Annotated in this window: 57 protein-coding genes and 1 other RNA gene (2 of these 58 only partly in view); 41 read left to right on the plus strand and 17 right to left on the minus strand. The window is 57.9% G+C overall.

The window, feature by feature from the left end; genetic code table 11:
• Both typA and L53_RS12630 read left to right on the plus strand, forming a co-directional pair.
• Positions 1-1,716, plus strand: partial view of a translational GTPase TypA gene (typA, locus tag L53_RS12625; RefSeq protein ID WP_034816009.1) — the 3' portion only. The gene continues 111 nt to the left of window position 1, outside the view; only the last 1,716 of its 1,827 coding nucleotides appear in the window; its start codon lies off the left edge, out of view; the stop codon is at positions 1,714-1,716.
• An 84-nt stretch (positions 1,717-1,800) separates the two neighbouring features.
• Entirely contained in the window at positions 1,801-1,986 is a 186-nt protein-coding gene (locus L53_RS12630; RefSeq protein WP_034816291.1) for a hypothetical protein, read from the plus strand.
• A 9-nt stretch (positions 1,987-1,995) separates the two neighbouring features.
• Here the strand turns inward: L53_RS12630 and L53_RS12635 are convergent, their stop codons facing one another.
• Positions 1,996-3,072, minus strand: a complete 1,077-nt coding sequence (locus L53_RS12635; RefSeq protein WP_034816012.1) for an acyltransferase — start codon at positions 3,070-3,072, stop codon at positions 1,996-1,998.
• Between the two features lie 179 nt (positions 3,073-3,251).
• The gene (locus L53_RS12640) at positions 3,252-5,339 is read right to left on the minus strand and encodes a S9 family peptidase (protein WP_051607927.1); all 2,088 of its coding nucleotides are present in this window, start codon (positions 5,337-5,339) and stop codon (positions 3,252-3,254) included.
• A 119-nt stretch (positions 5,340-5,458) separates the two neighbouring features.
• On the opposite strand from L53_RS12640, the gene ffs reads away from it, so the two are divergent.
• An RNA gene (gene ffs / locus L53_RS16855) (signal recognition particle sRNA small type) lies at positions 5,459-5,559 on the plus strand.
• Positions 5,560-5,575: 16 nt separating this feature from the next.
• On the opposite strand, the gene L53_RS12645 is transcribed toward ffs, so the two are convergent.
• Positions 5,576-6,091, minus strand: a complete 516-nt coding sequence (locus L53_RS12645) for a hypothetical protein (RefSeq protein WP_034816015.1) — start codon at positions 6,089-6,091, stop codon at positions 5,576-5,578.
• Positions 6,092-6,501: 410 nt separating this feature from the next.
• On the opposite strand from L53_RS12645, the gene L53_RS12650 reads away from it, so the two are divergent.
• The 6 genes from L53_RS12650 to L53_RS12665 all read left to right on the plus strand — a co-directional run bounded on the left by L53_RS12650 (position 6,502) and on the right by L53_RS12665 (position 12,663).
• Positions 6,502-8,370 carry a ribonucleoside-diphosphate reductase subunit alpha gene (locus tag L53_RS12650; RefSeq protein WP_051607928.1) on the plus strand — a complete coding sequence of 623 codons (1,869 nt, stop codon included), beginning with the start codon at positions 6,502-6,504 and terminating at the stop codon, positions 8,368-8,370.
• Between the two features lie 370 nt (positions 8,371-8,740).
• Positions 8,741-9,181, plus strand: a complete 441-nt coding sequence (locus L53_RS17165) for a hypothetical protein (protein ID WP_051607929.1) — start codon at positions 8,741-8,743, stop codon at positions 9,179-9,181.
• On the plus strand, positions 9,162-9,563 hold the full coding sequence (locus L53_RS12655; protein WP_051607930.1) for a lipid A-modifier LpxR family protein: 402 nt from the start codon (positions 9,162-9,164) through the stop codon (positions 9,561-9,563). Before L53_RS17165 ends, L53_RS12655 begins: the two co-directional genes overlap by 20 nt.
• 16 nt (positions 9,564-9,579) lie before the next feature.
• Positions 9,580-10,611, plus strand: coding sequence for a lipid A deacylase LpxR family protein (locus L53_RS12660; protein WP_034816018.1), 1,032 nt, complete (start codon positions 9,580-9,582; stop codon positions 10,609-10,611).
• A 95-nt stretch (positions 10,612-10,706) separates the two neighbouring features.
• Complete coding sequence (locus L53_RS17030) at positions 10,707-10,862, plus strand: hypothetical protein (RefSeq protein ID WP_156947918.1); 156 nt, start codon at positions 10,707-10,709, stop codon at positions 10,860-10,862.
• On the plus strand, positions 10,840-12,663 hold the full coding sequence (locus tag L53_RS12665; RefSeq protein WP_051607931.1) for an alkyl/aryl-sulfatase: 1,824 nt from the start codon (positions 10,840-10,842) through the stop codon (positions 12,661-12,663). Before L53_RS17030 ends, L53_RS12665 begins: the two co-directional genes overlap by 23 nt.
• A 6-nt stretch (positions 12,664-12,669) precedes the next feature.
• On the opposite strand, the gene L53_RS12670 is transcribed toward L53_RS12665, so the two are convergent.
• A complete protein-coding gene (locus L53_RS12670; RefSeq protein ID WP_051607932.1) occupies positions 12,670-13,527 on the minus strand; it encodes an alpha/beta hydrolase in 858 nt (285 codons plus the stop codon).
• A 236-nt stretch (positions 13,528-13,763) separates the two neighbouring features.
• Between L53_RS12670 and L53_RS12675 the strand changes: the two genes are divergently transcribed.
• The gene (locus L53_RS12675; protein ID WP_034816021.1) at positions 13,764-14,792 is read left to right on the plus strand and encodes a ribonucleotide-diphosphate reductase subunit beta; all 1,029 of its coding nucleotides are present in this window, start codon (positions 13,764-13,766) and stop codon (positions 14,790-14,792) included.
• A gap of 170 nt (positions 14,793-14,962) precedes the next feature.
• Here L53_RS12675 and L53_RS12680 read toward each other — a convergent pair whose 3' ends face one another.
• Positions 14,963-15,313, minus strand: coding sequence for a UrcA family protein (locus L53_RS12680; protein WP_034816024.1), 351 nt, complete (start codon positions 15,311-15,313; stop codon positions 14,963-14,965).
• A gap of 323 nt (positions 15,314-15,636) precedes the next feature.
• Between L53_RS12680 and L53_RS12685 the strand changes: the two genes are divergently transcribed.
• Complete coding sequence (locus tag L53_RS12685; RefSeq protein ID WP_034816027.1) at positions 15,637-17,088, plus strand: AMP nucleosidase; 1,452 nt, start codon at positions 15,637-15,639, stop codon at positions 17,086-17,088.
• 89 nt (positions 17,089-17,177) lie between these two features.
• Here L53_RS12685 and L53_RS12690 read toward each other — a convergent pair whose 3' ends face one another.
• Together L53_RS12690 and L53_RS12695 are read right to left on the minus strand one after the other, a co-directional pair.
• Complete coding sequence (locus tag L53_RS12690; protein WP_034816029.1) at positions 17,178-17,738, minus strand: YSC84-related protein; 561 nt, start codon at positions 17,736-17,738, stop codon at positions 17,178-17,180.
• 103 nt (positions 17,739-17,841) lie between these two features.
• On the minus strand, positions 17,842-18,747 hold the full coding sequence (locus L53_RS12695; RefSeq protein ID WP_034816031.1) for an SDR family oxidoreductase: 906 nt from the start codon (positions 18,745-18,747) through the stop codon (positions 17,842-17,844).
• Between the two features lie 200 nt (positions 18,748-18,947).
• Between L53_RS12695 and L53_RS12700 the strand changes: the two genes are divergently transcribed.
• The 4 genes from L53_RS12700 (at position 18,948) to L53_RS12715 (ending at position 22,728) form a co-directional block, all read left to right on the plus strand.
• Positions 18,948-19,778 (plus strand): mechanosensitive ion channel family protein, encoded by an 831-nt coding sequence (locus tag L53_RS12700; RefSeq protein WP_034816033.1) that lies wholly within the window; start codon positions 18,948-18,950, stop codon positions 19,776-19,778.
• Positions 19,779-19,853: 75 nt separating this feature from the next.
• Positions 19,854-20,633: a tyrosine-protein phosphatase gene (locus L53_RS12705; RefSeq protein WP_034816035.1), complete on the plus strand. Its 780-nt coding sequence runs from the start codon at positions 19,854-19,856 to the stop codon at positions 20,631-20,633.
• Between the two features lie 72 nt (positions 20,634-20,705).
• Complete coding sequence (locus L53_RS12710) at positions 20,706-22,385, plus strand: DNA polymerase III subunit gamma/tau (RefSeq protein ID WP_051607933.1); 1,680 nt, start codon at positions 20,706-20,708, stop codon at positions 22,383-22,385.
• 16 nt (positions 22,386-22,401) lie between these two features.
• Positions 22,402-22,728: a YbaB/EbfC family nucleoid-associated protein gene (locus L53_RS12715; RefSeq protein WP_034816038.1), complete on the plus strand. Its 327-nt coding sequence runs from the start codon at positions 22,402-22,404 to the stop codon at positions 22,726-22,728.
• A gap of 7 nt (positions 22,729-22,735) precedes the next feature.
• On the opposite strand, the gene L53_RS12720 is transcribed toward L53_RS12715, so the two are convergent.
• Together L53_RS12720 and L53_RS12725 are read right to left on the minus strand one after the other, a co-directional pair.
• Positions 22,736-23,701 (minus strand): glycosyltransferase family 2 protein, encoded by a 966-nt coding sequence (locus L53_RS12720; RefSeq protein WP_233347808.1) that lies wholly within the window; start codon positions 23,699-23,701, stop codon positions 22,736-22,738.
• 27 nt (positions 23,702-23,728) lie between these two features.
• Complete coding sequence (locus tag L53_RS12725; RefSeq protein WP_156947919.1) at positions 23,729-24,319, minus strand: hypothetical protein; 591 nt, start codon at positions 24,317-24,319, stop codon at positions 23,729-23,731.
• A 154-nt stretch (positions 24,320-24,473) separates the two neighbouring features.
• On the opposite strand from L53_RS12725, the gene rmuC reads away from it, so the two are divergent.
• The 8 genes from rmuC to L53_RS12765 all read left to right on the plus strand — a co-directional run bounded on the left by rmuC (position 24,474) and on the right by L53_RS12765 (position 31,988).
• Positions 24,474-25,817 (plus strand): DNA recombination protein RmuC, encoded by a 1,344-nt coding sequence (gene rmuC, locus L53_RS12730; protein WP_034816044.1) that lies wholly within the window; start codon positions 24,474-24,476, stop codon positions 25,815-25,817.
• 45 nt (positions 25,818-25,862) lie between these two features.
• Positions 25,863-26,390 carry a peptide deformylase gene (def, locus tag L53_RS12735; RefSeq protein ID WP_034816046.1) on the plus strand — a complete coding sequence of 176 codons (528 nt, stop codon included), beginning with the start codon at positions 25,863-25,865 and terminating at the stop codon, positions 26,388-26,390.
• A gap of 194 nt (positions 26,391-26,584) precedes the next feature.
• Positions 26,585-27,538 (plus strand): methionyl-tRNA formyltransferase, encoded by a 954-nt coding sequence (gene fmt / locus L53_RS12740; RefSeq protein ID WP_034816050.1) that lies wholly within the window; start codon positions 26,585-26,587, stop codon positions 27,536-27,538.
• Positions 27,538-28,023 carry a GNAT family N-acetyltransferase gene (locus L53_RS12745; RefSeq protein WP_034816053.1) on the plus strand — a complete coding sequence of 162 codons (486 nt, stop codon included), beginning with the start codon at positions 27,538-27,540 and terminating at the stop codon, positions 28,021-28,023. Before fmt ends, L53_RS12745 begins: the two co-directional genes overlap by 1 nt.
• Before the next feature lie 9 nt (positions 28,024-28,032).
• Positions 28,033-28,770: a tRNA pseudouridine(38-40) synthase TruA gene (truA, locus tag L53_RS12750; RefSeq protein WP_034816056.1), complete on the plus strand. Its 738-nt coding sequence runs from the start codon at positions 28,033-28,035 to the stop codon at positions 28,768-28,770.
• Between the two features lie 79 nt (positions 28,771-28,849).
• The gene (locus tag L53_RS12755) at positions 28,850-30,085 is read left to right on the plus strand and encodes an acyl-CoA dehydrogenase family protein (protein WP_034816059.1); all 1,236 of its coding nucleotides are present in this window, start codon (positions 28,850-28,852) and stop codon (positions 30,083-30,085) included.
• On the plus strand, positions 30,082-30,447 hold the full coding sequence (locus L53_RS12760; RefSeq protein ID WP_034816062.1) for an EthD domain-containing protein: 366 nt from the start codon (positions 30,082-30,084) through the stop codon (positions 30,445-30,447). The genes L53_RS12755 and L53_RS12760 overlap by 4 nt, the downstream gene beginning before the upstream one ends.
• A 140-nt stretch (positions 30,448-30,587) precedes the next feature.
• Positions 30,588-31,988: a mechanosensitive ion channel family protein gene (locus L53_RS12765; RefSeq protein ID WP_034816064.1), complete on the plus strand. Its 1,401-nt coding sequence runs from the start codon at positions 30,588-30,590 to the stop codon at positions 31,986-31,988.
• A gap of 28 nt (positions 31,989-32,016) precedes the next feature.
• On the opposite strand, the gene L53_RS12770 is transcribed toward L53_RS12765, so the two are convergent.
• A complete protein-coding gene (locus L53_RS12770) occupies positions 32,017-33,219 on the minus strand; it encodes a methionine gamma-lyase (protein WP_034816066.1) in 1,203 nt (400 codons plus the stop codon).
• Positions 33,220-33,331: 112 nt separating this feature from the next.
• Here L53_RS12770 and L53_RS12775 point away from each other — a divergent pair, with 112 nt between their 5' ends.
• The 15 genes from L53_RS12775 (at position 33,332) to L53_RS12840 (ending at position 46,433) form a co-directional block, all read left to right on the plus strand.
• The gene (locus L53_RS12775) at positions 33,332-33,796 is read left to right on the plus strand and encodes an Lrp/AsnC family transcriptional regulator (RefSeq protein WP_034816068.1); all 465 of its coding nucleotides are present in this window, start codon (positions 33,332-33,334) and stop codon (positions 33,794-33,796) included.
• A 113-nt stretch (positions 33,797-33,909) separates the two neighbouring features.
• Positions 33,910-36,762, plus strand: a complete 2,853-nt coding sequence (locus L53_RS12780) for a [protein-PII] uridylyltransferase (protein WP_084333441.1) — start codon at positions 33,910-33,912, stop codon at positions 36,760-36,762.
• A gap of 22 nt (positions 36,763-36,784) precedes the next feature.
• Positions 36,785-37,459, plus strand: a complete 675-nt coding sequence (locus L53_RS17610; RefSeq protein WP_255342025.1) for a lipid II flippase MurJ — start codon at positions 36,785-36,787, stop codon at positions 37,457-37,459.
• A complete protein-coding gene (gene murJ, locus L53_RS17615; RefSeq protein ID WP_255342026.1) occupies positions 37,396-38,304 on the plus strand; it encodes a murein biosynthesis integral membrane protein MurJ in 909 nt (302 codons plus the stop codon). The genes L53_RS17610 and murJ overlap by 64 nt, the downstream gene beginning before the upstream one ends.
• A gap of 24 nt (positions 38,305-38,328) precedes the next feature.
• Entirely contained in the window at positions 38,329-39,366 is a 1,038-nt protein-coding gene (trpS, locus tag L53_RS12790; protein WP_034816069.1) for a tryptophan--tRNA ligase, read from the plus strand.
• A 98-nt stretch (positions 39,367-39,464) separates the two neighbouring features.
• Complete coding sequence (locus L53_RS12795; protein WP_034816072.1) at positions 39,465-39,920, plus strand: copper chaperone PCu(A)C; 456 nt, start codon at positions 39,465-39,467, stop codon at positions 39,918-39,920.
• Between the two features lie 200 nt (positions 39,921-40,120).
• Positions 40,121-41,173: a hypothetical protein gene (locus tag L53_RS12800; protein ID WP_034816075.1), complete on the plus strand. Its 1,053-nt coding sequence runs from the start codon at positions 40,121-40,123 to the stop codon at positions 41,171-41,173.
• 82 nt (positions 41,174-41,255) lie between these two features.
• The gene (locus L53_RS12805) at positions 41,256-41,834 is read left to right on the plus strand and encodes a NifU family protein (protein WP_034816078.1); all 579 of its coding nucleotides are present in this window, start codon (positions 41,256-41,258) and stop codon (positions 41,832-41,834) included.
• A 97-nt stretch (positions 41,835-41,931) separates the two neighbouring features.
• Entirely contained in the window at positions 41,932-42,531 is a 600-nt protein-coding gene (locus tag L53_RS12810; protein WP_034816080.1) for a malonic semialdehyde reductase, read from the plus strand.
• Between the two features lie 6 nt (positions 42,532-42,537).
• Positions 42,538-43,182 (plus strand): tRNA (adenosine(37)-N6)-threonylcarbamoyltransferase complex dimerization subunit type 1 TsaB, encoded by a 645-nt coding sequence (gene tsaB / locus L53_RS16530; RefSeq protein WP_051607934.1) that lies wholly within the window; start codon positions 42,538-42,540, stop codon positions 43,180-43,182.
• Positions 43,182-43,640 carry a ribosomal protein S18-alanine N-acetyltransferase gene (rimI, locus tag L53_RS12820; protein WP_051607935.1) on the plus strand — a complete coding sequence of 153 codons (459 nt, stop codon included), beginning with the start codon at positions 43,182-43,184 and terminating at the stop codon, positions 43,638-43,640. The genes tsaB and rimI overlap by 1 nt, the downstream gene beginning before the upstream one ends.
• Positions 43,641-43,717: 77 nt before the next feature.
• Positions 43,718-44,605, plus strand: coding sequence for a dienelactone hydrolase family protein (locus tag L53_RS12825; RefSeq protein WP_034816320.1), 888 nt, complete (start codon positions 43,718-43,720; stop codon positions 44,603-44,605).
• 85 nt (positions 44,606-44,690) lie between these two features.
• Positions 44,691-45,113 carry a Fur family transcriptional regulator gene (locus L53_RS12830; RefSeq protein ID WP_034816082.1) on the plus strand — a complete coding sequence of 141 codons (423 nt, stop codon included), beginning with the start codon at positions 44,691-44,693 and terminating at the stop codon, positions 45,111-45,113.
• Positions 45,114-45,275: 162 nt separating this feature from the next.
• Complete coding sequence (locus L53_RS16535; RefSeq protein WP_051607936.1) at positions 45,276-46,001, plus strand: hypothetical protein; 726 nt, start codon at positions 45,276-45,278, stop codon at positions 45,999-46,001.
• A gap of 18 nt (positions 46,002-46,019) precedes the next feature.
• Positions 46,020-46,433 (plus strand): DUF1489 family protein, encoded by a 414-nt coding sequence (locus L53_RS12840; protein ID WP_034816085.1) that lies wholly within the window; start codon positions 46,020-46,022, stop codon positions 46,431-46,433.
• A 3-nt stretch (positions 46,434-46,436) separates the two neighbouring features.
• Here L53_RS12840 and L53_RS12845 read toward each other — a convergent pair whose 3' ends face one another.
• Positions 46,437-47,375: an alpha/beta hydrolase gene (locus L53_RS12845; RefSeq protein ID WP_084333443.1), complete on the minus strand. Its 939-nt coding sequence runs from the start codon at positions 47,373-47,375 to the stop codon at positions 46,437-46,439.
• A 34-nt stretch (positions 47,376-47,409) separates the two neighbouring features.
• On the opposite strand from L53_RS12845, the gene L53_RS12850 reads away from it, so the two are divergent.
• Both L53_RS12850 and L53_RS12855 read left to right on the plus strand, forming a co-directional pair.
• Entirely contained in the window at positions 47,410-48,651 is a 1,242-nt protein-coding gene (locus L53_RS12850; RefSeq protein ID WP_233347810.1) for an aminotransferase class V-fold PLP-dependent enzyme, read from the plus strand.
• Positions 48,651-49,454: a sulfite exporter TauE/SafE family protein gene (locus L53_RS12855; RefSeq protein ID WP_034816087.1), complete on the plus strand. Its 804-nt coding sequence runs from the start codon at positions 48,651-48,653 to the stop codon at positions 49,452-49,454. The genes L53_RS12850 and L53_RS12855 overlap by 1 nt, the downstream gene beginning before the upstream one ends.
• On the opposite strand, the gene L53_RS12860 is transcribed toward L53_RS12855, so the two are convergent.
• From L53_RS12860 to L53_RS12885, 6 genes are all read right to left on the minus strand, one after another.
• Entirely contained in the window at positions 49,451-50,419 is a 969-nt protein-coding gene (locus L53_RS12860) for a HupE/UreJ family protein (RefSeq protein ID WP_034816090.1), read from the minus strand. The two genes, L53_RS12855 and L53_RS12860, sit on opposite strands and share 4 nt — an antisense overlap.
• On the minus strand, positions 50,419-51,252 hold the full coding sequence (locus tag L53_RS12865; protein ID WP_034816092.1) for a peptidyl-prolyl cis-trans isomerase: 834 nt from the start codon (positions 51,250-51,252) through the stop codon (positions 50,419-50,421). The genes L53_RS12860 and L53_RS12865 overlap by 1 nt, the downstream gene beginning before the upstream one ends.
• Positions 51,253-51,264: 12 nt before the next feature.
• Complete coding sequence (locus tag L53_RS12870; protein WP_034816324.1) at positions 51,265-53,175, minus strand: DUF3604 domain-containing protein; 1,911 nt, start codon at positions 53,173-53,175, stop codon at positions 51,265-51,267.
• 92 nt (positions 53,176-53,267) lie between these two features.
• A complete protein-coding gene (locus L53_RS12875) occupies positions 53,268-53,636 on the minus strand; it encodes a hypothetical protein (protein WP_034816094.1) in 369 nt (122 codons plus the stop codon).
• 13 nt (positions 53,637-53,649) lie between these two features.
• Positions 53,650-54,480: a universal stress protein gene (locus L53_RS12880; protein WP_084333445.1), complete on the minus strand. Its 831-nt coding sequence runs from the start codon at positions 54,478-54,480 to the stop codon at positions 53,650-53,652.
• A 76-nt stretch (positions 54,481-54,556) separates the two neighbouring features.
• Positions 54,557-55,597 (minus strand): Glu/Leu/Phe/Val dehydrogenase, encoded by a 1,041-nt coding sequence (locus L53_RS12885; RefSeq protein WP_034816097.1) that lies wholly within the window; start codon positions 55,595-55,597, stop codon positions 54,557-54,559.
• Positions 55,598-55,856: 259 nt separating this feature from the next.
• Here L53_RS12885 and L53_RS12890 point away from each other — a divergent pair, with 259 nt between their 5' ends.
• A protein-coding gene (locus L53_RS12890) for a TrkH family potassium uptake protein (RefSeq protein WP_034816099.1) crosses the window boundary here: on the plus strand, positions 55,857-56,551 show its beginning. It continues 760 nt past the right edge of the window; 695 of the gene's 1,455 nt are visible here — the first part of the coding sequence; it begins with the start codon at positions 55,857-55,859; the stop codon falls past the right edge of the window.

Consider the following 56,551-nt stretch of genomic DNA (forward strand, 5'->3'; position numbering starts at 1 on the left):
AACGAAAAGACCGCCGAACGGATGATGGATTCCAACGATCTGGAGAAAGAGCGGGGCATTACCATTCTCGCCAAGACGACGTCGGTGGAATGGAAAGACTATCGCATCAACATCGTCGACACGCCCGGACACGCCGATTTCGGTGGTGAAGTGGAGCGTATCCTTCAGATGGTGGATGGCGCCATCGTGCTGGTCGATGCGGCTGAAGGCCCAATGCCACAGACCAAATTCGTCGTTTCCAAGGCCCTGAAAGTCGGCCTTCGCCCGATTGTGGCCGTGAACAAGATCGACAAGCCTGAGCGTCGGCCCGATGAAGTGATCAACGAAGTGTTTGACCTCTTTGCCAATCTCGACGCCTCAGACGACCAGCTCGACTTCCCGATCCTCTACGGCTCGGCCAAGCAGGGCTGGATGAATACCGAATATGAGAACCAGACCGAGAACATGGATTCCCTGTTCCAGATGGTTGTTGATCATGTGCCCGTACCAAAAGTGGAAGAGGGACCGTTCCGCTTCCTCGCCACAACGATTTCTTCCGATCCGTTTCTCGGCCGCATCCTGACGGGCCGCGTCTCGTCCGGCACGATCAAGCCGAACCAGTCCATCAAGGTGCTGAACCGTGACGGCGAACTGGTCGAGCAGACCCGCGTCTCCAAAGTGCTGGCGTTCCGCGGCCTGGACCGTGTGCCGGTCGACGAAGCGCAAGCTGGCGATATTGTGTCCCTTGCGGGTACGACGAAGGCCAACGTGGCCGACACATTCTGTGATCCTTCCGTCAGCGAGCCGATCGAAGCGCAACCGATCGATCCGCCAACCATCTCCATGACGTTCCGCGTCAATGATTCTCCGCTGGCCGGTACCGAAGGTACGAAAGTCACCAGCCGGATGATCTGGGACCGCCTGCTGAAAGAGGCCGAAGGCAATGTCGCCCTCAAGGTCGAGCGTGCGACCGACGCCGAGGCGTTCACCGTCTCCGGGCGCGGCGAGCTCCAACTGGCCGTCTTGATCGAAACGATGCGCCGCGAAGGCTTTGAGTTGGGCGTCTCACGTCCACAGGTCGTGATGCAGGAAGGCCCGAACGGCGAGAAACTTGAGCCGATCGAGGAAGTGGTCATCGATGTGGATGACGAGCATTCCGGTGTGGTCGTGCAGAAACTGTCTGAGCGCAAGGCAGACATGCTGGATATGCGCCCGTCGGGTGTCGGTCGTACGCGCATGATTTTCCATGCGCCGACACGCGGCCTGATCGGTTATCAGGGTGAGTTGCTGTCCGACACGCGCGGTACCGCGATCATGAACCGCGTCTTCCACGAATACGCCCCGCATAAGGGTAAGATCCAGGGGCGCCATACGGGCGTTCTGATCGCCATGGAGCAGGGTGAAGCAGTCGCCTTCGCGCTTTGGAACCTGGAAGATCGTGGTCCGATGATGATCCATCCGGGCAACAAGGTGTATGGCGGGATGATTGTTGGCGAGCACAATCGCGACAATGATCTCGAAGTGAACGTGCTGAAGGGCAAGAAGCTGTCCAACGTCCGCGCGTCCGGTACTGATGAGGCTGTGCGTTTGACGCCGCCACTGCAGATGACGCTGGAAAAGTCGCTGGCTTATATCGCCGATGACGAACTCGTTGAGGTGACGCCGGAGAACATCCGGCTGCGCAAGGTCTATCTTGACCCGCATGAGCGCAAGCGTGCGGCCAAGAAGGGCGACTAAGTCAGATTGCTGATGCGGGCCGGGGAACCGGTACGCGATGGCCACGTTCTGTCTCCAGATGTTTTAGAAGCACTGGAGCGCGCAATGTCATCTTTCGGAATTTACCTGATAGGTTTCCTGATCCTCGTATCAGGGCTTGCCTATGCTGCCTTTCTGCTTGGTGCCCCGCCGGTCTGGATCGGCACAGGTGCTATTGTGCTGATTGGCTTCGGTATTATTACCGGCGTTGCCAAGACACGTCGTCGGGATGAGACCGCGACAAGCGAGTAAGAGCAAACCCTACACGACCGTCGGCCGCATATTCGCCGCCTCGCCCCGCGCTGATTTTGGCGGAAGCTTTGACAGGTGGAACGCTTTGCGCAGCCATGTATTTGTCGGCGTCTCGAAATAGCGGAAGCTGAGATAGGCCAGAACGGAAGTAAGCGGCAACACGGTTGCAAACAGGAGAATGGTCGCGACCCAGTCATTGCTGGTTATGCGGAACAGTGTGACGCCGAACGCTGTCATCAGCAGGGGGTGGATCAGGAAGATCCCATAGCTGATCTTACCGCCCATCGACAGGAAGTCATTATTCAGCGGCTTGCGGAAGAGATCTTGTCCGGCGCAGGCAAACACGACGAGCGCACTGGAAACAGCATAGACACCCATCCGCCCCCAAGACGGCAAGGTGGTGTTCATGGCGATGGCAAAGCCGACGATTCCGATCAGGCCAATGGGCCACATGGGCGTTCGCTTCACAAATTCCTGGACGGCCTTCTGGCGCAAAGCGAGCCCCATGATGCAGCCCATGGCGAATTCCAGAAGGATCGGGTTTCCGTAGAACTCGCGATAGGGACCTGCGGGCAATAGTTGTGCGCCAGCGATCACGCCAATGGTCATGAGGATGGCGGCGGGTACTTGCACGCGTTCCGGTACGAGCAGTGACAGTGAGAAAAGCAAGTAGAACAGCATGATATAGCCAAGCGTCCACCCTACAAACAGGATTGGCTGAATATCACCGCCAAGATCATAGTGTGGCAGGAACAGATAGCTGCTCACGATAGAAGATAGGGAAGTGTCAGCCTCGTGGAAAAGCCACGGGCGCGCCAAGGCGAGGAGCAGGGTCAGTGTTGTCGCGGCCCAGTAGAGGGGCACAATTCGCACGGTGCGCTTCATCATGAAGTTCAGGGGCGTGTCATCCGGGCGCGTTATGTAGACAAGGATGAAGCCACTGATCGCAAGGAACAGGTGAAATCCAGGCGCAGCAGAAAAGGTCAGGTGCACAGTGTCCGAATGAGAATGCACGAACGCCCGTATATGGAAGATCGCAATAGCGTAGCAGGACAATGTCCTGAGCAAATTGATACTGTGCAGCATGTCCAGGCCCCCTGACCGGCTTTCGTCCCGTTAGACACGCGAGGCAATGCAAAAGGGGTGCCATCGGACTTCCCGCACGGTCGGTCGGGGCGGGAAGTCGCAAATTTCTCTCAATTTGAAGGGGTTATAGCACCAGAATACCGTTCACGATTTAACGTGAACGGTATTCTGGTTCGGGACTATTCTCCCTCCGATTCCGCATCGATTTTGGCCGGATCATATTTGGCGAACCACCCCATGATATTGTCGGTTTTTGCAATCAGGCGGCTCGGTCGACCTGCAATATAGTGCGAGGACCCGGGCACGCGGATGAGCGCGGTGTCTACGTCATTCATCTTGAGGGCTGTGTAGAACTGCTCTGCTTCCCAGGTCGGGGTTCGCCAGTCTTCTTCGCCAACCATGACCAGAGTCGGCGTGACGACTTGATCGACATACGAGATTGGAGAAAGCTTCAGGAAGGCGTCCGGATTGGACCACGGATCTTCACGTATCCAGTGACGCCGGACAAATTGCGCAATGTCACCGGCAAGCGCCATCGTCATCCAGTTGATCACCGGTTTGATGGAGGCAGCCGCAGCAAACCGGTCCGTCTTGGTGACGATCCATGCCGTCAGGATGCCGCCTCCAGAACCACCGGTGACAAACAGACGATCAGGATCCGCATATTTACGTGCGACGAGTTCGTCGACCACGCTCATGAGGTCATCATAGTCATAACCCGGATAGGCCTGATCGATGGCTTGGGCGAATTCTTCTCCGTATCCGGTCGACCCTCGTGGGTTCACATAGACGGTGACGTATCCCTCCGCAGCATAGCGCTGAATCTCGCTGGAGAAGAAAGGGCCGTACATGGAGAACGGTCCGCCATGGATTTCGAGGATGAGCGGGAAGCTGCCATCCGCCGTGAAATTCGGGGGCAGGGCAACCCAGGCTTCGATTTCGAGGCTGTCATGGCTGGACGCAACTTTCAGTTCTTCAATAGGTGCCATGTCGAGATAAGGCAGCACATCGGAGTTCAATTCCGTCAGGATGCGGCCATTCTTTCCATCTGACCGGATCGTGGCGACTTCAGCGGGCCGATCTGTAAATCCTGCTGTATAGGCAATTTGCTCGCGCCGACCTGATTTTGCCACCGAAAAACTGCCACCTGCATAGGGGCGGCCGATGGATGTGCCGCCGACCCCCGTGACCACCTGAGTCAGGCGACCCTGAAGATCCAGCTCGTTCAGCGTCAGGACGCCATGGTCCTCAAACAGCATGAAAAGACTATTGCCATCCGGTGCCCATTCGATCTGGGCAGGCGATCCGGGAAAGCCTGACAAGAGCTCACGAACGCCCGAGCCATCCGGGCCCATCACATAGAGGTGGTTCTGTTGGTAGGATTTCAATTCGTCATCATAGCCGAGAAAGGCAATGGAGCTTCCGTCCGGTGCGGGCGTGGCGGCGAAGTCCGGCCCGTCGCGTGAGGTGAGGGGGGTGATCCGGAGGTTGGACAGTTCGACCGAATATATCTCGCTCTCAATAGGGTCCATGTCGCGGTCGTCGGCCAGATTGCCCGTGACGAGCAGCGTATCATTGTCGAGCCAGGCTTGCCCGCCCATGTCGGTTTCGCCTGTCGTGACTTGTCGTGGTGTTCCGCCCTCTGCAGGCAGTACGAAGACCTGATCCGCGCCATCTTCAAGATAGCCGGCGCCATCAAACCGGAAGGTCAGATCGTCAATTACCTTTACCGGATCAGCCCATTTCGCGCCTTCGGGCTGTTTCGGTGGCGTCGCGAAGCCCGGCTTGTCGCCTGGTACGAACATGGAGAAGGTGATGTTGCGGCCATCGGGAGACCAAGTGGCGCCTGATGGGCTCTCCGTGAACTGTGCAAGCGAATAGGACAAGCCGGTGTCCATATAGACGAGTTTCAACTCGGGCTTTCCGTTCGCTGTGCTCGTGTAGAGGACGCGGGAGCCATCCGGTGACCAGCTCGGCGCGCCTGCGCTGCCGCCTGCACCGAGCAGGGGGCGCTGGGCACCACTCTCAATATCGATAATCCAGAGATGGCCCGTGTCGCGGTCTGTCATCCGGTCCATGCTGTGGCGGACATAGATGATGGTCTTGCCGTCCGGCGAGATCTGCGGGTTGGTCGCATATTCGATATCGAAGACACGCTCTGCGGTGAAGCGCTTGCTGTCATCAGCCGTTTCTTCCTGAGCAATTGCCGAGGTGACGGCCAAAGCCGCCGTCAGGCCTGCGGTGGCGCAAAACTGGTGAAATTTCATTGAGTATCCCTCCAAGAACCCTGTGCCGAAAGGCTAACACGGTATCGGGGGGAGGGGTAAGTGTTTCGGGGTGGATGCTGGCCCTTGCACCGAGCGGCCGCTCGGCGCATATAACCGGCAGGAGGCAGGCGGCGGACGGGTCGCTCGCCAATCGGGTCAGGTCGGGAACGAAGCAGCCCCAACGAGTTTTTTCGCCCGGGTCGCTCGTCTGTCTCCGCCTTATCTTTGAAATTCGATTAATTGAGGTTGCGCAGGTCTGTGCCCAGTTCGAGGTGCAGCCTCAGGCGCGCCAATGTCCGGAACACAGAGAAGTTCAGCTTCGCGCGCTCCAGAATGTATTGATTGCGGTCGAGCCCCGGGGCCAGTGTGCTGGTCTCCTGAAGGTGCAGCAGGTGCCGACCATCCTTTTGCGGGACGATTGTGAACTCGCAAGATGATTCAAGCACCGCACAGTGCTCGTCCGACGACCGCGCGGTCGTGCGATAGCAATAGCGTTTGCGCGGGCGGGATTCGGTAACTTCGAAGACGAGCGTGACATCGGGCTGGTCTGGGTCGCTGGCCTCGAAAATGTCGTAGGCAGGGTTGCCGGCACCGAAGACAAAGCCGCGCTGGCGCAGGGCATTGCTTGGTGAGGCGAGGTCCAGTCGCTCAAAGATCTCTGCGGCGGGGGCGTCGATTACCGTTTCCCCGTCATTCACGATGGGCGCGTTGGCCCAGTTCTCCAGGGTCTGATTCTTTAGCCAGTTCAGCATGGTATCCTCTCGCAGGTCAGAATTGGACCAATGAGACCATAATGCACGGTGGTAGTTAGTGATTGTCTCAACAGGTCGAACCAATCAGTTGAGGAATCGTCACTCCGCGTTAACTGAATCTCTGTCGATTGATCTTCCAAGAGGTAAAGTTGGACCAATCTGAAAAGAGGTTTGTGGTGCAGATTTGTGCAGTCCCTGAAAGGCCAATACTGGCGGGCCATCGGTGGGTGTGTTAATCATTGATTAACCAGAATTCCACGGCAAATTTGACGTTTTAGAGACAAGGCCCGTTGACCCGATATTAACCTTCAGACACTATATCTTGTGTCAGGAACGGGGTTGAGAGCAATATCTGGCTTTCAGGGGCTTCCGGACCTATATGTATCTATCGATTCTGAAGGGCTGCTCTTATGTCTGCAACCGAGGCAAAAACTGTGTCTAAATCTGCGCTCCGCAAGGGTAAGCCCAAGGCTGGAGTGGAAGGCCTGCTTCGCGTTGTTGAAGGCAGCCCCATCGTGATGGACCCGTCGCGTGATTCCCTTCTGACCGAATTCGGCAAGAAGACGCTTCAGGATCGCTATTTGCTGCCTGGTGAATCCTATCAGGACATGTTTGCCCGCGTCTCGTTGGCCTTCGCTGACGACACCGAGCACGCTCAGCGCCTGTACGACTATATGTCCAAGCTCTGGTTCATGCCTGCGACGCCTGTTCTTTCGAACGGTGGCGCGGCACGCGGCCTCCCCATTTCCTGTTTCCTGAATCAGGTTGGCGACTCGCTGGATGATATCGTTGAGACGTGGACCGAGAATGTCTGGCTCGCATCAAATGGCGGTGGCATCGGAACCTATTGGGGCAATGTCCGCTCGATTGGCGAGAAGGTTGGTCAGAACGGTCAGACCTCCGGAATCATCCCATTCATTCGTGTCATGGATTCCTTGACGCTGGCGATCAGCCAAGGCTCGCTGCGCCGTGGCTCGGCCGCTTGTTACATTGATGTCCACCACCCGGAAATCGAAGAGTTTCTCGAAATCCGCAAGGCGTCCGGTGACTTCAACCGGAAGTCCCTGAATCTGCATCATGGTATCAACATCACCGACGACTTCATGGAAGCGGTGAAAAATGACGAGGACTACGGCCTGATCAGCCCGAAGTCGAAGGAAGTTATTCGCACGATCAATGCTCGCAAATTATGGCAGAAAATTCTTGAGCTGCGCATGCAGACTGGTGAGCCATACCTGTTGTTCACCGACACCGTGAACAACGCCATGCCTGCCCACCAGCGCAAGCTTGGCCTGAAGGTCACGCAGTCCAATCTCTGCTCCGAGATTACCTTGCCAACCGGTGTCGACCATGCAGGCCAGGACCGCACCGCTGTGTGCTGCCTGTCTTCGGTCAATGCCGAGAAGTATCTCGAATGGTCCAAGGACGAGACCTTCATCGAAGACATCTTCCGCTTCCTCGACAATGTGCTTGAAGACTTCATCGAGCGCGCGCCGCCGGAAATGGCCCGCGCTGTCTACTCCGCGAAGCGTGAGCGTTCGGTCGGTCTCGGCCTGATGGGGTTCCACTCCTTCCTGCAGACAATGAATGTGCCGCTGGAAAGCGCCATGTCGAAAGTCTGGAACGAGAAGATGTTCAAGCACATCCGGCAGGGTGCCGATGCGGCTTCTGTCAAGCTCGCCAAAGAACGGGGGCCCTGTGAGGATGCCCGTGACGTCGGCATGATGGCCCGTTTCAGCCACAAGATGGCCGTGGCCCCAACAGCATCGATCTCGATCATCTGTGGTGGAACGTCGGCTGGCATTGAGCCAATCCCGGCAAACGTCTACACCCACAAGACGCTGTCAGGTTCCTTCACCGTGAAGAACCAACAGCTCCAGCGTCTTCTGGCCAGCAAGGATATGGACACGGACGAAGTCTGGACCTCAATTCTCGAGCATGAAGGCTCCATCCAGCATCTCGAATGCCTGGACGAGCACGAGAAGTCTGTGTTCAAGACGGCGTTCGAAATCGACCAGCGCTGGATCATCGAACTGGCGGCCGACCGCACGCCTTATATCTGCCAGTCGCAGTCCCTGAACCTGTTCCTTCCGGGCGACATCGCCAAATGGGACCTTCACATGCTGCACTGGACAGCGTGGGAGCGCGGGCTCAAATCGCTTTATTATTGCCGCTCCAAATCGGTACAGCGCGCGGCATTTGCCGGGTCTGAGAAGTCTGAAGTCCAGAAAATGGACACCCCCAATACCGATTATGACGAGTGTCTTGCCTGCCAATAAGGCTGCGACTCGAAATAGGCATACAACAAAATGCCGGTGCCTCGTGGGGCCCCGGCATTTTTTGCATGGAACTGGCTGAAGGCAGAGATTAAGGCATTTGTGATCGAATAAGCCGAACAATTTCATGAAATTTTACAGCTGGTTAACGGCGCCGATGACCCGGAAATCAGTCAAATGACACCGAAAAAGCACAATTTTACCGGGTTCTGGAACAAACACTACACAGGCGAGTTATGACGAGAAGAATTAATGGAATTCGGCCCATTGGCGTTTGAGACGGACGAGTTCTTTATGCTAAGTTAATCGTCAAACGGTCTAATCCTTGAATAGACGAGTTCTCAGGGATGAAGGCATGAGAGGTATAAGGCAGATGGCATTTGCAATTTCTTCCGCAGTCATCACGATGGCGTGCCAGGGATGCGTATCGACGTCTCCACATGAGCAAGTACGCTCCGAACCTGTTGCGCCTCCAACACTCGGCATGCAGATGGCCGCGCCAGCCAATTATGCGCCCAACTCCGTCCCCAATGCAGCTTCCGTCCACGTATTTAGCGCACCCTCGGCCCGGTTTAGTGGCGTACCGCTTGAAGCGACGAATACAGTCGCGGCGCAGATGATTGCCGACCAGCCCATTGACTACCGCTCTCACCCCAATGCCGAGTTTGGAGTGCCAAACAATACGCGCGTCGACTGGGGGACCAGTGAGACGCTCGTCGCTGTGGCCGCTCTCGCGTCCGGGCCAGCTGGAAAAGAATATCGCCGCCGAGATAGCTATTTCCGCGCCGAAGGAGGTGACTGGCCTCAGTTTTGATGTCGGCCTTGCGCCACGTATTGCGGTCCGGGAAGAGGGCGAAGTCCTTACGCGCCGGGTTGGCGGTGAAGTTCGAATTGGTCAGGATTTTGACTTGCTTGACCGCAATGGACAGCCTCAGGGCTGGTACGTCTTCGCGGGTGCGGACGGTGAGGCGCTCGTATGGGATGCCGATGCCAGCGGGTTCCGCCCGAGCCTCGGTGACATGTCGCTGACAGACCAGGTCACTGTCGGTGATCTTCAAGCAGGCGTGTCCGTGCAGCGCGGCGGAGGCGAACTATCGCTCAGCTATATCCGTCGCGAAGTGAAGTATTCAGACCGGAATGTCAGCATCAGCGAGACTGAAGATTTCGCAGGTGTTAGTTTCACGATGCGTCGTTAGCTGCTAATCGACGCCCATGCAGGCTCGATTCCCTCTCATCCAAGCTGCGGCCCTTGTCGCAGCTTTTCTGTATGCTCCGTCGGTGCAAGCGCAGGAGGGTGAACCGACTATGCCGCGCAAACCTGCGGTTGTGTCTTTCTCGACGGAAAACGACTTCTTCGGCGGTGGCACGGATCGCAATTATTCCAACGGACTGCGCATAGAGCGCGTGTCCGGCGCAGACAATGTTCATCCTGGTCTCGAATGGGTCGCCAATCGCCTGCCGTGGATTGATCTGGATCGTACCGAACTCCGGCAAGGCTTTGCCATTTCACATGCCATATTCACTCCAGAAGACATTCAGTCGTTTACGCCCGATCCGACCGACAGACCGTATGCGGCGTGGCTTGCCCTGTCATCGACCGTGGCTGCCAGCAGTGAGAACACCCAGGACACCCTGCAGGTCAATCTCGGTGTCGTCGGACCATCGGCGGCTGGCGAATTCGTGCAAAACACGTGGCACGAGATCATTGGAGTTGCGACTGCGAAAGGGTGGGATCACCAGCTGAAGGATGAGCCGGGAATCGAAATCATTGCCCAGCGGATGCAGATGTTCGACGGACCGGGCCTGCCACTTGGGCTGGAGACTGATTTTGGAGCGCACGTCGGAGTCGCGCTCGGCAATGTACGCACATATGGATCTACCGGCCTGACGGCGCGAATCGGGTGGGATCTAAATTCGAGCTTCGGCCCCCCACGCATCCGTCCGGCCCTTTCTGGGGCAGGGGAGTTCGTGCCGGGAACGCCGGAAGACCCGTTCGGTGGCTATTTGTTCGTGGGCGTGGACGGGCGCGCCGTGGCCCGTGATATGTTTCTGGATGGAAATCTGTGGCGGGATGGGCCGAGCGTTGAAGATCGTCGCACGGTAGTGGGGGATATTCAGGCGGGTGTTGCTGTCCATTATCGCAGCGTGCAAGTCGCCTTCACTTTCGTGAATCGAACTGAAGAGTTTGTCCGCCAAGACGGTCCGCAACGGTTTGGTGCCTTGTCGATCAGTATCTCCCGCTAAATTCCTGTTTCCCTCGCGGCTGTCTTGCGCGCCTTTCGGCCTCGTCGCACAGTGCCAGAAAACGGTGCGAGAACGCGTCGCTATGGGAGGAAAGTATGCGAGTTCTATTTGGTGTGGCTGCAGCCATCCTGCTGGTGGCCTGTTCTCCGGGCACACAGAGGAATATTCCTGAATCCATGGCCAAGGCTCCGCCGAAGGGCGAGGCGACGGATACGACCCGCGCAGCAAATGCGGCTGGGGGTTTTTGTTGACGCAACGCGCGGTCTGCTGGCGCAGCTGAAACAGGACACGATCACCGACGCCGATGGTAATGTCGTTTGGCAGGTCAGCCGTCGGGACTTCATTGACGGGGACAGCCCCGACACAGTGAATCCTTCGCTTTGGAGGCAGGAGCGTTTGAACTCCGAGCATGGCCTGTTTGAAGTCATGGATGGGATCTATCAGGTTCGCGGGTATGACCTCGCGGTCATGTCGGTCATCCGGGGCGATACTGGCTGGATCATTGTAGACCCGCTGCTCAGTCAGGAGACGGCTGCGGCTGCTCTGGGTCTGGTCAATGACACGCTGGGGAATCGCCCAGTGACGGGCGTGATCTATACCCATTCCCATGGTGACCATTTCGGCGGTGTGCGCGGTGTGATCGACGAAGCCGACATTGAAGCGCGCGGTGTACCCGTGCTCGCACCAGTTGGCTTTACGGAATCCGCCGTCGCCGAGAATTTGCTGGCCGGGAACTATATGAGCCGACGAGCTGTGCTGATGTTTGGCAACACGCTACCCAGCGGCCCGACCGGGCAAGTAGGCGTGGGGCTGGGGCCAGCGCTTTCCCAAGGCACGATCGGTCTGATCGCGCCGACAGAGGAAGTACCAGGCCGTGGAACCGTTCGCGTGGTAGACGGAGTTACGATTGAGTTCGTCGATGCGGCGGGTACCGAAGCGCCTGCGGAATTCATGTTCTATCTGCCGGACTTCAACGCGCTCTGCACGGCCGAAGTCGCGACAGCAACGTTCCACAATGCACTCACCTTGCGAGGCGCAAAGGTTCGCGACCTGCTCGAATGGAGCCGAGTAATCGACTATGTTTTGACTGAATATGGAGGACGGTCGGACGTCGTTTTCGCATCGCACCATTGGCCGACATTCGGGCAGGAGAATGTCGAGACCTTCCTGCGGGGGCAGCGCGATATTTATCGGTATACGCATGACCAGACTGTTCGCCGGGCAAATCGCGGTGAAACCCAGTTCGAAATTGCCGAAGAACTCGCTGAACCTGCGGTGCAATCAGAGAATTTCGATACGCGTGGTTACTACGGCACGCTGAACCACAATGCGAAAGCCGTCTATCAAGGGTATTTCGGGTGGTGGGATGGTGTGCCGGCGACGTTCAATGCACATCCACTGGAAGCGAAGTCCAGCCGGTTCATCAAGGCCGTTGGCGGCGAAGAGGCGGCCATCGTCATTGGGCAGGAAGCCTTCGAGGAAGGCGACTATCGTTGGGCTGCCGAAGTTTTGAACTATGCGGTCTTTGCCAATCCTCAGAATCAGGTTGCGCGAGACTGGCTGGCTGCGAGCTATGAGCAGATGGGCTTTCAGGCAGAAAGCGGCGCGTGGCGCGATTTCTATCTAACGGGAGCGCAGGAGCTTCGTAACGGCCTTGCCGATGCCGGAGCGGTGCGCACCCGAAGCCGCGAGTTCGTCGAAGGGGTGCCTACGATTGAACTATTCAATGCGCTAGCCGTTCGCTATGCGCCCGAAAAGCTCAGCAGGGAGCCGTTCGAACTGAACTTCCAGTTTACGGACATCGAGGAGGAGTTCGTCATTGATGTAGGGAACGCCACGGCCTTCCCACGCCCGGGTGTCCAGTCCGATGATGCCGTGGCAACGCTTACCCTGTCGCGCGATGCTTTCAATGACCTGATTCTGCAAACCCGCAGCTTTCGCGAGATCGCCGCTGCCGGGGAGGCGTCAATCGAGGGTGACCCCACCGCACTGCTCGCCTGGTTCTCGGCGCTGGAGACTCCGGACTTTTGGTTCAACGTCGTGGAGCCTTAGGCGGCGTCAGTCTTCCAACTGGTCACGGAAAAAGTCAGCGATCATCGGCGCGACCTTGTCACCTTTGGCGCCCAGACGATCATTCAGGCTCTTGTGATCGCGGTTCTTGACGAGGCGCGCTTCGGCCTTGTGTCCGGCGCTGTTCAGCGCTTCCGCCAATTCCTTGGCGCGGCTCGGCGCGACAGCTCGGTTCACATAGAGCAGGAGGAAAGGTGGGATGTCGGTTGTTTCTTCTACCAGTAGGGTCGGGGAGGCAGCCGTCCAGACGTCTGGGTCATCGCTGGTAAAGGTGGAGTGGTAGAATTCGGGGATATCGCCATCACTGCCGGTGCGAGCCATATTGTAGGCGGCGCTATCCATGGCGACGACGCCTTTGATCACGCCTGGCGTCAGATCAAATGCGTCCAGATAGTCCGGATCGATCGCAGTGAGCGCTGCCATATGAGCCCCGGCAGAGTGACCCATCAAGAAGATACTGTTCGGGTCGCCACCGAACTCTTTTGCGTGCTCATGGAAGTATGCGATCGCGGCGGCCGTATCCTGCTGTTGGGCAGGGAAGGGATGTGCGGGCGACAGGCGGTAATTTACGGCAATGAAGACAAACCCCTGATCGGTAAAATAACGCGCCTGAAACATGCCCAATGCGCTCAGCTTGTTGCCAAAGGTCCAAGCGCCGCCATGCATCATGAGAATCACCGGCGCATTGTCCGCATCATCAGGAATGTAAACATCAGCCCGTACGTCGCCGGGATCAAGGCCGGGCGCATCTGCATATATTACATCCCTCACCACTTTAGCATTTGCTGGTGGGGCAAACGCGAAAGCCGAAATCAGGGCAAGAAGAATGGCACTGAAGAAACGCATGAATATCTTGTCTCGTAAGGCGGGAATGGAACGCATGGGTATCGGTTTGGTGCCGATCATTCTGCACTAAACCGCATGGCGCCACCCCTACGAGGGAAATATGCCAAAACTGTGGGCAAGCCTGTGAACAAGTGCGGTTTGCCGCAGTCAAACATCTTGCGGCAATGGCCTCAATGAGGCACTATATATGGTGTAGATTGTCCCAGAAAACGCAGTAAATGACGTAGGAGGCCCTGATGGCTGACGGAAATTCCAATGTGCCCGGACTGCTGACCCCGAGCCGGGCGTACAAGCCCTTCCGTTACCCGTGGGCGTATGACTTCTGGAAGGTCCAGCAGCAGGTGCACTGGATGCCGGAAGAAGTGCCCCTCGGCGAGGATTGCAAGGATTGGGCGGTGAAGCTCAATGATTCCGAGCGCAATCTGCTGACCCAGATCTTCCGCTTCTTCACCCAGTCTGACGTCGAAGTCGGTGCGAACTATATGGAGCATTACATGCCCCTGTTCAAACCGACTGAAGTGTCGATGATGCTGGCCTCGTTCTCCAATATGGAGACGATCCATATCGCGGCGTATGCTTTGCTGCTCGAAACCATCGGCATGCCCGACTCGGAATTCTCGGCCTTCATGGAATATGAGGAGATGGCCGCCAAGCACGACTATCTCGGCCAGTTTGGCACAGAAACGAATGAAGACATTGCTGTTTCCATGGCGGTCTTTGGTGGCTTCACGGAAGGCCTTCAGCTGTTCGCCAGTTTCGCGATGCTGATGAACTTCCCGCGCTTCAACAAGATGAAGGGCATGGGCCAGATCGTGTCCTGGTCTGTACGGGATGAGTCGCTGCACTGCGAAGGCATGATCAAGCTGTTCCACACGTTCTGTGCTGAGACCGGCGTCATGAATGACGCGCTGCGCGAGCGGATTCGCGAGTGCTGTCGCACCGTGGTAACGTTGGAAGACAAATTTATCGAACTGGCGTTCGAAATGGGGCCGGTCGAAGGCATGAACGCCGACGATATCAAGCAGTACATTCGCTACATTGCGGACTGGCGTCTCGGCCAGTTGAAGCTTGAGCCTGTATTCGGCGTGACCAAGCACCCGATCCCATGGCTTACGGAAATCCTGAACGGGGTGGAGCACGCAAACTTCTTTGAGCAGCGCGCAACCGAATATTCCAAAGGTGCGACCAGCGGTGACTGGCACGGCGATGATGGCGTGTGGTCAAAGTTCGACACGCGCAAGCCTGCGGACGCAACCGTCGGTTAGCGTTCGGCCACCGCTTTCAAGCGAGATAAAAAGGCGCGCGGTCTGAATGGATCGTGCGCCTTGTACATTGTGGCCAAGGTCGCTTCTGAAGCAAATAGCCCCCCGAATGCAATGAGGGGCTGCCCGTGGCCCTGGGCAGCCCCTCCAACGCTATTCCGGGAGGAAAAGGTCTAGCGTTGTCCCGCGTCAGCGACGAGGGTTACAGCTTGGCGCGCAAAAACAGGCGCGGTCGGGAGGCTGGAGACTTCCTGCTTGTCCAGGATCTTCTTCAAAGCAGCCTTCTTGATATTCTTGGTACATGCACGGTCTACAACTGGTTGGCTGGTGACCGGGGAGCGTGTTGAGCAGGCTTCCTTGGCTTGCGCCTCGATGGATTCGAGAACGACAGCTGCGCCAGCATCGGATGCCAGCAAGGCCTTGTCATAGGCAATTTCTACAGTGATGGGTTTGCCTTCTGCATTTGCAGCAGCAGGAACGATGGTCGCGGCGGCCATCAGGACCGGGATGATGAACTTTTTCATGTCAAAACTACCTTCAGAGTTAGCGACGGCGTGATTGCCGACAGGGAACTCCTCCCGCCCCATGCGACGTCATTGTTCTGTTCTCCCCGCAGTGACACCGAGGCGTCATGGCCTTTCCGCGCGGGATTGACGTTTCATGTTGCGCTGCAACAAAAGCGCATGTTTCCGCATGGCTCAAGCGAAAGGCGCACCGCAGAAAGTCATAGCTGGGTTGCGCCTCATGTTTGCACGAAGGCTGTGCGGACAGTGCTCATTTGTTTGTCATATGCGACCAGCACAGGCTCGTAGATTGACAGAACGTCGCAATCCCGCCATTTGACGCCATGTCGAAATTGAACACACCCGAACACGTTATAGACGCGCTGGAAAACCTGTATTCCGACGCCGTTTCCGCCTTGTCCTCGGCCTTGGACATGTTCCTCCATTCCGGAAAGCCTCCGGCGCCCGCGCTGCGCGAGTCCGGCGCGTTCTGCTATCCGCAAATCAGGATTGCCTACAATCCCGATGGACCGCCCCCGCCGATTTCGCGCGCCTTCGGCAAGATGTCTGAAGCTGGCACATATGTTTCCACCATCACAAGGCCGGACTTCTTCCGCGACTACCTGTCGGAACAGCTCTCTCTGTTGATGCGGGACTATGACATTGATGTGTATGTCGAACAGTCGGATTCGGAAATTCCGTATGCCTATGTGTGGGAACAGGGGCAGGCAAGTGGACTGGACGAGATCTCGCCCGCGGAACTGGCGCGTCACTTTCCGAGTCCAAACCTTGCCGATATTGGTGATGAAGTGGCCGACGGGGAGCTCTACGAGCCCTATGAAACCCATCCACTGGCATTGTTCGATGCGCAGCGAGTCGATTTCTCTCTGAAGCGGCTGCAGCATTATTGCGGTACACCCGTTGAGCATTTCCAGCATTATGTGCTGTTCACGAACTATCACCGTTACGTCGATGCGTTCTGTGACTGGGCGTTGGACAAGCTCGCAGAAGACAATCACTATACTTCTCTATCTGTTCCGGGCGGATTGGAGGTCTCTGAGCCCACCGACACATCCCGGGCTGAAATCGATGCCTCACCTTGGCGCCGGTTCCAGATGCCAGCCTATCATTTGCGCGCGCCAAATGGAGGCGGCATCACACTGGTGAATATCGGTGTCGGTCCGTCCAACGCCAAGACAATCACCGACCATCTCGCCGTGCTGCGTCCTGAAGTCTGGCTGATGGTTGGCCATTGTGGCGGGCTACGCCATAGCCAGGCCATCGGGGACTATGTCTTGGCGCATGCCTATTTGCGAGAAGACCATGTGCTTGACGCTGTTCTGCCGCCGGAAATTCCTGTGCCGCCAATTGCCGAAGTGCAAGTCGCGCTGCAACAGGCGGCTGCGTCTGTGACAGGTGAGGACGAGAAACAGTTGAAACGGCGGTTGCGTACCGGAACGGTTGTGACTACGGATGATAGGAACTGGGAACTGCGCTTCTCTGCGTCTGCGCGCCGGTTCAACAAATCCCGAGCAATTGCGATTGATATGGAAAGCGCCACGATTGCTGCGAATGGCTTCCGCCTGCGCGTTCCATATGGTGTGCTGCTCTGCGTATCGGACAAACCTCTCCACGGCGAGATCAAGCTGCCAGGTGCGGCCAACCGCTTTTACGAGCGGGCCATCGGCGAGCATATCCGTATCGGGATAGAAACGCTGGAACGCTTGTCTGCCGACAAAGGCGCCAAACTGCACAGCCGCAAGCTACGCGCCTTCGACGAGCCGCCGTTCAGATAGGTGGAACTGTCAGGCAGCAAAAAAGGCGCAAGGCCCGGAAAACCGAAAACCTTGCGCCTTCGCCCTGGCTCACCTGAGCCCAAGCCTGTCTACTGCAGTTTGGTAATCTTCGTGCCTTCAACACTGATGCCAGCCATCAGGCCTTTTTGGTCGAAAACAAATGCGTATGCGTCTTCTTTCAGTGTAGACGTGGAGAGGTTTTCTGCAACACCCGCATTCACAAGAACCACAGTTGGTCCGACGCCGATTTCCCAACCCTCGGATTCCTCGAGGTAGTCCACTGCATCGTCATTCATAAGGAAGACAGCGTAACCGTATGACTGTGCGCCAGCCTGCAGGCCCCATGATCCTGTGAACGAGCTGTAGTATTCGACCGTTGATCCACTACGGATCAGTTCGCCTTCACCATACGCTCCGCCAACCCCCAATCCGGCCTTGACCATGGACGGGAAGACCAGGACGGCACGAGACTGGCTGTTGATGGCGCGGGCAGCGGCGTTTTCGCTGACCAGCTTGTTGAGCGCGGCGCGGCTCCCAGCGTCAATCTGGGCGCGGTCAACTTCGTCTGGAAGGGACGAGCAGGCGCTGAGTCCGAGGGAAGTACTGGCGGCGAGGCAACCTGCAAGCAGGGCAGAACGAAACTTCATCATGGATTTTGCTCCTTCATGACATCAGTACGCTTGAACTCCGGATTCCGGGCAAGGTTCCCGAGACCGAAGCACAAGATACCGCACTTTCGTTGACGTGTATCAATCAGCTGATCGGCTTTCCACCGGTCACGCCAATGATCTCACCGCTGATATAGCTGGACTCCTGGGAGGCGAGGAAGACAAAGGTAGGCGCGAGCTCGGCTGGCTGGCCGGGTCTGCCCATGGGAGTGCCCTCGCCAAATTCCTGCACTTTTTCCTGTGTTTGTCCGCCGGAGGGCTGGAGCGGCGTCCAGAATGGGCCCGGGGCAACGCCGTTAACGCGGACGCCGCGCTCGATCGCACCCTGAGCAATGGCCTCGGTGAAACCGCGAATGGCAAACTTGCTGGTGGCGTAGTCGAGCAGGTAGGGGGCCGGGCTGAAGCCCTGATTGGACGTAACATTGATGATGGCCGCGCCGGGCGGCATGAGGGGGAGCGCAGCCTTGGTCAGCCAGAACATGGCATAGACATTGGTCTTCATGGTTTCATCGAACTGTTCATCGGAAATGTCTTCGATGCCCGGTTGGCGCATCTGCTTGCCCGCATTGTTCACCAGAATGTCGAGTCCGCCCATTCTCTCATGGGCTTCCTTGATCAGGGTATTGCAGAATTCCTTGTCGGTCAGATTGCCGGGCATGCGGTGTACGGTGTGGCCTTCGCCTTCCAGCAGGTCGCAGACCCAGTTGGCGTCTTCTTTCTCTTCGGGAAGGTAGTTGATGCAGATCTCTGCCCCTTCGCGGGCATAGGCGATGGCAACTGAGCGACCGATCCCCGAATCACCACCGGTGATCAGTGCCTTGCGGTCCTTCAGGCGGCCGAAGCCCTGATAGCTGTTCTCGCCATGATCTGCTTTTGGCTCCATCTTGTGATCGAACCCTGGCTTGTCCTGCGGTTGCTTGGGGAAGGGCGGTTGTGGGTACTGCGTTCTTGGGTCACGCATGTCATATTGGGTTTTGACGGTCTCGGTCATGGGGGCCTCTTCGAATTGGGGTGTCTCAATTCAACAGCGCCCAGGCCAACCGGTTCCCCTCGTATTTCAGTCTCTGGTGGTTCCCCCTTGGACTCTCGGATTGCCGCGTCGTGAACGCAACCTGAATGACCGACCCGGCCAATATTCAGGCTGGGTCCGGCTTTTGCCAGTGATGTGGCTGAAAAGAAGGGGAATAAACCATGCAAGACTGGTTCGATCAGATTGACATAAATCAGTATCTTCCGTCGGCGCTCTCGTGGGCGACCAATATCCTGCTCGCCCTGCTCATCCTGATTATAGGGTTCTGGATCGCCGGACGGGTCGGCAAGAGCATCCGAAATGCGGGTGAACGCAATGAGCGGTTGGACGACACGCTGTTTCGCTTCATGGGGAGCGTCGCGAAGTACGTTATCCTCGCTTTTGTCATCATTGCGGTCCTGAACCGTTTCGGGGTTGAGACAACTTCGATAGTCGCACTGCTTGGCGCGGCCAGCCTCGCGGTCGGCTTGGCTCTGCAGGGCGCGATGTCGAACCTTGCGGCGGGAGTCATGCTGATGGTGTTCCGTCCCTATAAGGTCGGAGACTTCATCGACGCGGCTGAAAAGTTTGGCAAGGTCGACGAAATTACCTTGTTCACCACCGTACTTCAAACCTTTGACAATCAGCAGATTATCATTCCGAACGGCCAGATCTGGGGTGACCAGATCATCAATCACAGTCATCACCCAGTGCGCGGTGTGGATATGCATTTTGGCGTGGCCTATGGCGAAGATATCGACAAGGCCCGTGCGACCATCGACAAGGTGCTGGCCGATCATCCTCACATCCTGAAGGATCCTGCACCCTTCGTTGAGGTCGAGACCCTCAATGACAGCTCGGTAGACTTCATTGTGCGGCCATTCTGTGAGGGCGCGCATTACTTCCACGTGCGGTATTCACTGCCGGAGCAGGTGAAGAAGGCGTTGGATGCAGCTGGCATCGAGATTCCGTTTCCGCATCGCAAGGTGATTGTGGTCAACGAAAACAGCTGAGCCGAAGGGGAGGGTCACAAAACCTTCCCCGACGCCCATCTGGACGATTGCCGCGCGGCGCGGTACCTCGCTGGCATGACAGACAGAATCTACACACTCCAAGGCGTCCGCAATTTTCGTGACTTTGGCGGCTATGCTTCCCGCCACGGTGGACAGGTAAAACGCGGCCGGTTGTTCCGATCTGGCCACTATGCCGAGGCGACTGAGGAAGACCTCGCCGCGCTTGGCGCACTGGGCATCCATCTACAGGCCGATTTGCGCCGCCCTGACGAGCGCGAGCGCAATGTGGCGCGCTGGTCGGCGCCCAACACGCTGACTCATGATGGCGGCCGCGAGCATGAAGCCCCGCACGCGCAATTCCTGAAGAAGGTCGAGGCCGACGCCCAGAAGGCTGACGACTGGATGAATGATTATTACGCGCTGGCGCCCTTCAAGGCTCACCATGCCGAATTGTTTTCGAACTGGTTCGAGCATCTGGCGGGACTGGAAGGCGACGCCGCAGGGCTTGTGAACTGTGCTGCCGGCAAGGATCGTACCGGCATTCTCTGCGCGCTGACGCATCACATTCTCGGGGTCGAGGAAGCCGATCTTCGGGCCGATTACGAACTGACCAACACAGCGGTGAATGTCGACGAATTCCTGCCGCAGGCGGCAGCCTTCTTCAACGAGCAAGTTGGGAAGGTCTACGAGCCCGAAGTGTTCCGGCCATTCCTAGGCGTGCGCCTGCGTTATCTCGATACTGCCTTCAACGTGATTCACGACAAACATGGAACCGTCGATGCCTATCTGGCGGATGTGCTGGGTGTGGATGACGCCGCGCAGGAGCGCTTGCGAGCCCGATTGCTCGAGACCTAATCCTGCTGTGAGTAAATGAGATGAGCCCGCCCCATTGCGGCAGGGCCGCATGAGTCGCTAAAGTCCCGGTTGATGAGCGATTCCGAACTCCCCGAAGAACGCGACGACCAGACCTTCTCGATGTTCGGGGAGGATGAGGCGCCGAAATCGGCCGAATATCAGGTGCTCGCGCGCAAATACCGGCCCCGCCGGTTCGAGGACCTGATCGGCCAGGAAGCCATGGTCCGCACGCTTTCGAATGCCTTCGAGACGGGCCGAGTGGCGCACGCCTTCATGCTGACCGGCGTGCGCGGTGTGGGAAAGACCACGACTGCCCGTTTGCTGGCTCGGGCGCTTAACTACCAGTCCGAGGATCATGACGGTCCGTCGATCCGGCTCGACCCCAAGGGCGAGCATTGTGATGCGATCATGTCGAGCCGCCATCCGGACGTGCTGGAGCTTGATGCCGCCAGCCGCACCGGCGTTGCCGATATGCGTGACCTGTTGGATGGCGCGCGCTATGCGCCGGTCTCGGCCCGCCACAAAGTCTACATCATCGATGAGGTTCACATGCTGTCGACGGCCGCGTTCAACGCGCTGTTGAAGACGCTGGAAGAGCCGCCGCCGCATGTGAAGTTCATCTTCGCAACTACTGAGATCCGCAAAGTGCCGATCACGGTCCTGTCGCGGTGTCAGCGGTTTGACCTGAAACGACTGGATGCCGTGAATTTGTCCGAGCATCTGGGCCGGGTCGCCACGAATGAGGGGGCGAAAGTCTCGGAAGAGGGGCTGGCGCTGATTGCTCGCGCTGCCGAGGGTTCGGTGCGTGACGGTCTTTCGATTCTGGATCAGGCCATCGTGCAGACCATGGATGGCGAAGAAGTCACTGGCGCGGCGGTGCGTGACATGCTGGGCCTCGGCGACCGGGCGCGCCTGCTGGATGCGTTCGAGAAAGCGATCTCCGGCAGTGCTGCAGAGGCGCTGGCCGAGGTGAAAGACCAGATTCATGCAGGTGCTGATCCGGCGGTTATCCTGAAAGACCTGATGGATGTCTGTGCCGATGTCTCCGTGGCTCAGGCCACGGGGGGAGAGTTCCAGTCTGCCGGGCCCGCCGAATGGACCCAGCGCACATTGGCCATGGCGCAGAAACTGACCGCTGCGCAGGCCGCGCGCTACTGGCAGATCCTGCTCTCCGGGTTTAATGACCTCCAGACGGCGCCTGACACGGCGACCGCGCTGAACATGATCATCCTGCGCCTTGCGGCGGCGGCAAACCTTCCGTCACCGGAGGAGGCCGCGCGCATGATCGCCGAGTCAGGCGGTGCGCCGGGAAAGCCTGAACAACATGGCATGGCCCCGTCTCCCGCCGGCGGGCTGGAGAGCTTTGCCCAAATTGTCGCCTATCTGGGTGAGCACCGGGAAGTGAACCTGCAGGTCGAGTTGGAGCGATACATTCGGCCAGGTCCTGTGCGCTACGGCTATTTCTCATGCGAACTTGAAGACAATGCACCAAACGATTTGCTCGCCCGGCTAAAGGCGTTCCTCGAACGCGACACAGGCGATGACTGGGTCGTCGAGCAGATCCGTACCAATGCCGAAACAATGCGCCAGACGGAAATTCGGACGCGCGAGGAATTGTTTGCCTCAGCGGCGGCGCACCCGGCTGTGGCAGACGCCTTGAAGAGTATTCCCGGCATTACCATTGTTGATGTGACTGAGCCTGCCGCAAGCGACGGCAACGTTATTGACCTGAACTCCAGACGATCGGCCTGAAGGAGGCCCGCTTCCCATGAAAGACCTTGGCAAGATCATGCAACAGGCCCAGCAGATGCAGGCCAAGATGCAGGAAGCGCAGGAAAAGATTGAATCAACCGAGGCCGAAGGCGTTGCCGGGGCAGGGCTTGTGTCGGTGCGCCTCAAAGGCAAGGGTGATATGGTCAGTGTCAGGATTGACCCGTCACTGATGAATGATGATCCGGAAATTGTCGAAGACCTCATCAAGGCTGCGCATTCAGATGCGCGCAAGCGTCTGGATGAAGCCATGGAAAAGGCTATGAAGGACGCGACGCAAGGTCTTGGCGGGGGCATGCTGCCCGGCTTCAAACTACCGTTTTAGAGATTACTCAGTAGAGTTCCGGTTCCTTCGTGCTGAAGGCCGAGGCCAGCCAGCCACGATGGAAGACGCCGCGCATCGCCCAGAAATTCCGCTTTTGTGTGGACCAGAAGAAGATGCCAGCCATCGCGTAACAAAAAACAATCTTCGCCAGCGAAGCGAGCACAGTAATGGTCAGCGTAACCGTGTTGCGTGTGGTCAGGGAGTGGTAGCCGAAACTCATCCCTGAACGGAATTTGCGCTGGCGAATCCATTCGGAGTCCAAGCGTTTCGGGTCTACCGCTTCATGCACGATCGCCGCTTCGCTTATGCCAAACTTGGCGCCTGCATACCAGAGCCTGAAAAAGAACTCAGTGTCTTCGCCACCAGTCTTGCCTTTTTCGATCAGAAAGCGCTGGCCTTTCACGATAGGGGAGCTGGCGCGCATCAGAGCGTTGCAGGTATGTCCGGTCTGCACCACGCCGCCTCGGCGTACAGGGACATTCGAATGGTAATCCTGCTGGCGCATCCAGTTGGGCGCCGTCTCAGGATAAACGGCGATGGCTGGGCCGAAGACAGCGTCCAGAGAATTCACGCGTGCCATCTGGAGCAGGGAGGCCAGCCAATCCGGTTCTGCCACTTCATCGTCATCGATGAAAGCAATCCATTGGGCGGTGGCGGCATCCAAACCGGCGTTTCTCGCGATCGAAATGTTGTTTGCGGGGGCATGAATGTATTTGACGGGCATGGACAAGTTTGCCGCGATGGCCTCGACCCGGTCGCGGGCCGATGGAGTTTCGTCATTGTCGATAACAATTGCGCGCGCCGATACGCCGTCCGGCAGGGTTTGCCGGTCGAGCGATCGCAGCGTGTCCTCAATTGAAGGCCTGCGATAGGTGCAGACGCAAATATCGATAGTCAATTCGGCGACCTCATAGGGGGCTTCATACGCGTCAAACATGTCGGGATACTCGCCAGCAAGTCCCATGCCACGCATGCGTGATTCCTCCAGATGGGAACAGTGTCAGAACTCTGTATCCTGGCTGGATGCGGCTATCAGCTCGCTTATAAGGCGTTCCGCATCATCGGGGGTGCGTGGATCCTGAGCAACAAGGGTGCGCGACCATACCAGATCATCAGTCCCTTGGGCGAACAGGGCGATTTGAGCCGTCTGGTCTATACCATCCGGACCTGGAACGCCGCCGAACATGAGGTTTAGACCGCCTTGCAACAGCTGACTGGCGGAGCTTTCCACATCGAATCTAACTTGGATAATAGCGACCAGATACTCTGGTGTGTCGACTTCGGAGGTTTGAACCGGACCAGGATTGACCGCAGCCTCCTCCAGCTTGATCGCAAGGAATTTTGCTCGTTCTTGTCCTTCGTGAGATTGATCGAACGCATCGGCTGGAACCGCGTTCGACAAGGCGTTGGCAAGGTTAATGCGAGCCGTTTCTGAGGAGTCCGATTGCGGTTCTCGCTGGCCAGAAGCGGTAACCAAAGTGACTTCGGCCAGCGGTGGCAGGTATGTTATTGCGCCGGTTGGTGGCAGTTCTGCTTGAGATATTGGGCCAGATGCTGATGCACAGGCCCCCAGCGTCAAAAACAGACTCATCCATATCAGTCGCATCTCGCTGCCCTTGTGCCATCCCGGTGGAAAAGAGGATCAGCCTGGGCGGGAAGTCAAGCGGTGGGCAAACCACAGCGTTCAATAGACAATGCGGCATGTTCCTTATATGTTCTGAGCAGAATCGTGCGAGGATGCCCATATGGACCCAATCATCATTATCGGCGGTGCGGGCTTCGATGCTGCGCACCTTATCCTGTTCCTTCTGGCCCTCGCTTCGGCGGGCACGGCTTGGTGGCTTGCCAGCAAGTTCGGCGCGAAGGCGGAGCGGCTGACACTGGACCTTGAGCGTGCGACCGATGAACTTGTCGAGGCGAAACAGCGCATCCGCACGCTGGAAGAGGTCTCGCGCAAGGCAGAGCTGGAGCTGGCCGAGGCGAAAGCCCGCAGCGCCGAGGATGAACGCAAGTTTGGCGAAATGGCGCAGGGGGTCCTGCAACGCGCTAATGCGCAATTCCTGCAGCTCGCCAATGAGACGTTTGAGAAGCACAAGGAAGGCGCGCAGGGGCATCTCAAGGAATTGATGAAGCCGATTGGAGAGAATTTCGACGCCTTCAAGAAAAGGGTCGACGAAATCGAAAAAGTCCGCACCCAAGACAAGTCTCTTTTGTCGGAACAGGTCAAGGCGATTGGGGAAAGCCTGCACCGCAACACGCAGGAGACCGGCAAGCTGGTCAACGCGTTGACGGCTCCAAAGGGCGGCGGGCGCTGGGGCGAGATGACATTGAGAAACGTCATGGAGCAGGCCGGCCTGTCTGCGCATTGCGACTTCTCCGAACAGGTGCATGACCAGACGGAGGAGGGACGCCAGCGACCGGATGCGATCATCCGTCTTCCGGGCGAGCGACAGATCGTGATCGACTCCAAAGTCTCGCTCGCCTCCTACATGGCGGCGGTAGAAGCCGAGGATCCGGCCCAGAAGGTCGTTCATCTGAAGGCTCATGCGACCAGCGTCCAGCGGCATGTGAGCACGCTGGCCTCAAAGGACTACCAGTCGAATCTGGGCAATCGCTTTGACTATATTGCGATGTTCATTCCCGGAGAGAATTTCTTCGCGGCGGCGCTCGAGCATTCTCCGGACCTGATTGAAAAGGCGATGAGTCGGCAAGTGATTGTGACGACGCCGACCACCCTGATCGCGCTGGCCCGAACGGTGGCCCATCTCTGGCGCCAGCATCACCAGAATGAAAATGCGATGGCTGCCGCCGAACTGGGTGCAGAGCTTTACAGTCGGATGGGCGTGATGCTCGGCCATATCGAGAAACTCGGAAAGTCACTGAATGGCTCAGTCGACCATTTCAACTCCGCGATGGGATCGTTCGACAAGCGCGTCCTGCCCACCCTGCGCAAGTTCGAAGACATGGAGATTGCCCCGCCTGCAAAGACGCTGGCAGAGCCCAAGCAGATCGAGAACAGGGCGAATGTATCGGAGAATACAGGGGAGCTGGACTTTGGCGGCGCCAAGAAGCCGCTGGCGGCGGAATGACGGCCAAGTGTTGACCAGAGGTCCCTGCGTGCATATCTGAAAAGCATGGCTATCAGAAAAATCCTCACCGTCCCGGACCCGCGTCTGAAGGAAGTATCGAAGCCCGTCGAGGGCGGCGTCACTGACGAAATCCGCGCGCTCATGGATGATATGCTGGAAACCATGTATGACGCCCCGGGCATTGGGCTGGCGGCGATACAGATCGGCGTGCCGCTCCGCGTGATTGTGATGGATTTGGCGAAAGAGGGTGAAGAGCCTGCACCCCGTTATTTTGTGAATCCGGAGATCCTGCCGCTGACCGATGACAAGGCACCTTATGAAGAGGGATGTCTCTCGGTGCCGGACATCTTCGAGGAAGTCGAACGCCCGATCGAGTGTCGCGTACGCTATCTCGATTATGATGGTTTCAAGGTCGAAGAAGTGGCCACAGGTATGTACGCAGTCTGCATCCAGCACGAGATGGATCATTTGGAAGGCACGCTGTTCATCGACTATTTGTCGCGACTGAAACGCCAGCGCGCGGTCGACAAGGTGAAGAAGGCCAAGCGCCTGCACGCACGCGAGTCGGCCTGATCGTCATGAAGAAGCGCGGCAGCTTCTTCGCGCGTCCCTGGGTCCGATGGACGGCCGCTCTCATCCTAGCGGCAGCGATCGTTTTCATCGCAGGCGGCAGTGGGCTCACCCCATTCAGCATGGCTGGTGCAATGCGTTGACGCGTTTGCGAGACACTGCTTCCAAATTGACCCCGAACCGACTATCCCCGCATCATGACAAAACCCCTTCGCCTTGCTTTCATGGGCAGCCCAGATATCGCAACCGGTGTGCTCGACGCGTTGATCGCCGCCGGGCACGAAATCGTCTGTGTCTATTCACAGCCGCCACGTCCGGCCGGGCGAGGCAAGAAGCTAACGCCGACACCTGTTCATGCCTTTGCCGAGGCAAAGGGAATTGAGGTTCGCACGCCGAAGTCCCTGAAGAAGGCACCGGAACAAGAGGCTTTCGCTGCGCTGAACGTCGACGCGGCTGTGGTCGTAGCTTATGGGCTGATCCTGCCGCAGGCCGTTCTCAATGCACCGCGCCTTGGTTGTCTCAACATGCATGCGTCGATCCTGCCGCGTTGGCGGGGCGCTGCGCCAATCCAGCGGGCCATCATGGCGGGGGACACCGAAACCGGCGTCGATGCGATGATGATGGAAGCCGGGCTTGATACGGGGCCGGTGCTTGCCTCGGCGCACACGCAGATCACCGAAGAAGATACGGCCGGCAGCGTGCATGATCGGCTGGCCGCGCTCGCCGCAGAACTCGCGCCGCGTGCGCTTGAAGGCCTCGCCGATGGCAGCCTGACCCCCGTTCCGCAGACGGAAGAGGGGATGACTTATGCCGCCAAGCTTGGCCCGGATGACCAGAAGATCGATTGGTCGCGGCCTGCGCGAGAGGTCGACTGTCATATCCGGGGTCTGTCGCCGTTTCCGGGTGCATGGTGCTATTGGACGCCGCCGGGCAAGGACGAGCCGGTGCGGCTGAAACTGCTGATGTGCCGTCGCTCTGGCCGGGAAACCACTGCCCCGGCAGGCATGGTTCTGGATGACCGCCTGCTGGTTGCTTGCGGCGATGGCGGCGCTGTGCGTATCCTCCGCCTGCAAAAGCCAGGGGGAAAGCCAATGAATGCAGACCAATTCCTGCAGGGGCAGGCGATTGCTCCGGATACGGTGCTTGGCTGATGAGCTTCTGGATTCGTCCCGCCCGTGAAGAAGACCTTGATGAGATCGTTGCGCTGAATGATCTTGCCTTTGGCGGCAAGGCTGAGGGCCGCATGGTTCGGGATCTCGCCAAGAGCGGTGAGAGCGTGCTCTCACTCGTGGCGAGCGACGATAAGGCCATTGCCGGCCATATTCAGTTTTTCCGCATGCAGCTTGATGGCGAACCGGTGGCCGTCGGTCTTGGGCCAATGTCGGTTCATCCTGATTTTCAGAAGACCGGTATCGGCAGCGGCCTGATCCAGATGGGCCTGATGGCGCTGGAAGGAGCGGGGGAGCAGATTGTCTTCGTGCTGGGGCACCCCGAATACTATCCCCGGTTTGGGTTTTCCGCTGACCTTGCCCAGCCATTCGAATGCAAATGGTCCGGCGAGGCTTTCATGGCGCTGCGTCTTGATCCGGCGGCACCAACATCCGGCCGGTTGACCTATCCGGCGGCCTTTGGCTAGGGCCGCTGAATGCCACGTTACAGACTCCTCCTCGAATACAATGGTGGCCCGTATCAGGGCTGGCAACGTCTGCCCGGAATTCCGACCGTGCAGGGCGCTCTGGAAGAGGCTGCGGCCAAGCTCGACGGGGCGCCGGTTCTCGTGCATGGCGCTGGGCGCACCGATAGCGGCGTTCATGCAACAGGACAGGTCGCGCACATGGATCTGCGAACTGACCGCGGAACCAAAGTGCCAGACGCGATGAATTTTCATCTGCGCCCACATCCGATTGCCGTCTTGAAGGCAGATAAGGTGGATGATGACTTCCACGCCCGCTTCAGCGCAACCGAGCGGCATTATCGCTTCATCATTATCAATCGACGCGCTCACCTCACGCTGGATGACGGTCGGGCCTGGCGGATATCGTCACAGTTGGACGCCGACAAGATGCATGAAGCCGCGCAGATACTTGTCGGGACGCATGACTTCACGACATTCCGCGATACGGATTGCCAAGCCAAATCGCCGGTTAAGACGCTCAATGCGATCTCTGTTTCACGTTATGGAGATCGGGTCGAGATGACCTGTCGGTCGAAGAGTTTCCTGCACAGGCAGGTTCGTTCGATCATGGGTAGCCTGGTGGATGTCGGGCGTGGCAAGCAACCTGTCGAATGGATCGCGGAGATCCTGGCGGCTGCCGAGCGGACGGCGTGCGGGCCCATATCCCCTCCGGACGGGCTCTATCTTGAAAAAGTAGATTATGAATAGTCCCGCCTGACGCGAAGTCAGTCTGTGCATATTTCCGCTTCCGCTTTAGCCTTCCTGAAAAACAATAGGGAGCGAAAAGATGGCCATTGATTTTACGATACCGGAAGAGGCAAAAGAAGTCCGCGAGCGCGTGCGCAAATGGGTGCAGGAAGAATGCATTCCTGCTGAACAGGAAATGTCCAACGGTCGCGGGTTCAATGACGTGTTGCCAGAACTGCGCAAGAAGGCGCGCGCGCAAGGCCTGTGGTTGCCCTTCATCCCAGTCGAGCATGGCGGAATGGGCCTTGGGCCGCTGGCCAATGCGCTGGTCCAGATGGAACTTGGCCAGAGCCATCTCGGTGCGCTGTCGATGAATTCGCAAGGTCCGGATGATGCGACCATGCTCACACTGTTGGCCTACGGCACCGACTTTCAGAAAGAAAAGTACCTGAAACCGCTGCTGAATGGCGAAAAGCGCATTTGCTATTCCATGACGGAGAAGGCGGCCGGCGCGGATGCCACTGGCATGCAGACGCGTGCGGAAAAGGACGGCAAGGGCAATTACGTCCTGAATGGTGAGAAATGGTTTTCCAGCGCCGCCACCGCTGCTGACATCGCGGTCGTCATGGCCAAGACCAATCCGGACGCGCCTCGCCATCAACAATTCTCCACCTTCATCGTGGAGCTGCCCAATCCGGGTTACAAGATCATCCGTGATATTCCCACCATGGCAGTGCATGGGCCCCACTATGAAGAGATGGGCGGCGGCCATGCTGAAGTGAAGATCGAGAACCTCGTCGTGCCGGAAGAAAATCTGCTCGGCGGGGAAGGGGGCGGATTCTCCATGGGCCAGCATCGCCTGGCCTATGGTCGCCTGCGTCACGGCATGCACAATGTAGCGATGGCTCAGCGCGCGCTCGATCTGGCTACGGAGCATGTTACAAGCCGAGAGACGTTTGGTCAGCCGCTGGAAGATCGCCAGGGGGTCCAGTTCATGTTGGCTGAGTGCGCAAGCCAACTCTATATTGCGCGGCTGATGCTGATGCACATTGCCTACAAAGCCGAGAATGGCATGGACCTGAGGCAAGAGAACGGAATCGCTAAAGTGTTCCTTGCGAACATGGTTCACAAAGTGGTCGACACCGCGATCCAGCTGCATGGCGCCCTTGGCTATTCGCTCGATACACCCCTGGCGGCCTGGTACACGCACATCCGGTCCCAACGTCTCGTAGATGGGCCGGACGAAGTGCACAAATGGATTACCGGCAAGAATGTCATTCGCGCGTTCCGGAAGGACGGCACGACCGCGGCCGCAGCGGGCGGGGATCTGCTTTGATCAAGCTGACCTTTTGCCTGCGCCGCTTGCCCCATCTGAGCCGTGAGGAGTTTCAGCGCTACTGGCGGGAGCAGCATGCCCCGCTGGTGGCGAAGCATGCCGAGACGCTGGGAATACTGCGTTACGTGCAGTGCCATACCGGACACAATGAATTGAATGATGCCATGCAAGGCTCACGCGGTGGACCGAAGGCATATGACGGGGTCGCCGAACTCTGGTTCGAAAGCGAGGAGAGCATGGCTGCCAATTCCAGCGAGGAAGTGGCGAAGGCGGGCGCGGAATTGCTGGAGGACGAGAAGAAGTTCATCGACCTTGCCAGTTCCCCGCTCTGGTTTGGAGAGGAGCATGCGATCGTGGGTTAGTCGCAACGCTCTGCGTTCGCCTCCAGTGTTGTTCGCCGTGAGTGTGTCATCGCCGGTTCTCACACAGGCAGTGGCGCGCACGAGAAGTTGGGATTGCGACGCATCGGGAACTTTGCCTCCTGTCGCGTGTTCTTGGAGGTGTGAACTCGCTACAACTCCTGACTTGTGTTCGCTCCGCGGCATCGAGCGTCAAATATGCGGTGCTAATTGTGCTGTGCTTGGTGTTGTTCGTCCCAACCTCCGTGGCACAGACTTCGGACACAACCGAAGATCCCAGTCCGATCATTCAGACTCCTCCTACGGTTAGCGATGCGTCCATCAAATCTCGTATTTCCGCCATCTTTGATGAGATCGGATCGCTGAACCGTGTGACGGTCGAAGTTAATCACGGTGTCGTACGGCTGGCCGGGGAAGTCCCCAGCACCAGCGCTGTTGCCCGCGCCGAAGATCTGGCCTTGCGTGTAAATGGCGTTGTCACGGTTGAGAACGAAATCGACCGAAGCTTGTCAGTTGAAGATAGCGCGACGCCGTTTTTTGGGGACCCGTCTGATACGTGGGGAAGTGTTGTCCGCGCTCTTCCACTTTACGGTATCGCATTGGGAGTATTTCTCACGATTGCGCTGATTGGACACTTGGTTGCCTCTTGGCGGAGTTTTTGGCGTTGGATTCTGCCAAATCCGTTTCTCGTAGAACTGGTTTCGGGTGCGTTCCGTATTGTCTTGCTGCTGGTCGCTCTCGTGGTCGCGATGAGCATTTTGGGTGCTACAACGGTAATGGGAACTATTCTCGGCGGAGCCGGCGTCATCGGCCTGGCGATCGGCATTTCTGTCCGAGACACACTGGAAAACTACATTTCTTCCATAATGCTGAGTGTGCGCCAGCCATTCAGGGCAAATGAGCATGTTCTGATTGATGAATATGAGGGAAAGGTGATGCGCTTGACCTCTCGTGCCACCGTGCTGATGACGATGGATGGTAATCATCTCCGCATCCCCAACTCGACAGTATTCAAGGCCGTTATCCTGAATTACACCCGCAATCCAGAACGCCGGTTTGAGTTCGATCTTGGAGTCGATGCGGCCGATGACCCTGTCGCGGCAATGCAGCTTGGCCTCGATAAGTTAAAAGCGCTACGTTTCGTGTTAGACCATCCGGAGCCGGAAGCTTTCATCCAGACGGTTGGAGACTCAAACATTATCCTTCATTTCATGGGATGGGTGGATCAGGCGCAAACAAACTTTGCGAAGGGACGCGGCCTCGCGATAGCCGCGACCAAGGATGTTCTGGAAGAGGCGGGCTTTACTTTGCCGGAGCCGATTTACCGGCTGCGTTTCGACAGCGGCGTAGAAGATGCGCTAAAAAGCGGTAAACCGGAGATTGGCACCCAGCAGCATGCAGGTGTCAAACGTCCGAAGCCTCATGTTGATACGCGCGAAGCCACGGATGTCGCTGCCGACAACACCCTTGATGAAAAGGTGGCGGCTGAACGCGCCAACAACACCGAAGATGACCTGCTGGATGAACAAAGCCCCGTGGAGTGAACGAGGTGAATGTGCATCGTGACGACGGCTAAAGTGCGTTGGTCGGTAGAGCGTTTTCAAGGTCCGCGAGAATATCGACCAAATCCTCCAGCCCGACAGACAAACGGACCAGGCCGTCAGAGATACCATGCTCCAGCCGTTCTTCCTGTGAGTATGTCGAGTGGGTCATGCTGGCAGGATGCTGAATCAGGGATTCCGCGTCGCCGAGGCTGACGGCGCGCTGAATCAGGCGGAGCTGGTCCATCATGGCCGTTCCGGCTTCGAAGCCCCCCTTCAGCTCAAAAGCGATCATGCCGCCAAAGGCACTCATCTGGCGGCACGCAAGCTCATGTTGCGGATGACTTGGGAGGCCGGGATAGTAGACTTCGGAAACTGCAGGGTGGCGCTCCAGCCACTCTGCTACGGTCTGCCCGCTCTCGCAATGGCGCGCCATCCGCAGTTGCAGTGTCTTCAGGCCCCGCATAACCAGCATCGCCGTCAGTGGGGCCATCACCGAGCCGGTCATGTCCTTCACGCCAATCATCCGAATGTTATGGATAAGGTCGGCGCGGCCACAGACCACGCCCGCGACGAGATCACCATGCCCGCCAAGGTACTTTGTTGCTGAGTGAATCACGAAATCGGCGCCCAGTTCGATTGGCCGGGTCAGGAGGGGCGACGCATAGGTGTTGTCGACCACCGTCAACGCTCCGGCCTGTTTCGCGACGGCTGAAACGGCGACAATGTCGACCAGCCGCATGTTCGGATTGGCCGGGGTTTCAAAATAGACGATCCGGGTCTGCTCGCTGATCGCTTCGCGCAAATTGTCCGGATCGCGCAGGTCAACATGAGTGACCTTCACGCCGAAGCGCGAAAGGCCGTCGCGCATGAACGCAAATGTGCAACCATACAGCGTCTTGTCGGTGATAATTTCGTCGCCTGGCTTTACCAATGTCCACAAGGTAGCGGAGATGGCGCCCATACCACTGGCGGTTGCGAGCCCTGCCTCTGCGCCTTCGAGATTTGCCACTCGGGATTCGAGCAAGGCGACCGTTGGATTGGAGATGCGGGAATATATGTGCCCTTCGGTTTCGCCTGCAAAAAGTGCTGATCCTGTTGCAGTGTCGGGGAAAACGAAGGTAGACGTCATGTGCACGGGCGGAGTAAGGGAGTGAGAATGACTTGCAGGTGCGTAGCCATGGTGGATGGCGCGCGTTGCGAGTCCGTGAGAGCGAGCGGTATCGTGTGGCAACGGGGAACCTCCTGAGCTGTTCGCACAATCTAGCAGCACACTTGGGACATGTGCTGTCAATTTATGCCAATAAAGAAGCAAAAATTGGCAGAAATAACCAACTGGGGGTTATATGGACAAGATTGATGCTAACATTGTGCGCGCCTTGCAAGAGGATGGCCGCCTGACCAATCAGGATCTGGCAGAAAAGGTCGGATTATCCCCTTCGCCCTGCCTGCGCCGGGTCAGGAACTTGGAAAAGGCGGGGATCATCAAGGGGTATTGTGCGACGATTGATCAGAAGGCATGCGGGTATCCCATCACGTGCTTCGTGCGCATCCGTTTGTCGATTCACACCGAAGACACAATTCAGAAATTCGAGAGGATCGTGCATGATACGCCCGAAGTGCTGGATTGCCATCTGATGGCGGGCGGATCGGACTATCAGCTGCGAGTGGTGACCGGCGGACTCGATGAATATGAGGAGCTGGTACGCCATACGTTTCAAAAACTACCGGGTATTTCGTCGGTCGAAACCAGCTTTGCCTATGGAGTCGTGAAAAAGTCCCGCGTGCTGCCGGTCAAAATACGGGCCTGACGAGCTGTTCCATGGGGGTGGCGGTTCAAAATTGATGAAATTCACTCCCTTCCTGTACTTGCGCCGCGATACCGGCATAGGCGCGGGGGAGGGACCTGCTATATAGGCAAGCGATGAGCACAGATTCCCCCGACCAGTCAGCGCAAGAACCCACCCTTGTTGAATCCCGCAATCGGACGAGCCGCCGACCGGGCAAGTGGCGTATTTCGAACATCATTGATGGTCGCGCGCTTCGCGTGAAGTTGACCGCTGCGGCGCTCGACAACATCGGCGATGCTCAGGCGATGCGGAAGGCCGCGCTGGACCATTTGCACGGGGCCATGTTTCGCGGGCGAATGATTGCCCAGGAGCGCTTGCAACAGGGCGCCGAAGGGCTGGATACCGCACGTCTTCTATCTGCGGTACAGGACGAAGTAATCCATGCATTGTACGATTTTACCACGACGCACGTTCACCGCGCGCGCAACCCGACAGAGGCCGAACGCCTCGCTATTGTTGCTACGGGCGGATACGGTCGTGGGGTGATGGCGCCGTCCTCCGACACCGATCTGTTGTTCCTGCGCGCATACAAGGCCTCTCCGCACACGGAGAGTGTGATCGAATATATGCTCTATGCCCTGTGGGATATGGGGCTCAAAGTTGGCAATGCATTCCGTACACCCGCTGAATGCGTGAAGTCGGCGGCAGAGGACGTTACCATAAAGACATCCCTACTGGACGCGCGGTTCATGTGTGGCGACCAGGCACTGTTCGACGAGATGCAAGCCAAGTTTAAAAAGGATGCCGTCGAGGGCAAGGACGCTGAGTTTATCGCCGACAAACTGGCGGAACGCGATGCGCGGCATGCGCGCCAGGGTGATGCACGTTATGTCGTTGAGCCAAATATTAAGGAGGGCAAAGGTGGCCTGCGCGACCTGCAAACGCTCTACTGGATTGTGAAACACATTTACGGCGGTCGAACATTGGAAGATGTGATGAAGGGCGGCCCCTTCACGCGTAGCGAGTACGGCTCATTCATACGATCAGCCAAGTTTCTCTGGACGGTTAGGTGTCATCTCCACTTCGTGACTGGCCGAGCCGAAGAACGTCTGAGTTTTGACCTGCAGCCAGAAATTGCGGCTCGAATGGGCTATCGGGACAGAACGGGTCAACTGGGTGTTGAACGGTTCATGAAGCGCTATTTTCTGGTTGCAAAAGATGTTGGCGCATTGACGCGAATTATTGCCGCCAAGCTGGAAGCGGAACAGAAAAAGAGGCCTGAAGGGTTCCGTCGCCTGTTGCCGCAAAAAACACCGCAGGCGTTGGACGATCCCGGTTTTGTCATCGATTCCGGGCGGGTCGGCATCACGTCAGAAGATGTGATGAAGCGCGATCCGCTGAACATGCTGCGGCTGTTTATTATTGCCCGGCGTGAAAACAAGGATATTCATCCCGATGCCCTATCGGCAATTACGCGCAATCTGAGGGGGCTCAACGAACAAGTTCGGAGTACAGAAGAAGCTCGCACGCTTATTCTTGACGCCGTCATTGGCAGCAAGGACCCTGCCTTGATTCTCCGCCGCATGAATGAAGCGGGTGTGTTGGGAAAGGCCATTCCGGAGTTTGGCGGGATTGTCGCGCAAACACAGTTCAACATGTATCATCACTATACGGTGGATGAGCATACGATCCGCGCAGTTGAGGCGATTGCCGAGATGGAGCAGGTCAACGCTGAGCGCGTGCCGCTTGCAACCGAGATATTCCCGCTGATCGAAAACCGCCGCGCGCTTTACCTCGCCATGTTGTTGCACGACACGGGCAAGGGACGGGGCGACCAGCAGATTGAAGGCATGAAAACGTCGACCCGCGCCTGTCAACGCCTTGGCATACCTGCGGACGAGACTGAACTTGTTGCCTGGCTCGTGGGCAACCATCTTGAACTCAGCGAAACGGCGCAGAAGCGCGACATTTCGGACCCGCGCACGGTGACGCAATTTGCCAATCTTGTGGGCTCATTGGAGCGATTGCGATTGCTCTATATCCTTACCGCAGCAGATATTCGCGCTGTTGGCCCCGGCGTATGGAACGCGTGGAAAGGCCAGTTGATGGCCGATCTCTATCACAATACAGCCGCAGCTCTGCGCGGCGGCCGAGCCGATGAGGCGGGTGTGCAGGCGCATCTCGAGGCGCGCGCCGAGTCGCGTCGTGAAGCGCTGGTTGAGGATTTAGGGAGTATTCCGCCGGTCCTGCTGGAAATGGAAACAGCGTATTGGACGGGCTTTGACGTGCCTGAGCTCACTTGGCATGCAACCGCCCTGAAAGGATCGGGCAACGTCGTATGCTACCGCTTTCCGCCCGAAGGTGGTGCGCTCACCCTGCTCGTATCAGGGCAGGACCGTGCCGGGCTGTTTGCGGACCTTGCCGGAACATTGGCCAATCTCGGTGCAAACGTCGTTTCGGCGCAAGTCTTCACGAACCGCAGTGGACGGATTGTCGATATCTTCATGGTGCAAGATGCTGCGCAAAAGCCGTTCGGCCAAAAGGACGAGACGCGACTGAGGCGTCTGGAGACAGCGCTGGCGGAAACGTTGGATGGAGGAAGTGTCAAGGATTTGGCAACCTCCCGCACCGGGCGCCGCCAGGCGGCCTTCCTTGTGCAGCCGTCTGCGCAGATCCGGAATGATGTTTCGACCGAGTATACGGTGGTCGATATTGCCGGGCGAGACCGGCCGGGCTTGCTCTATGATGTGGCCAGCGTATTGGCTGACAGTGGCCTGTCCATTCACTCGGCTCATGTGGGGTCTTATGGCGAGCGCATGTTTGACGCCTTTTATGTTCAGACGAGCGATGGGAAAAAGCTGACCGGCTCTGCCCAGATTGAGACATTGAAGGATCGTCTTCTCGACGCATTGGGCCAGCATGAACCGGACGCGCCGGAAACACCGGCCCGGAAGCTCAGGCGTTCGCGCGCAGTGGACAGTTTCTGAGAATTCGATCAGGGATTCCCGCATGAGTGTCGCCCGCAATACCTTGGTGCAATCGTCCCTGACTTTGGGCAGCCGTATCCTCGGCATGGTTCGCGACATTCTGCTGATCGCGAAGATTGGTGCCGGGCCGATCGGCGACGCCTGGGCGACCGCGCAGCAATTCCCGAACCTGTTCCGCCGTATCTTCGCTGAAGGCGCCTTTGCCTCGGCCTTCGTGCCAACCTATGCCCGCACGCTGGAAGCCGAGGGGGCGGAAGCCGCACGCGATGTGGCACAGGAGGCGCTCCGCGTCTTGTTCGCCGCGACAGCGGCGCTGACTATCCTTGCGCAGGTTTTCATGCCGTGGGTCCTGTTGTTGATCCATGGCGGGCAGGCGGATGATCCGGAAAGCTATGGCCTCGCGGTGCTGCTGACGCGGATCACGATGCCGTATCTGACCTTCATGGCTATCGCGGCGCTCCTGTCGGGTGTCCTGAATTCGGCTGAGCGATTCATCCTGTCGGCGGGCGCGCCGACCTTGCTGAACCTCTCCCTGATCCCGGCTGCCTTCGTGGCGCCGGATGCCAAAGGCACGGCGTTGGCGGCGGCGTTGGCCTATTTTGTTGCGGGCGTGCTGCAGGCAGGAGCACTCTGGTGGGGCGTCAACCGGCAGAAAGTACATCTGAGCCTGATTGGCTGGCCCCGCATGACTCGCTGAAGCTCGCCATTCCCGGTACGATTGCAGCGTCCGGTACGCAAATCAATATCATCGTCAGCCAGTCGCTGGCGAGTTTCGAAGTCGGCGCAAAGTCCTGGCTCTATGCCGCTGACCGGCTTTACCAGCTGCCGCTCGGGCTTGTGGGGGTGGCCGTCGGTGTCGCCATCCTTCCGCGTCTCAGCCGGGCCGCGCGGGCGAGTGATGACGGGTCAAGCCGCCAGACGATGGATGAGGGCATTGGCCTCGCCCTGGCGCTGACCCTGCCGGCGGCCGCGGCGCTGATGATTGCGCCAGTCTTCCTCATCGACGCCTTCTTCACGCGCGGCGAGTTTCTGCCGTCCGATGCCACGATGTCCGGAAATGCGCTGTTTCATTTTGCATGGGGCGTTCCCGCCTTCGTGCTGATCAAGGTGCTCGCGCCTGCCTTCTTCGCGCGGGAAGATACCAGGACACCGATGCGCTTTGCGCTGATATCGGTCGTAGTCAACACAGCGCTCGGTGCGGGACTGTTCTTCTGGATGAAGTCCAATGGTCAGGCGGGCTTCATCGGTCTTGCCATCGCCACCTCGATTGCGGCCTGGGTGAACACGGCGCTGCTGGCCCTGACGCTGATGCGGCGCGGCTGGTATGTTCCCGGCGCGCGGCTCGTCTCTGGTGTCGTCCGCGCTGCGGTCGCTACGGCGATCATGTCGGGCGCGGTTTGGTTTATGCTGGAAAATCTCACTCTGATCCGGGCCGAACTCTGGAATTCGCGCATTGTTTCGGCCGCCGCCATTTACGCAATTGCCGCCCTGCTGACTGGTGCAATCCGCATTTCTGACATTCGTCAGGCTTTGCGACGCTAGACAAACGCGCTAAAGCGCCTGCCCATGACTGATACACCTGAATCTTATAGCGGCCCGCAGCGCATTTTCTCGGGCATCCAGCCAACTGGCAATCTCCATCTGGGCAACTATCTGGGCGCCCTGAAGAAGTTCGTGGATTTGCAGGAAGATGGTTGGGACGCAGTGTACGCCGTGGTGGACCTGCACGCCATCACGATGCCGGTGGAGAAGGGGGCTCTTGTGAGCCAGACTCGCCAGATCGCAGCGGCGTTCCTTGCCTGTGGCGTGGACCCGAAGAAATCCATCATTTATGCGCAATCGTCGGTGAAGGCGCATGTCGAGCTTGCCTGGATCTTCAATTGCGTGGCGCGCATGGGATGGGTCGAGCGGATGACGCAGTTCAAGGACAAGGCAGGCAAGGATGCCGAACGGGCGTCGGTTGGCTTGTTCACATATCCTGTCCTGCAAGCAGCCGACATCCTGGCCTACAAGGCAACGCATGTGCCGGTAGGCGAGGATCAGAAGCAGCATCTGGAACTCAGCCGCGATATCGCCGACCGTTTTAACCGGGAATACGACGCGCCGGGCTTTTTCCCGCTGCCGGAGCCGCTAATCAAGGGGCCGGGCGCGCGTGTCATGAGCCTGAAGGACGGCACGAAGAAAATGTCCAAGTCTGATCCGTCTGAGCTCTCTCGGATTGCGCTGGTGGATGACGCTGACACGATTGCGAAGAAGATCAAGAAGGCCAAGACGGACCTTGAAGGAGACATGCCAAGCGACGTGGAGGGCCTGAAAGGGCGTCCGGAAGTCGAGAACCTTGTCGGCATATATGCGGCACTCGCAGGCGAGACCGTCGAGGGTGTGCTCAAGCAGTATGGCGGGCAGGGATTTGGCGTTTTCAAACCGGCCCTGGCCGAGGTGACGGTCGCCCATTTGGCGCCGATCACACAGCGCTATCGTGAGATTTTGGATGACCATGCGTTTATTGACTCCGTCTTGAAAGATGGTGCTGAGCGTGCGGATGCGATCTCGGCGCCGATTATCAAAGACGTTCGAAAGCGAGTTGGGTTCTGGGGGGCATAGTTTCTGAGTGCGGCGTACCCCTGCGGCGCCGCGCTCCATTGACCCCGGTAACCGTCAGGCTACTTCTCGGGCAACGTTCAGTCGGTTGGAGTTCTTCTATGCGTATCATGGCACTTGTCGCTTCCCTCGGTCTTGCGGCCCTGGCAGCGTGTTCGCCAGCCTCTCAAGGCGGTGAAAACTCGGTCAGCGTGAGCGATGCGTACATCGTGAAGCCAACACCCGGTCGGGATGTTGCCGGAGGCGGTCTGACCCTTTCGGTGACCGGTGATGCAATGGCGCTGGTGGGCGCCGATACGGACATCGCCGATACGGTCGAACTGCACACTATGAGCATGGAAGATGGTGTCATGAGAATGCGCAAGGTCGAGCAGTTGGACGTGTCCGAGGGTACGCCACTGGTGCTGGAAAGTGGGGGCGCCCATCTGATGCTGTTCGGCGTCAGCCCTGACATCGAGATTGGCGAAACGGTTGACTTGGTCCTCACTCTGACGGGTTCGGACGGTTCCGAGTCGACCCTCACCACAGAAGCTGAAATCCGCGGACTGGGCGACTAAGCTCACAAAGGCGCAGTTTTGTGCGCCGCGATTGCCTGAAATTTATCCCTCAAAACCATGCCGTCCGGCCAATTGGCGGGCAGGCATGTTGCTTGCATATATTTAACAGTAAATAGACTGTTAAAATTCGCGGAACCTCGGCATAGTGTCCTGAACGCAACAGGTTCCGCTTAAGTATGAGTAGAGACAGGGTAGAGTGAATGGCATTTGATAGTCGCCTCCCCGCGGCATACCAGGAGGAAGGTCCTGTCGTGACTGTGCTGGGTTCCGATCATCTCGTAACATTCGACTATGCCGAGCCTAGCCCCATCATGTTGTTTGCCCAGCGCTGGTGGCGCCGGACTGTGACGCTTCTGAAAGTCGGCACAGTTGTGTGTGCAGTGGCGGCGTATCCCATCATGACAGTCGCCTCCAATCGGATCGATGACAGCAGTATCGAAGTTGCGGGCCAGAACTGGACCTTGCCGGAAGTTGGTGTCTCGATCGTGAAAATCGCCCGTGAGCTGGAAGGTGCTGGCTGGGCAGGGGATCGTGCAAACTGGCACCCTCAGGCGCGGCTCACCGCCATGCCGGCTTGGCAACGTGCAACCGCCAATGCCCTTTCACAACATACCGCGCTTCTGGCGGACCTTACGGTCAAGGATGGCGATGTCGATTCAGATTTGAAGGCAGCTGCTCGCCTTTTGAAAGGGGTGGAAGGCGAAGACATGCGCCCGCGCCTCACCGCTGCAGCCGAGGCGTTGAACCGCTATGACTCTCGCGCAGGCCGTGGCTTGGCGGCGACGCCAGACAAGGTCGTGAAATTGGCGGCTGAAGCGACTTTGTTCGCGAGCTGGGCCGGAGCAGATCGGATCGATCTGTCTGTTCAGGTCAATCAGGACGTTGTTGAGTGGCCAGCCAGCAGGGTCGATATCGAGACATTTTACGGCGCTAAAGCCCGTGCACATCTGGCGCAGCAAATGCTGGCCGCTGCACGCACTGCAGAGCCACGCCTCGCGCGCCTGCCTTCGGTCAGTACGGCCTTTGATCGCGCGGAACTGGCTTGGAGCAGGGCGGCACAGATGAAGCCTTTGGTCGTTTCGAATCAGAGCGGTGACGGCCCATTCATGGCCAATCATCTGGCAAGTATCGGGTTTTATCTCAGCGAAGCGCAGGATGCGTCCCGCAATCTGGCTGAAGCATTGGGTCAGGTCCCTGAGGGTGCACTAGAGAATGTTGCAGCATTGGAAACGCAACTCGCCTCTGCACCGTAATCTCACGCCATCCCTTGAACCTGCCCCTCGCCTGAGCCATCTGGATTGGTAAGACCGCAAGCCAGAAAGGGCCCCCAAGGCCATGTTCATTCAAACAGAACCGACGCCGAATCCGGACACCGTAAAATTCCTTCCCGGCCATCCTGTGGCGGGCGATGCCGGTCCGTTTGATTTTCCCGATGTGGCCAGCGCTCGGATGAGCTTGCTGGCACGTGCACTCTTTCAAGTCGATGGCGTAGAACGTGTTTTCCTTGGTAGTGATTTTGTGTCGATCAACAAGGATCCCGACAAGGATTGGAAACATGTGAAGCCGATGGTGCTCGCCGCCATTATGGATCATTACATGGCTGGCTTGCCGGTTGTGGAAGAGGGCGCAGCGCCGTCAGCCGATGCTGAAGCCAATGTCAGTTATGAGGGTGAAGCTGCCGAGATCGTCGAAGAAATTCGTGAACTCATCGAGACGCGTGTTCGCCCCGCTGTTGCTCAAGACGGCGGCGACATCATTTTTCACAAATTCGAGCCGGATACCGGTATCGTGCATTTGTCGATGCGGGGCGCGTGTGCGGGCTGTCCATCGTCGACCATGACCCTCAAGCAGGGAATTGAAAACATGCTGAAGACCTATGTACCAGAAGTCACTGCCGTCGAGGCCGTACTGTAGGGCTCGCGACATTTGGACTGCTGCAGACTGCATTGATTGTTCAGGCGTTTCCCGGCAAGACTCAAAAACATATTTCAGGAACAGAAGGAAACAGGTCATGTCTCACCCGGTGAACGACCATGCGCTCGACGTGATATTTCGGGATGGACGCAGCTATAACGGTTTCCAGGACAAGGACGTCCCGGAAGTGCTGGTTCGGGCTGTCTACGACCTTGCCAAAATGGGGCCGACCAGCGCCAACTGTTCTCCGGCCCGTTTCGTCTTTGTATCTTCTGCGGAAGGCAAAGAGCGTCTTCTGCCGTTGGTCTCGCAGGGCAACCAACAAAAGGTGAAGGAAGCCAAATGGTCCGTGATCATTGCATATGACATGGAGTTCCAGGAAAAAATCCCGAAACTGTTCCCACACAATCCAAGTGCCAAGCACTGGTTTGATGGCAATCGTGAGGAGACAGCCTTTCGGAACGGCTCGCTGCAAAGCGCCTATTTCCTGATGGCGGCGCGTTCACTCGGCCTCGACACAGGACCAATGTCGGGCTTTGACATGGACGCCGTGAATAAGGAATTCTTCGAAAACCAGGATGGCGAAGAGAAAAGCTGGCGCGCCAACTGGATCTGCAATCTCGGTTATGGCGACAAGTCGACCATTTTTGCGCGGAGTCCGCGACTGCACTTCGATGAGGCCTGCCGGATCGTTTAGCAAGCCATGCTCGTCCTTGGACTGAATACTGCCTTTTCGGCTATGGAAGCGGCCATTGTACGCGATGGTGAAATTCTCGCCGATGCGCGCGAGACCATGGCGCGTGGGCAGGATAAGGCGTTGCCAGGCTTTGTAGAGCGCTTGCTGGATGAGGCCGGCGTCTCACTAGCCGAGCTTGACCGGATCGCTGTGGTGACCGGGCCGGGCAGTTTCACGGGCATTCGCATTGGCGTTGCCTATGCGCGCGGGCTGGCGCTTGTGACTGAAGCTCCCTGTATTGGCGTGACCAGCATCGAGGCCGCCATTCCCGCAGGAATGGAAGACACTGTGCTTGGCTGCATAGCCGCGCAGAAGCGCCCGCCGGAGCAGACATGGTGGGTGCAGGGCGTTTCCGGCAATCAGGGCCTCGCCGGCACGATGGAAGTGGGTTTAGACGAATTGAAGGCCATGCTGACCGGGTTTCACGCTCCCATCTTCATGCAGGGGAGCGAGGCGTTGGAGGAGATGGCAGAGGCGCTGGACATCCGCCCCCTAATTGCTTCGGCTGTGACGGCGGCCTTGAAAGCGCCCCTGTTCGACCCCGCGCAGCACCTGCCCGCGCCGGTCTATGCGCGCGAGCCAGATGCGAAGCTGCCGGAAACAAGAACCTGATGTCGGGCCTACTGGTGCTACGACCGGACGATGCGGGGCAGGTGGCCCTGTTGCATGCGAAATCCTTTAGTGAGAGCGAGGCCTGGAGCGCTGCTTCGATGCGCGATCTGCTCAAGGACCCGAACGTGCTGACCTTGGGCATTCTCTCCGATGGACAATTGGCCGCTTTTGTCATGGGCCAGACGGTGGCGGGTGAAACCGATATCCTGACCATTGCGACCGATCCGGACCAGCGCCGGAAGGGTCTGGCCGGTCGCTTGATCAGCGCGCTGGTAAAGCGTGTGGGAGAACGGGGCGTCACGCGTATCATGCTGGATGTAGCCGAAGACAACCTGCCCGCTCGTGAACTCTATCGGGCGCATGGGTTCGCTGAAGATGGTCGCCGTCCACGCTATTACCGCGCCGCGCGAAACGTGCCTGTGGATGCTATCCTGATGTCCCGATCCTTGAGCCTGTAGGTCTTGTTTTCAGTTTCTTTGGGCGGCGCTCGAAAATGCATTATGTTTCTGATGAACCCGCCAAGGAGGATATCCAAATGACCACTAATTCCGACCCGGCAGAGATTCCACAGGAAGTGTACGAACTCTACGACGCCTATTGTCATGGCGACATGTCGCGGCGCGCATTCTTTTCCGGTCTCAGCACATATGCGGTCGGCGGGCTGACTGTCTCGACGCTCGCCGCCTGTGTGATGCCAGACTACGCAAAACAGCAGACCCAGCCAGGTGAAGACGGCCTGTATGAGGAAATGCTGGTTTACGACTCCCCCAACGGAGCCGGCAAGATGGAAGGCTATTTCGTGCGGCCGGCGGGGGCTGAGCAGACATTGCCTGGCATTGTTGTGATCCACGAAAACCGCGGACTGAACTCTCACATCAAGGACGTGACGCGCCGCGCCGCGCAGGCGGGTTATGTCGCCTTCGCGCCCGACGCGCTCTACCCGCTCGGCGGTTACCCCGGAAACGACGATGATGGCCGCGCGATGCAGGCAAAGCGCGATCGCGAGTCCATGGTGCAGGATTTCATGGCGGCGGCTGAGTTCCTTCGGGGCCACGTCGCCGTGAACGGCAAGGTCGGATGTGTGGGTTTCTGTTTCGGCGGGGCCGTATCAAACCTCATGGCCGTGCGCCAGCCTTGGCTCTCAGCAGCCGTGCCGTTTTACGGTGGTTGGCCAACGGTTGAGGAGGCTGCAGACGTGAAAGTGCCGTTGCAGATCCACCTGGCGGGCTTGGATGAGCGTGTGAATAGCGGTTGGCCGGTTTATAAGGCGGCTCTGGATGAAAACCGTGCCGAGTACGAGGCTTATATCTATCCGGGTGTGAATCATGGTTTTCACAACGACACGACCTCCCGCTATGATGAGGAAGCTGCACAGCTGGCATGGGCCCGCACCGTGGAGTTTTTCAACCTGCATCTGGGCTGACCGGGACGGATATCGCACCACCTGTTGGTGTGTTTGACACCTTATCTGACTGGACTTCCCTGAAATGTGAGGGCAAAACATGGCTATGGATCGACTCGAAAAACTCTGTGCAGACAAAGGTCTCCGGATGACTGAGCCCCGGCGCATTATTGCGCGGGTGCTATCCTCGTCTGAAGACCACCCGGACGCCGAGGAGCTGCACCGGCGTGCGAACTCCATGGATGCGTCGATCTCTCTGGCCACCGTCTACCGGACCGTGAAGCTGTTCGAAGATGCTGGCATTATTCAGGCACATGATTTCCGCGATGGTCGCGCACGCTATGAAGAGGTGCCTGACGAACATCACGACCATCTTATCAATGTGAAGAGTGGCGAAGTGGTCGAGTTCCATTCCGAGGAAATCGAACGTCTTCAGGTAGAGATTGCCAAGAAGCTTGGCTTTAAACTGGTTGATCACCGTCTCGAACTCTATGGCATTCCACTGCAGGACGACGACCAGACTTCATAGAAGTTTGGTTGCCCGACGCAGCCCGTTCAAGTCCCGTAAAGTATTCAGCGTCCACACTGGCTGTTCAGTTTTGACTGGTCTGGACCGGTGCGTGAATCCTTGCTGGCTGCCCAAGATCAGCCGCATTCCGGACCTAATCAGATTACGGGACGGTAATTCGACATGTTTCTGGCTTTCCTCGCGAGCTTCATCATGATGACGCAGGCGCCGCCGCTGAATGCGGCGCTGAGCGCAACTGAGGCACCGCGCACGCTTCGCGCCGCCTTCACCGTCGAACTGCAAAGCCAGCATGCCAGCCGCGTTTATTCGTATGATCCCCGCAAAGAGAGGGATGCCCGTTGGCAAATCGTGTCATTGCAAGGCGAAGACGATGAACTGGAAGAGGTCGCTGCAAACTGGGCCAACGAAGCTGCGCCAGATGGGCGACTGTTCCCCGATGACCTCCGAGCGAGCATGGGGCAGCAGGTGCAGGTTCAGGATATGGGGCATGCTTGGCGGGTCGGGTTCAGGCATCATCCCTCGACCAATGATGGTGAGTTCGATGTCTGGGCCGCCGAGCGCTTGCAAGCTTCGGCATGGCTCGATCCGGTGGGAGAGCGATTTTTGCGCATTGACTACCGACTCCCGCATCCGGTCGCCGGGCCAGAAGGCGGCAAGCTGACCCGCTACGAACAGAGTTATTTCATCCGAACCGAGCCACGCTGGGGGATGAGCTATGTTTCCAGCTTCTCGATCGATCTGGAAGCCCGCGCAGCATTCCGAACCATTTCACGGCGCTATTCCGCCAATATCGTCAAAACAGAATTCTTCTTTGCGAGCGCAGAAGCCGAGGCAGATTTCGAGGTGAGACGAAAACGGCCGCAGCTCATGTCTGGATTGCCGCGCTAAGGCGGCTAAATTGGGCGCATGACGATTCACATGGTGAAGCTTTGCGTTGGCGCGGAAGAAATTGACGATTTGGTGAACTGGCAAAAGCGCTTGATGAAACAGGGGCGTGAGCCGTTTCATCAGACCCGCATGATGCCTAAACAGAAAGACCAGCTGCTCGAGGGTGGTTCGATCTATTGGGTCATCAAGGGGGCCATCCGAGTACGTCAGCGTATTGTGGAGGTACGCGAAGTGATGGGCGACGGTCATACAATGTGCGAGTTGGTGTTCGATCCCAATCTTGTCCGAACCTACGCCAAACAGAAGCGCCCGTTTCAGGGCTGGCGATACCTCAAGCCTGCTGATGCACCCCGTGATCTGGGCAGCAAGGAAGCCGCTGTCGATATTCCTCCATCATTGGATGCTGCGTTGAAACAGGCGGGCGTCTGGTAAACCCTAGTCGGCAAGCGCTTCAAGAAGGATGGCAGCTTGTAGTTCAAACGCCTCGCTGCCAGGGGCCACAAGCTCAACATGGCCTGTATTCGGGACAAGCACGAACCGCGCATCGCTGCCAGTTGCTATAGCTTTGTCGGTATAGCTCTCGCCGAGTATCGGCGGTGCGATCTGGTCTTGCTCGCCATTCACGCTGACCTGATGCGCCGCAAAAGGCAGCAATTCCGCAGGAGATGTATCGGAAAGCACATCCTGTCGTGCGCCTGACGGTGCGCCTGTCAGCGCTTCCATGATTGAGCTTAGGCAGGCAGCTTGTGTCACGGGCGCGGAAGCATCGAGATCCGCAAGACCACCGGAATTGACCACGAAATCTATGTGGAGTGGGTTTGAGCGCCAGAGCGTACTCGACTTTGGCAGCTTGGGCCGGGCTGCCAACCACAGCGCCAGATGGCCGCCAGCGGAGTGACCAATCGCACCGACCCGGTCGAGCTTAAGGTTGAACTGGCTCGCATGATCGCGAAGCGCGTCTGCCGCGCGGGAGACATCTTCAAACGTCCCCGGATAGCCGCCACCGGCTTCATCTACGCCACGATACTCGATGTTCCAGACCGCGAGCCCTTTTTGGCGGAGGTCCTCAGCTGCAAAATCCATCAATCTCCGGTCCGCAATCGATTTTTGCCAGCATCCACCATGCACCATGATCACGACAGGGTGCGGCCCGGCGCCATCAGGCAGCCAGAGATCAACAATGTCGGTTTCTGATGGGCCAGTGCGAATTGTGTGCGGCGTGGTTGGTCGTTCCCGCGAGAGCAGGTCTGGCCACTGCAGGAGCGGTATTGTCTCGTTTCGAGCATGGGGCGGAGTTTGCGACAATTCCGGATTTGGCGCGTCGCAGCCGACGAGACAGAGTAAGGCGAGGGTAGCGAGGGAAGGTGTGCGCATACGGGGATTGCTACTAGCGCCGGCGCATTCTGTCATGCACAAACAGGCAATGACCTTGATATCCCTTCCGGAATCGCGCGCCGAAGCGGAGGCGCTGGATGCGACCGACCCGCTCGCCCTTTGCCGGGATGCCTTTGCCCTGCCGGAAGGTGTGACCTATCTGGTCGGGCACTCGCTTGGGCCAGCCACCATCGGTGCCCTGCGAAATCTGCGTGCAGCATCAGAGGGTGCATGGGTGAACGACCGCGTCGGCGCATGGAACTCGGCAGAGTGGATTCATTTATCCGAACATGTCGGCAATCGCCTCGCACGGCTGGTGGGCGCCAAGGCTGGCGAAGTAGTTGTTTGCGACAGCGTATCCATAAATCTGTTCAAGCTTGCTGCCTCGGCGTTGCCTTTGGCGCGCACGCGTCGCCTTGTTGTCGAAGAGGATGAGTTTCCGACCGATCAATACATTCTTGATGGCCTGTCTGGTTTGACTGGCGTGGACCTGGTCCGCGTTGCGCCGGGGAAGGGGGTCTCCCAGCTTGAGGGTGGTGTGTTGGTGAAGAGCCTCGTGAATTACCGCTCTTCTCAGCTCGCCGATATGGCCGCGGACGAGGCTTCAGCTCAGTCTGGTGGTGGTATGATCATCTGGGACCTTAGCCACGCGACTGGTGTGCTGGATATTCAACTTAGCGCCGCCAACGCACGGTTTGCAGCGGGGTGCACCTACAAATATTTGAATGGGGGTCCCGGCGCACCTGCCTTTGTGTATGCCCGGGCGGATGTCGCTGACCAATTGGAAACGCCATTACCGGGCTGGATGGGACATTCTGCGCCGTTTGAATTTACTTCTGCGTATGCGCCAAAGACAGGGACGGCGCGCTTTGCCTCAGGCACGCCACCCATTCTTTCGCTTGCGGCGCTGAATGGCGCGCTGGATGTTTTTGACAGGGTTTCGATGGTCGAGGTTCAGTCAAAGGCGCGAGCCCTGGGTCAGATGTGTTTGATGATGGCCGAAGGTATGGGGCTCGACATTGCGTCCCCACTCGATCCGACCTCGCGCGGTGGGCATGTCAGTGTGTGTCATCCAGATGGCTATCCGCTTGTCCGCGCCTTGGCCGATTGGGGTATTGAAGCGGATTTCCGCACGCCGCACACGATCCGTTTTGGTCTGTCCCCGCTATTCCTCGGCTATGCTGAAATCTGGGACGCCATGTCGGAATTGGCCGAGATCATAGAAACCCGCAGTTGGGACACTGAGGCCTACCGGGAAAAGGCCATCGTGACCTGATGGAGTTGCTTGTCCAGTATGCACCCCTGTTGCTGGCGCTCGCCGCAGCAGGTATCGCGGCCGGCCTTGCCGCGGGCCTGTTCGGCATCGGAGGCGGCGCGATCATTGTGCCGGTGCTCTACTTCCTGTTCGAAGGGATGGGCTTTGGCGAGACAGCCATGCACGTCGCCGTATCGACGTCTCTGGCGACAATCATCCTCACCTCGATCCGTAGCGTGATGGCCCACAATGCTCACGGTGCCGTCGACTGGCAGATCATCCGGAGCTGGGCGCCCTGGATTGTCATCGGGGCGCTGGTTGGCATGGCGCTGAGCGGATACTTGTCCAATCGTGGCTTGCTGGCGATTTTTGGTTCATTGGCCTTCCTGCTTGCGGCACAGCTCTATTTCGGGCGTCCGACGTGGCGATTGGCAGACGAGATGCCCGGCGGCATTGTACGCGCGGGGCTTGGTGCATCTGTAGGGACACTGTCTGCCCTGATGGGAATTGGGGGCGGGACGTTTGGCGTCAGCCTGATGACTCTGTGTGGTCGGCCGATCCATCGGGCTGTTGCGACGGCGGCGGGCTGGGGCGTAGCGATTGGCTTGCCTGGCGCGTTGGCTGCAATCTATGTGGGGTGGGGCACAGACGGGCGGCCCGTGAACCTTGCGGCGTTCGCGCTGATTTCCGCCTTCACTGTGACCATGGCGCCGATTGGCGCAAAGCTGGCGCACAAGCTGGATGCGGCGAAGCTGAAACGCTGGTTTGCCATTCTGCTCGCAATCGTGGCGGCTCGCATGTTGTGTAAGGCCCTCGGCATTTAGAAAAACGTCGCGGCGATCCGTTCTATGGCCCAGAAGCTGCCAGTGATGCCGATCGCGTACGCTGCGGCCGTGCGTACGAATGGTGCACCCTGGCGATAGAGGCGCTGCCCGACCCAGGCGAGGGCCAATACGAATATCACAAACGCAACTTGCCCCACTTCGACACCCAAATTGAACAGGAGCAGCGCGAAGATTTCCGCGCCTTTGGGCAAGCCAATATCAGACAGAGCGCCCGCAAATCCAAAACCGTGGATCAGACCAAATCCAAAGGCGATGATCCAGGGTTGGCTCTGTGCGAGCGTGTCTTGCCCGCGCATTCTGTATATTGCTTCAGCTCCCAATAACGCGATGCTCATGGCAATGACAATCTCCACGGGAGGACCGGGCAGCGTCACGCCGCCCAGCGCCGAGGCGGCAAGGGTGATCGAATGCGCCACGGTGAAGGCCGTCACCGTGGCAAGCAACTGGCGAGGTCTGACCAGCAGGACAAGACCCAGCACAAACAGCAAATGGTCAAAACCGAAAATGATGTGCTCTACGCCGATTTTAAAATAGGCAAGTGTCGGCGCGCCCTGGGGGCCGCTCAGCTGGATGGCATTCGCGCCAGGCCGCAGAAGCGCCGAAACATCGTCCTCTTCCAGCCGCTCTACGCGCACGAACACATCGGTAAGGGTCCGGTCGAGGCCCGATATTGAGAGTTCGCCATTATTGAGATTGCATGCCATCGACCACCGGGTGACGAGCGTGGCTGCAGGGGCAGACATCCGCTCATTTTGTCGGGCGCAATTTCCAGGAAAGACCGGGTCGAGCTTTAGTCGTCGACCATCCAGAACTGGCTGTTTCCAGATCACATCATATTCGCCGTGAGCGGTCTCGGTAATTTCCAGATAGGCTGGTCGCACCTCATGTGCAGCAGCGCAGAGCGCCATCAGGATCGATGCCAACACGCACAGTGCGACACGCATCAGTTTCCGCCCTCTATCTCGACCTTGTACTGCGCAATGATCTCCTGAATGGCTTGCTCATTCTTTTCGCGACGTGTTTGCTCGAGCCAGTCCTTGCGAACTTCTGCTCTAACCTCATCAAGCGGTGAAAGCACAGCTGCGGTTGAGTGTGTAACCCGAACGAGATGGAGCCCGTAAGCAGAGGAGACGGGACCTTGCCAGTCTTCAGAGACCGGCATTGTTGAAAGGGTCTCGGCAAATGCGCCACCAAACTGCCGCGCCAACTCCCTAAGTGGCATGTCGCCGTACTGGCGCTGCAGCATGAAGGGATCACCCAGCGACGCCGCTGCCGGAGGATTGGAGGCGTTTAAGCGCGTGAGCGTCTCTTCTGCGGCAGCAGCTGTCTCTGCGCCGCGAACATCAGGGCTGAAATAGACATGGCTGAAGGTCAAGGTAGCAGGCCGCGTGAAGCGATCTGCATGCGCGGCATGCCAGTCTTCGAGCTGTTGCTCGGTCGGCATGGTATCTTCGTGCAAATCCGACACGACGAAACTCATCTTCTGCGCCAGTCGCCGCGTGATGATTGTGTCATTCTGGTCGAGGCCCAATCGTCGCGCCTCCCGTGCAAGAGCCACGTCGCGTATATGGTCGGACAGCATGGCCGCCATGTCCGCCTCGCCGGGCAGAGTGCCCGCCTCGGACGTGTACAGTGCGGCCATGCGCTCAATCTCACTTGCGGATATCAGAATGGTGGAGTCTGCCTGGTTCGACCGCGTTTGCCAGATGGCAAACGCGGCAAAGACCAAGGCGGTCGCAGTGATGAAATGGACGAGCGGGTCTCTCAGGAACTTCAATGGGAGCGTCCCTTAATCGGCTGGTATGTACCAGATGGGCGACGTGTAGGCGCGCTCCTGAATCGTCTGGGGCACGTCGGGGCGAGGTGGCACATTTCCACGCATTGCTTCCCAAGTCGACCAGCGGCAGCTCGGATTTTCCAAAACGCGGACATAGTATGTCGCGCGCTTGGCAACATCGAAGTCCGGGTCTTGCCAAACAGCTTTCAACTCGTTTGCACCAGCTCCCGTGGGGGCGCAGGTCTCCATGTCAACGGCAGCGCCATTGTCTGAACAGCGATGTGTCGCCGGATCCGGCGAGCCTGTATGGCAAGCGACGTCATAGACAGCTTCTCCGACAGAGGTGACCTTGACGACTTGCACACGCTGCAGCGCACCCATGTTGGGATCGCGCTGGGCCCAGGCAAGGAAGGTTGGCGCTTCGCCAGTCCCGACCAGATCACCGCCCATCGGAACGCCGCCGTCATAGGCCTGCCGGGTAAGGTCGGCATCATCCAACATATCGTCAGAATACTGATAACCCGCGAAGAAGCGAACCTTCATGCGCGGCCCCGTTGTGGCAAACGTCTCCTTGCGCCGGAACGCATCAAATATAGACTCCCGCGTGTTCTCTTCCGCCCACACGCCGGTCAGGCCAGATGCTGCCCACCTGGAAAACCATTCCCGGGCATTGTTAACCATCTGATTGTCTGGTTGCTCATCCCAACTCTTTGTGCCGAAGAATGGGACGGATCCTCGCGCCATGGGTGTGCCGTCAACGACTCCGACCTTTGACCAGTAGTCGCTCTCAGCATAGGCCCCTCCGACGACGTGGCTGTCGGAAGCTGCGACGAGCCCGAAGCGGAATGGGTCGAAACCTTCCTCTTCCTGTAGTTTCAAGCCATTGCGATAGGCCTCACGAACATAGCCGCCTTCGGTTTTCGAGACCTGATAAGAAGCCAATAGCCTGTCATAGATTTCGAAATCTGCCCACTCGTCGTTGGGCGAAAGGGAAGGGTGGGTCTCGCTGGTGCCCTTGACTTGAGTTACCTCGACCAGGGGCTCATTCCTCATGCGCTGTTCAGCATAGGCCACATCGAGTGGATCTCCATTATATGTCTCTAGACGGAACATTTGCCCATCAGAGACATTCGAGTTATGTGGAATGGCAATGGCCTCATAACCTTCTGAGCGCTGTTCATCCATCCAGTCCCAGAGGTCTTCAGGGTTGGGCGAATCCAGCGTCGAGAAGGCGCGATCAGGCGCGTCCCCCTTGAAGAAAACGTTTCGGTGAAGGTTGCCTCCCGCAAAGGAGCCTTCCTCGTCATTGACGGTCACGGATGTGAATTCATAGGCGGCGAAGGTTGTGAACTCTCCTGGCACATAGTGGCGGTTTGCAGCATCAATATTCTGTTCCCAAACAGACCCGATAATGGATTGGTCATACATGTCCTCGATCGGCTCGCCAGAGCGAACAGAGGCACCCACACTCTGGAATGCCGCGGTGATTTTTTCCGGATCGGTCGAAAACATGTCCTGGGCACGAGGCAATTTTGAAAGCTCTGTGCCGGGTGTATTCATAACAGGAAGGATGCCGAGATATTCGGCATGGTCGGTGACGGTGTAGAAATCGAGAGGGCCGCCCGCAATTGTCATGTCGAAACCGGAAGGGTGGGTGATCGTCTCACCGCGGGCAAACCGATATGCGTCGTCGGCCGTGCGACGAACATTGAAGATATAGGCATCGAAGCTTGATCGCGTGTGGATATGAAGATCGCCGAAATAGGCATTGCGGTCTTCACTGTATCCTGCCGTCCGCTCCGTCGCGGAAGAGGCAGACTCAATTTGGGCGGTGTCGGTCTCCGGCATGGAAGTGTCCGGCGTGGTGCTGTCACACGCAGCCAAAGCGATCACCGAAACGGCAAAGCCCAATAGTCTTTTCATGTCTTCCTCCCAAGGGGCATTTTTGCCTGCCCTCATTGGTTGGAATTCTGCGACGAACAGGACGTGCTGTCCAGCTTGACGCTCGGGAAGGATCAGACCGGGCTGATATCGGTAATCTTGTACGTCAGGGGTGTTTCACCATGACTGGCAATAGTCACGTACTCGCCTTCCTTGAACACATGTTCGCCGAGTTTGAAGCCCGCTTCGTCATCGCCTTCATCGTCCTCATCGTAGTGGAAAAACCAATGGCTACCCCGATGGGTCAGTAGGCCGTCGGCATGCTCCTGCGGATCGGGACTGAAACGCACAACGCGGCATGCCGCGCGATTTTCACGCCAGGCATCGATATCAATCTGACCCGCTGCCGTCAGTGGTGCGACCAGCGTATAGCCTTGCCCGGCGTCACCGTTTGGAAGACCGGGGTTCCGCGCGAGCTGGAGGACGATTTTTGACAGGCTCATGTGGAGTTCTCCTCTAGTGGGCTAGCGCAAGGGCGGGGGCATTGTCAGCTGTGAGCAGGCGCCGTGTGGTGCCGCCAAAAATTCGCTCCGCCAGACGGGAGTGTCCATAGGCACCCGCCAGGATCATACAGGCCCCGGTACCCTTTGCCATGGCCAGAAGACCGGAAGACACCTCACCTTCGATTTCCATGACACGCGAGGAAATTCCTTGCAGTACCAACCATTCCACAAGCGCTTCCGGCGCAGCGATTTCGCGCTGAGGGTCCTTGTTCAGGTCATCTGTGTTCTGTGCAATGATGACATCGCCGAATGCTTTCAGAAGCGGCAAGTGAAAGCGGACCGTGCGGGCTGCGCCATTGCTTCCATCCCATGCAATGATGACTGGCCCATCCATATCCGGCGTGGTGCCGGCGAGAACGAGCGGAAGATGCGCATCCATGAGGACGTACTCGAATCCCACATTCAGCGGTTGTGATCCGTCCGCCGCTGTGCGTGGAAATACGACGGCTTCCGAGAGGGAGGCCGCATTGGACGCTGCACGTTCGACAGTGTTGACCTCGTGCTTGAATTCGCAGGTAATCGTATCTTCGTCCTGAGTGGCCGTTTGATAAGCTTCGCGTGCCTTTGCGAGCACTTCTTCCTGCATGTCGAAGATCGACTGGGTGGTCGCGCTGGTCAGGCCAGCAGCCTCTGGTGTGGCGATCACCATCAGAGCGGCGTTCGGATCTGGCAAGGCGCACAATGCTCGCATTGGCACATTCATGCGGCGAGCAAGGGATAGGGCGGTGCGTATGGTAGCAAGGTCGGTCTCAACCGTTCCCTGTAGCATGGCGACTACGGACATGGGGCACTCCTAGCGTCATTCAGGTTCGATAATGATGTGTACCATTTATCGCCCCGGTTTAACTAGGTGAGACTACCTAATCCGTCCGTCCAATTCTTTGGCGCGCAATCCTGTCTGCGACGAGATTTGTCGGCTCGCTGCTTTCCAAAGCCAAATCCAAGACTTCGCCGAGTGTCACCATGAGGGCCTTCACCTTGGCGCCGACCCAGTCCCGCGAATAGGTGCCGGAGATTTCCGCGCAGACATTGATGATGCCACCGCCATTGATGACATAGTCCGGTGCATACAGAATGCCGCGGCGACGCAGCAATTCACCCATTTCAGGCACAATCAACTGGTTGTTCGCGCCGCCCGCAATAGCCTTCACGCGAAAAAGGCTCAGCGTCTTCTCGTTGATGATTGCACCCAGCGCATTTGGCGAAAAAATGTCTGCATCGACGCCATAAATTTCGTCGGGCGCGACGATCCGTGCCCCCGTGCGGGCAGAGATGTCGGACAAGGCTGCCTGGTCAATATCGGTAATGATGAGGTTCGCACCTGCCTTCGCCAAGTGTTCGCAAACATGTCCGCCGACTGAACCCACGCCCTGAACAGCAATTGTGCGGCCGGTCAGGTCATCTGTGCCGAGCGCGCGTTTGGCGGTTTCGCGAATGCCCAGATATATTCCCATTGCTGTTATCGGAGATGGATCTCCACTGGCAGCGTCGCCCTCATCGAGCCCGGCAACATGTGCCGTCTCCTCGCGCACGATTTGCATGTCGGAGACATTGATGCCGACATCCTCCGCGGTAATATAATTGCCTTTGAGGCTCTCGACCGCGCGTCCGAACGCTCGGAACAATTCTGGTGATTTGTCCGCTTTCGCATCGCCCCAGATGACAGCCTTGCCGCCGCCGAGGGGAAGGTCTGCCATGGCATTTTTGTAGCTCATTCCATGGCTGAGCCGCAGGGCATCCCGCAACATGGCTTCACCAGTGTCGTAGTTCCACATGCGGCAGCCACCTGCCGCGGGCCCCAAGGCCGATGAATGGACGGCGATAATCGCTTTCAGACCGCTGTCAGCGTCGTGAAACATGTGGACACCCTCATGGGCATCGAAGGAGGAATGATCGAACATGAGAGAGTCATCGGTTGCAAATGTAACGAAGGGGCGTTTAGGCCCTTGCGGACGATCCCGTCAACCGGCGTCTGCCCTTGGACTTGGCGCGAAAATGGCATAGTTGACCCGGCACAGGCCACACACGGCCCAGTTCTACCGTCAGGAGTCCATGGGAAGTCCTCAGTTTCTGCCCAGACCGCATCCTTGGTGCATACTGCTTAACCACGTAACGCGTTGACACCTCAGCAGGAATTGCAGCGTATCTTGCCCTCCAGACATGCAGCTTCGTCCTCTCTTTCTTGCTCTCGGCATCATGACCGTCCTTCTGGGTGCGGCGATGATCCCCTGTGCATTGATCGATTCCGCTGATGGGCGGGCGGAAACCTATGTGTTTGAGGTGTCTGCTTTCGGTTCGATCCTGATCGGATCATGCATGTGGGTCTTGTCGCGCGGCGACATTGAACGCACCGGACAGCGCGAAGGATTTCTCCTCACTGTACTGGTCTGGGTGTTCCTGCCGATGATTGCATCCATTCCGTTCCTGGCGTCGGGCATGACAGTAACGGATTCCCTGTTTGAGACTGTTTCCGGTCTAACGACGACCGGCGCTACTGTCTTGACGGGGCTCGACAGCATGCCACGCGGTCTCTTGTTGTGGCGGGCCATCCTGCAATGGATTGGCGGGATCGGCATCATCGTGACGGCCATCGCCATCCTGCCACAGCTGCGGGTCGGCGGGATGCAATTGTTTGAACTGGAAAGCTCCGACATGTCGGGCAAATTCCTTCCCCGCATCACCGACATCGCCGCTTATCTGGGTTTCACATACCTGCTGATCTCAATGCTCTGTGCCTTGCTCTACTACCTCACCGGTATGGATTGGTTTGACGCCATAACTCACGCGATGACGACCATGTCGGCGGGAGGATATTCGACGCACGACGCTTCTTTCGGCTACTTCAATGACACCAA

The sequence above is a fragment of the Hyphomonas sp. L-53-1-40 genome, assembly GCF_000682775.1.
Taxonomy (GTDB): Bacteria; Pseudomonadota; Alphaproteobacteria; order Caulobacterales; family Hyphomonadaceae; genus Hyphomonas.

Bases quoted from the DNA above. Each gene is read 5' to 3' on its own strand.
- L53_RS12795 (WP_034816072.1), top strand. From the start codon at position 39,465: ATGCGTATCATGGCACTTGTCGCTTCCCTCGGTCTTGCGGCCCTGGCA.
- L53_RS12880 (WP_084333445.1), bottom strand. From the start codon at position 54,480: ATGTCCGTAGTCGCCATGCTACAGGGAACGGTTGAGACCGACCTTGCT.
- L53_RS12870 (WP_034816324.1), bottom strand. From the start codon at position 53,175: ATGAAAAGACTATTGGGCTTTGCCGTTTCGGTGATCGCTTTGGCTGCG.
- L53_RS12685 (WP_034816027.1), top strand. From the start codon at position 15,637: ATGTCGAAATTGAACACACCCGAACACGTTATAGACGCGCTGGAAAAC.
- L53_RS17610 (WP_255342025.1), top strand. From the start codon at position 36,785: ATGAGTGTCGCCCGCAATACCTTGGTGCAATCGTCCCTGACTTTGGGC.
- L53_RS12720 (WP_233347808.1), bottom strand. From the start codon at position 23,701: ATGCGTGGCATGGGACTTGCTGGCGAGTATCCCGACATGTTTGACGCG.
- L53_RS12875 (WP_034816094.1), bottom strand. From the start codon at position 53,636: ATGAGCCTGTCAAAAATCGTCCTCCAGCTCGCGCGGAACCCCGGTCTT.
- L53_RS12660 (WP_034816018.1), top strand. From the start codon at position 9,580: ATGCAGGCTCGATTCCCTCTCATCCAAGCTGCGGCCCTTGTCGCAGCT.
- L53_RS12755 (WP_034816059.1), top strand. From the start codon at position 28,850: ATGGCCATTGATTTTACGATACCGGAAGAGGCAAAAGAAGTCCGCGAG.
- rimI (WP_051607935.1), top strand. From the start codon at position 43,182: ATGTCGGGCCTACTGGTGCTACGACCGGACGATGCGGGGCAGGTGGCC.
- L53_RS12675 (WP_034816021.1), top strand. From the start codon at position 13,764: ATGGCTGACGGAAATTCCAATGTGCCCGGACTGCTGACCCCGAGCCGG.
- L53_RS12850 (WP_233347810.1), top strand. From the start codon at position 47,410: ATGCACAAACAGGCAATGACCTTGATATCCCTTCCGGAATCGCGCGCC.
- L53_RS17030 (WP_156947918.1), top strand. From the start codon at position 10,707: ATGCGAGTTCTATTTGGTGTGGCTGCAGCCATCCTGCTGGTGGCCTGT.
- L53_RS12805 (WP_034816078.1), top strand. From the start codon at position 41,256: ATGTTCATTCAAACAGAACCGACGCCGAATCCGGACACCGTAAAATTC.
- L53_RS12670 (WP_051607932.1), bottom strand. From the start codon at position 13,527: ATGCGTTTCTTCAGTGCCATTCTTCTTGCCCTGATTTCGGCTTTCGCG.
- L53_RS12630 (WP_034816291.1), top strand. From the start codon at position 1,801: ATGTCATCTTTCGGAATTTACCTGATAGGTTTCCTGATCCTCGTATCA.
- rmuC (WP_034816044.1), top strand. From the start codon at position 24,474: ATGGACCCAATCATCATTATCGGCGGTGCGGGCTTCGATGCTGCGCAC.
- L53_RS12780 (WP_084333441.1), top strand. From the start codon at position 33,910: ATGAGCACAGATTCCCCCGACCAGTCAGCGCAAGAACCCACCCTTGTT.
- L53_RS16535 (WP_051607936.1), top strand. From the start codon at position 45,276: ATGTTTCTGGCTTTCCTCGCGAGCTTCATCATGATGACGCAGGCGCCG.
- fmt (WP_034816050.1), top strand. From the start codon at position 26,585: ATGACAAAACCCCTTCGCCTTGCTTTCATGGGCAGCCCAGATATCGCA.
- L53_RS12860 (WP_034816090.1), bottom strand. From the start codon at position 50,419: ATGCGTGTCGCACTGTGCGTGTTGGCATCGATCCTGATGGCGCTCTGC.
- L53_RS12640 (WP_051607927.1), bottom strand. From the start codon at position 5,339: ATGAAATTTCACCAGTTTTGCGCCACCGCAGGCCTGACGGCGGCTTTG.
- L53_RS12810 (WP_034816080.1), top strand. From the start codon at position 41,932: ATGTCTCACCCGGTGAACGACCATGCGCTCGACGTGATATTTCGGGAT.
- truA (WP_034816056.1), top strand. From the start codon at position 28,033: ATGCCACGTTACAGACTCCTCCTCGAATACAATGGTGGCCCGTATCAG.
- L53_RS12690 (WP_034816029.1), bottom strand. From the start codon at position 17,738: ATGATGAAGTTTCGTTCTGCCCTGCTTGCAGGTTGCCTCGCCGCCAGT.
- L53_RS12745 (WP_034816053.1), top strand. From the start codon at position 27,538: ATGAGCTTCTGGATTCGTCCCGCCCGTGAAGAAGACCTTGATGAGATC.
- L53_RS12650 (WP_051607928.1), top strand. From the start codon at position 6,502: ATGTCTGCAACCGAGGCAAAAACTGTGTCTAAATCTGCGCTCCGCAAG.
- L53_RS12710 (WP_051607933.1), top strand. From the start codon at position 20,706: ATGAGCGATTCCGAACTCCCCGAAGAACGCGACGACCAGACCTTCTCG.
- L53_RS12645 (WP_034816015.1), bottom strand. From the start codon at position 6,091: ATGCTGAACTGGCTAAAGAATCAGACCCTGGAGAACTGGGCCAACGCG.
- L53_RS12825 (WP_034816320.1), top strand. From the start codon at position 43,718: ATGACCACTAATTCCGACCCGGCAGAGATTCCACAGGAAGTGTACGAA.
- L53_RS12635 (WP_034816012.1), bottom strand. From the start codon at position 3,072: ATGCTGCACAGTATCAATTTGCTCAGGACATTGTCCTGCTACGCTATT.
- def (WP_034816046.1), top strand. From the start codon at position 25,863: ATGGCTATCAGAAAAATCCTCACCGTCCCGGACCCGCGTCTGAAGGAA.
- L53_RS12840 (WP_034816085.1), top strand. From the start codon at position 46,020: ATGACGATTCACATGGTGAAGCTTTGCGTTGGCGCGGAAGAAATTGAC.
- L53_RS12800 (WP_034816075.1), top strand. From the start codon at position 40,121: ATGGCATTTGATAGTCGCCTCCCCGCGGCATACCAGGAGGAAGGTCCT.
- L53_RS12715 (WP_034816038.1), top strand. From the start codon at position 22,402: ATGAAAGACCTTGGCAAGATCATGCAACAGGCCCAGCAGATGCAGGCC.
- L53_RS12665 (WP_051607931.1), top strand. From the start codon at position 10,840: ATGCGGCTGGGGGTTTTTGTTGACGCAACGCGCGGTCTGCTGGCGCAG.
- L53_RS12725 (WP_156947919.1), bottom strand. From the start codon at position 24,319: ATGAGTCTGTTTTTGACGCTGGGGGCCTGTGCATCAGCATCTGGCCCA.
- L53_RS12705 (WP_034816035.1), top strand. From the start codon at position 19,854: ATGACAGACAGAATCTACACACTCCAAGGCGTCCGCAATTTTCGTGAC.
- L53_RS12830 (WP_034816082.1), top strand. From the start codon at position 44,691: ATGGATCGACTCGAAAAACTCTGTGCAGACAAAGGTCTCCGGATGACT.
- L53_RS12855 (WP_034816087.1), top strand. From the start codon at position 48,651: ATGGAGTTGCTTGTCCAGTATGCACCCCTGTTGCTGGCGCTCGCCGCA.
- L53_RS12700 (WP_034816033.1), top strand. From the start codon at position 18,948: ATGCAAGACTGGTTCGATCAGATTGACATAAATCAGTATCTTCCGTCG.
- L53_RS12845 (WP_084333443.1), bottom strand. From the start codon at position 47,375: ATGCGCACACCTTCCCTCGCTACCCTCGCCTTACTCTGTCTCGTCGGC.
- tsaB (WP_051607934.1), top strand. From the start codon at position 42,538: ATGCTCGTCCTTGGACTGAATACTGCCTTTTCGGCTATGGAAGCGGCC.
- L53_RS12695 (WP_034816031.1), bottom strand. From the start codon at position 18,747: ATGACCGAGACCGTCAAAACCCAATATGACATGCGTGACCCAAGAACG.
- L53_RS12680 (WP_034816024.1), bottom strand. From the start codon at position 15,313: ATGAAAAAGTTCATCATCCCGGTCCTGATGGCCGCCGCGACCATCGTT.
- trpS (WP_034816069.1), top strand. From the start codon at position 38,329: ATGACTGATACACCTGAATCTTATAGCGGCCCGCAGCGCATTTTCTCG.
- L53_RS12885 (WP_034816097.1), bottom strand. From the start codon at position 55,597: ATGTTCGATCATTCCTCCTTCGATGCCCATGAGGGTGTCCACATGTTT.
- L53_RS12775 (WP_034816068.1), top strand. From the start codon at position 33,332: ATGGACAAGATTGATGCTAACATTGTGCGCGCCTTGCAAGAGGATGGC.
- L53_RS17165 (WP_051607929.1), top strand. From the start codon at position 8,741: ATGGCATTTGCAATTTCTTCCGCAGTCATCACGATGGCGTGCCAGGGA.